Here is a 56648-nt window from a genome sequence, read left to right on the forward strand (position 1 = left end):
GGGCGCTGATGAGAAAACCATCAAGCCGTTTTTAGTTTTACCTAAAACTATTCACTACTGTTCACCTAAATAAAAAATATAGATAAATCAGTAAATAATAGGGTGAACACTTCTCGCTAAACTCTTCACCCGGTGTTCATCACTATTCACCCAGTCCAAAACAGCCTTTTCCCTGGCTAGCGGTGGTTAGTCTGTTTATACCTATTTATTAGCAATGAATTCATTGTTGAAAACTATGGGGTAATGTTGAGGAAGGGTGAGGAGTAGTGAGGATTGCTGAGCTATTATAATTTGTTGTTTTTATAACCATTTCTTGACGAGCCACACAACAACACCTTGTTGCCACCCCGGTAAATATTCACATAATAGGGCGCTACCGAAGTTCACACAGTCCCGGCCAGCGTTGGCCGGACACCAAGAGGTAGCGTTTTATGTTGACCGTTTCCACCCCCGCCCCATCCACTCTGTCGCCGGTGCTTCCTGGCGGTTACACCCCGCGCGAGCGCTTTATTCGCCTGCCGGAAGTGCTCTACACCACCGGCCTGTCCCGCTCCACCGTGTACGAGATGATGAGCCGTCGGCAGTTCCCGGCCCAGGTCTCCCTCGGCGGTAAAAACGTCGCCTGGCTGGCCTCCGAGGTCGAGCAGTGGATGGATGAACGCATCGCCAACCGTCACCAGGGGGCCGCCGCATGATGCAGTTAACCTTTGGTCGCCAGCATTTCACCCTCGATGAGCGCGACGCGCTGTTTGTGGCGGAAGCTATCCTGTTGCAGCGTAAAGAGCCTGGCGTCGTCTTGCCGGAGCACCGCAGCGAAAAACACGGCGTTATCCGTCTGGCGAGTCGCCAAGCCGAGCCGCGCCTGTTCCGAGCCGGGCCGGTGCCGCTGACCTGCGCGGCGGCCGATACCCGCAACGACCAACTGACCGACTGTTGATCACTATGCGATCGATTGAACGTCCGGGGGCGTCTTACGGCTTGCCCCCACGTCCGGCCCTGCGCTATAGTCCTCCCGCTGCCGCAAAATCGGCAGCCGGGCGTAGGAACCCGTGTTTAATCTTGGCGACAAATGAACACGCGCCACGCGTGTTTTTTTATGTCACAGCCTTAGTGCGCTCATTTTTTGCGCGGTGGATGTTATGCTACCGCAGCAGTCAATCAATGGTGGCTCAGGCGGGGCAGCCTTCGGGCTGGCCGGTTTCCAAGGTTGCCGGTATTCCTACCCCCGTCTGGGCTACCACCATTGAGTGTAGGAACTCCGGTGGTAGCGGTAATTCGCTAACCTTGGAGGCTGCCGTTATGGCTACGACCCTCACCCCGACTCACCCTACATTCTGCTTTTTGTTTGCGGCCGTGCGCCGTTCTGCGTTGACTGCCGCCCCGCGTATCGTGCGCACCGTGGCGGATTCTGAGCACAACGCTCGCCGCCTGCTGGCCCGTGATTATGTGTTGTCCTTTGCCGGTCGTCTGCCGGTTAAGGCGGCAGCATGAACACCCTGGCCGACCGCTACTACCGCGATACTCATTACCCTATTCCGCATGCCGATTTTCTGCGTCTCCAGCATGCGCACGCCACCGGCGTGCTGTTCCTCGACCTGCTGGATACGCTTGACCTCAGCGGGCAACGCCCTGATGCCGTGCAACAGGCGTCGTTTGCCTCGGTCATTGCCCTGCTGACTGACCAGCTCGGCCACGTCGTCAACACCTGTGAAACCCAAATCCTTGCCCGCATGGAGGCCACCGCCGCATGAACACCGCATCCTGTTTACCGATTGAAGTCCGCACCGCCGTTTTCCGCCGCGCCGTGGCGCAGGCCTATCTGGACACCTGCGCCTTTTACCGGGTGAGCCTGGGTTACACGCTGGACGAGCTGCAGATGACGATTGCCCTGCGCCTGGAGGGACATTTTGTGCGGCAGTACGGCGCAGAGGATGGCATGGACATGGCGTGCACCATGTTGAGTGACATGGTGCAGCCGGACGTTCTGGTGGCTGCGCCGCGCCTGACCGCGCTGGGACAAAAGATGATGGACGAACTGTGCTGCGAGCGCCTGTCGGCGGCACAGCACGCTACCGTACACTGAGGAGAAGAGCATGAGCGCCCAGTTCGTTTCCCAGACCGTACGCACCGCCACCGGCCACTGGCCGGTGATACTCCCGGCCCTCGGCATTGCCTTGCAGCCGAACGGCAAGCCGCAGCCGTGTCCAACCTGCGGCGGCAAAGACCGATTCCGCTTCGACAACCAGGATGGGCGCGGCACCTGGTTCTGCAATCAGTGCGGGGCCGGTGACGGCCTCAACCTGGTGGAAAAAGCCCTGTCGCTGTCAGCAAAGGCCGCCGCCGAACAGGTGGCTGCCGTGATGGGGAATAGCGCCAACGCTCTGCCACCGGCCGCTGAGACTGGTCATTCAACGAAAGATAAGGCCGAGTCTCAGCGCAAGGCCGCGCGACAGGCACAGGCTTTAGTGGCTGCCGCGCAACCTCAGACCGGCAATGCCTACCTGAGCGCCAAAGGCTTGCCGGAGGTGGACACCCTGACCTTGCAGGGCCAGCCGCTGCGCGTTGGCGGTATCACCTTCCAGCCCGGCGACCTGCTGCTGCCGCTGCATAATGCCGGGGGAGAAGTGGTTAACGTGCAGCTGATTAACGCCAACGGGGACAAACGCATGCTGGCAGGCGGGCAGGTGAAAGCCGCCTGCCACACTCTGAGCGGCCCGGACAATGCGGTTATCTGGCTCACCGAAGGCTACGCCACCGGCCTCACCGTGCACCGCTTGACCGGTGAAACGGTGTGCGTGGCGCTCAGCGCCAACAACCTGGCGGCCGTGGCAGAGCAGCTGCGCAGCCACTACCCGGACGCGCGGCTACTGCTGGCGGCTGATAATGACCGCTGCGGCACCGGGCAGACCCGCGCCGCCGAGGCGGCCACACTCACCGGCGGTATCCCGGCACTGCCGCCCTCGGAAGGCGACTGGAACGACGTTTATGGCCGGGAAGGGGCCGAGGCCACGCGCGCACAGTTCCAGGCGTTCAGCCAGCCGTCGCAGCCCAGCCCCTTCGACACGCTGAGTGATGCCGATTTGAAAGCCATGAGCGCCAGCGAGAAGGCCGAACTGCTGGCCGAGCACTACGGCAACACCCTGGCGGTGCCACCGGTGGGGGAAGAGCTGTGCCGCTATACCCGCGGCGCCTGGCAGGTGCTGCCACATCGGCAACTGAGCCGGGAGATTGCCGCGCTGTTCCAGAAGGTACGCGCGCCGTTCTCCGCCGCCGGTATCAACAGCATTTTGGATACCCTCAAGCTGATGGTGCCGCAGATGGGCGAGCCTGCCCGCCGGTTGATTGGCTTTCGTAACGGGGTGTTTGATACCGTCAGCGGCCAGTTCAGCGCTCACCGGCAAGAGCACTGGCTGCGCACCGTCAACAGCGTGGACTACACCCCGCCGCGTGCCGGTGAGAACCTGGCCGACCATGCACCGCACTTCTGGCAGTGGCTGACGCGGGCCGCCGGGGGCAATCACGACAAGCAGGAACGTATTCTGGCGGCACTCTTTATGGTGCTGGCTAACCGCTACGACTGGCAGCTGTTCCTCGAAGTGACTGGCCCGGGCGGCAGCGGCAAGAGCCTAATGGCAGCCATCGCCCGGCTGTTGGCAGGTAGTGATAACACCACCTCCGCCACCATCGATAACCTGGAGTCGGCGCGCGAGCGGGCCAGCGTGGTCGGTTACTCGCTGATTATTCTGCCCGACCAGGAGAAGTGGAGCGGTGACGGGGCGGGTATCAAGGCCATCACCGGCGGCGATGCGGTCGCCATCGACCCGAAATACCGCGACGCCTACGCGGCGCACATTCCGGCGGTGATTTTGGCGGTGAACAACAACCCGATGCAGTTCAGCGACCGCAGCGGCGGCATCTCGCGCCGCCGCGTTATTTTGCCGTTCCCGGAAGCTATCGCCCCCGAAGAGCGCGACCCGTTGCTATTGGCGAAGATCACCGAAGAGCTGGCCGTGATTGTGCGTCACCTGATGCAACGCTTCGCCAACCCGAATGACGCGCGTGCACTGCTCCAGGCGCAGCAGAGTTCGGCGGAAGCCCTGGAAATCAAACGGCATGCCGATCCGCTGGTTGATTTTTGCGGTTACCTGACGGTGCTGGGCACCCCGGAAGGCATGATGATCGGCAATGCCAACATTACCCCGCCGAACCCGCGCCGCTACCTATATCACGCCTACCTGTCGTTTATGGCCGCTAGAGGTTATCAGCACGTGATGAACCTGACGGCGTTCGGCCAGGCGGTGCCGCAGACACTGAAAGAGTACGAACACACGTTGCTGAAACGCCGTACCAAGCAGGGAATACAGACCAACTTGAAATTGAGTGACGAGTGCGAAGCGGACTGGCTGCCGAAATGCTGTGCTGTGTGACGATGAGCGGGTCGATCGGCCGGGCCGATCAATAGGCCATTATTGATCTGCCGAACCCATTGGACGCTCAATCGCCGCGCCGCCTATAGTGGCAGTGACCCAAACACACGCAGCAACACCAGGGCATCCTATCGGCCGCGGAACGGTCAATATCATAACGACAAGCGCTCACCAAACCGGCTCAGGCCGGTTTTTTTGTTCCTACGGTTCAGACGGTTCACTCTGCAGGTGAACAGGGGGGCATCGAGAAGGTAGCTATACATCCATCAATGCATTGAAACATAAAGATAAAAATATGTATTGGAAGAACGGTTTTCCTCTAACCCTTCTAAAACCTAGTAAAATCATGATGCATTTAAGTGAGTAGAAGCCAAAGTCGGAACTGAGCGAATATGAGTGTGTATGACTGCTTTTTCGCTGGGAATCTACGCACGTACGAGTCAACGATGAAGATACGTTGTATCGAGTTAGAGATGGGCTTGTGATATAAAACTGTGGCTAAACGCCTCCTTCTTCTCTTCCTCTTCGACTTACGGCAAGCGATACAAAAACAGAGGCGATTGTATAATTCAAGAAAGCTTTTTCGTTGGCGCATAAAAGATATCGGTTGACTGAGCGGATTACCAGTAAACAGGTATCATGAATCAAAAGGAATAATTGGAGATTTGATCTTTTTACCATAAGTATGTTGCTGACTAATCATCCCCTACAATTCTTAATTGCTGGTAATCTGCTGTGCTCTTATTAACTTGTTGATTTAATTTTATATTCTCCCTGAACCTTACAAGCACCGTCTCCGCTGATATCCAAATATCTTCACGTGGCTTATTCATTTTGCGAAACATCGTAGGGGAAACACCATAGTGACATTTAAATACTCGGCAGAAGGCCTGTTGTTCTTGGTAGCCGTATTCAAGTGCAATATCTATGATTTTTCTATCTGTAGATAAAATAACTTTCGCCGCTTCTGTCATTTTTCTTGCTCTGATATAAGATTTCATCGATATCCCGGCTAAAGAGCAAAATTTACGTTGCACATACCATCTGGAATATCCAGTTTTATCAATAAGGTTGATGATATTTACAGGCTTTTTAATGTACGTCTCCAATAAATTAATGACACTATGAATAAATATTTTAGATTGTTCCATTTTGCTTATATCCATTGCACTGACTCCTTATGTCTCTACCTATTGACGCGATCTAAATCTCGATTATTGCTTAATTCTGTCAAGATGATATCAATTTTTTCTTTTTTATTTCACACCAATGATATGGCTCATCTAACTTTTTGAAATTTAATGCTATTATTTTTTTCTGTTGCACTTATCTTTGAGTGAAGTCATCCTAACTTTATTTTTAATGCACCAATATGTACTATCTCTGTTTTTTGTTTAATTTTTAAATAAAAAAGTGCTAAGCTTTATTATATCGATTTTTACTTGATTGGCGTGACTGAATAGCAGGTTAGTATATGGAAGAAAAAAGAATTTTAATCATTGAGGACGATATGCATGTTGCAGAGGTCCTGGAGGCTTATCTAAAAAGAGAGTGCTTTACCGTTGCCAAAGTAGGTGATGGTGTTAAGGGGCTCGAGATGGCTTTCTCTTGGCAACCTGACTTGATCTTATTGGATGTCATGCTGCCAGGAATAAGTGGTAATGAAATACTGGCACGTGTGCGCAGAAAGAGCGATGTGCCGGTCATCATGGTGACTGCAATCGGTGAAATACAAGATAAGATTTCCTCGTTGAGGCATGGAGTAGACGATTATATAGTGAAACCTTACAATCCGGGAGAGGTAGTTGCTCGGGTTCATGCGGTGCTGAGAAGAGCGAGCACATTGAATATAAAATCCGACCTCATTATTTGTGGTCCGGTACAACTTGATGAAGAGGCGAAATTAGTTCACGTCTGCCCCGCAGAAAATATTAAAATTGCAGTGGAGCTTACACCGACTGAATTTTTATTATTATCTGTTTTGATGCGTGCGCCTAAAAGAGCATTTTCTCGACAAACATTGTTGAATATGTGTTTGCCTGAGAGTGATGCATTTGAACGGGTTGTCGATACGCATATTTATAATTTGCGCAAGAAGCTCAATTCGGTAGGGGTGAACGACGTTCTACTAACCGTTAGAGCGACGGGATATAGGTATTGGAATAAATGAACAAAGGAAACAAGAGAGCCTCACTTTGGAAGTGGATCTGTGTGAGAGTTATTTCTCAATCTATCGGCGTGGTTGTTATTATCGCACTCTGTATGTGGCTGCGGTATGCCATTTATAGTGCATGGGTTTTATATCATGAAATGCCGGCAGATGTCCGAAAGGAGTTCCTGCGATTGCTTGATAACCCTAATGAAGATTTATATAGATTTTACAGCCTTTTTCACTATTGGTATGGCATTGATTTTGCTAATCCTTCGATCACTTCGGGGGATTGGATCATGTTGGGTATTCTGGTTGTTGTCGCTATTCCTCTAATGGTCCTACTGGGGCTTTATATGTCACGGCCGTTGGCAAAGCAATTTTCATATCTGGTAACAGCTGCGAGAAAAGTCGCCGAGGGGGACTTCTCTGTGCAAGCAAAATTAGAAGAGAAAGCACCGGAAGAACTTCTGACTCTAACTCACGATTTCAATGAGATGACCAAAAAGCTTACTTACTATGAAGGGGAGCTTCGCGCTTCTCATATTGCCATGGCACATGAATTACGTTCACCATTAACAGCTTCAATCGTGCGGCTTCAGGGAATTATGGATGGTGTTTTTGAGCCGGATAAGCATCAATTGAATTTGGTCATGCAGCCATTGAAAAGCCTTAATCGACTTATTGACGATCTTCAAATGTTGTCGTTGTCACAAGCCGGGGCGTTATCACTAGAGAAATATAATGTGAATCTGTGTGATTTAATTCAGGAGCGTTTGCAATGGCTAAAGGCTGAGGTCTCTCAGGAGGATTTTATTATTGAATTTGAAAGTACTGACTCCGTATTTGTTTATGCCGACCCGTTCCGAATTGGGCAAGTTATTACGATTCTCATAAAAAATGCATTGCGCTATGCTCATTCCGGCAAAAAACTGACAATCACCATAAATCATTCTAATGATGAGGTTGTCGTCGGTTTTCGCGATTATGGACCGGGCGTCAATGAAGCGTTTTTACCATTGATGTTCGAACGTTTTTCGCGGGAAGAAAGTTCGCGATCTAGAAATCTAGGCGGGAGTGGGCTTGGTCTTTCCATCGCTATGGCGATAAGCCGGGAGCACGATGGCAGTCTCAGTGCTCAGAATCATCCTGACGGTGGGATGCTATTTCTACTAATTCTTCCAATGAAAATAGAGTCTTGATGATTTGTTGAAAAAGCGTGGACTAAATCTACACATAAAAAAGGTTTAATTCTTCGACAGACTATCAGGAGAATGTCTTATGTCAGTAGGTTTGTTCAGGTTAATAAGTGCGGTCAAGGGCGTATTCCTATTTCAATACTGGAAACTTTTCATTATTCCCCTATTTGTGTTATTGGCGGGGTGTGATGATAAAGCAAAGACAGAGGAGGTGCCTACACGCTCCGTACGAACGCTTGTCGTCGATAACCCGGTTGGTGGAGTTTTGATAAAGCACACCGGAGAAATTCGTCCTCATGAAGAATCTCAGCTCTCGTTTCGTATTGATGGTCGGATCCTAAGCCGGCCGGTCGATGTGGGAGATAAATTAAAGGCGGGACAAACGATCGCGACTTTGGAGCCTAGAAATAACGAGAATCAAGTGCGTAGTGCGCAAGCAGAGCTGGCTGGAGCTGTTTCTGCAGAACGCTTGGCTGCTCTTAATTTCAAAAGGTTACAATCATTGATCAAAACCGGCGCTATCGCGCAGGCTCAGGTTGATGAGGCTAAGGTCAATCTTGAAGTCGCTGCGGCAAAACGCGTCTCTGCTCAATCGAATTTGAAAATCGCTCAGGAGCAATTGGGTTACACCCGTCTAGTTGCGCCGTCGGATGGCGTAGTGACTTCGGTTAACCTGAACCCTGGCCAAACTGTCAGTGCAGGGCAGGGGGTCGTTACGCTCTCACTCAATGAGGGTGTGGATGCCGTATTTGACGTTCCAGAAGCTATTTTGTACAGCGATCTTCCCGATAATAAAGTCAAGATTGCGCTGCTTTCCGATCCTTCCGTCGTGACTGAGGGTGTGATCAGAGATGTGAATCCACAGGCGGATAAGCAGACGCGAACCTGGCGAGTGAGAGTCTCGCTAGCACACCCGCCGGAGAAAATGGCTTTGGGATCGACGGTGCAGGGAAGTATCGTTATTCCGGGGCAAGCAGCGTTTGTTTTGCCGGCATCTGCGATGACCCGTGATGGCGCGGATCCTGCCGTTCTAATTGTTCAACCGGATACATCAACCTTGGCGTTGCGCAAAGTTAACGTTATTCGTTATAGCTCCGAGGATGTGTTTATTTCTGATGGGCTCAAACCTGGCGACAAGGTTGTGATCGCTGGTGTGAGCAAGTTACGGCCTGGCGAGAAAGTAAGTTTGGAGGATAAATTCTGATGAATGCCTCTGAACCCAAGAAGTTTAACCTGTCTGCCTGGGCGCTTGCCAATCAGCAACTTGTTGCCTTTTTTATGTTGGTTATCACCATTGCCGGGGTGATGAGCTATTACAACTTGCCGCGCAACGAGGATCCGGCGTTTACCATTAAAACGGCGGTGGTTTCCGCGAGTTGGCCTGGGGCCTCCGTGGAAGATACCGTCAATTTTGTGACTGATCCGTTGGAGAAAAAACTTCAGGAAGTTCCTTATCTTGATTATTTGGAGAGTTATAGCCGGCCTGGCGAGTCGGTTATCTTTATCTATCTGCGTGATAATACTCCGCCTGAGAAAGTGAAGGAACTGTGGTATACGGTCAGGAAAAAAATAAAGGACGTTTCCCCTCAGCTTCCTGCTGGCGTCACTTCACCTGCTGTCAACGATGAATTTGATGATACCTACGGGACCATCTATGGCTTTACGCGTGAAGGATTCAGCGAGCGTGAACTGCGCGATCTGGTGGACAAAGTTCGCACGAACGTCTTAACGCTGCCGGATGTTGGGAAGGTGAACCTGCTGGGCGTAAAAGAAGAGCAGGTCATCTTATCATTCTCACCGCAGAAAATAGCGGGTATGGGGCTGACGCTTGACCAAATCAAGAACGCCATCAGCGCGCAAAATGCCGTGACTCCGGCGGGAGAAATAAGAACCGACAAAGACAAAGTTATGTTGAGGGTCAGTGGTGCTTTCGCATCGGAAGAAAGCCTCAAACAGCTGACACTGCATATTCAGGATAGATTCGTTCCTCTGACGGATATTGCGACCATCTCTCGCGAGGCGGTCGATCCGCCGACGCCGGCCTTCAGGGTTAATGGGGAGTCGGCGATTGGTTTGGCCATTTCCATGGCCCCGACCGGCAATATGCTGGATTTCGGTAAAGCGCTTAACGAAAAGATGGATGATATATCCAGCCGCTTGCCTGCAGGTATCAACGTGCTGAAAGTGGCCGATCAATCGACGGTGGTGCATGACGCGGTAGGGAGCTTTATGAAAGTGCTCCTTGAGGCGGTCGTCATTGTGCTGGCTGTTTCTTTCCTATCACTAGGCACCCGTGCCGGGTTAGTGGTCGCAGCATCCATTCCGCTGGTGCTGGCCATGACATTTATCGGTATGGAAATTGCCGGCATCGGTATACAGCGTATTTCCCTCGGTGCATTAATTATTGCGCTGGGGTTGCTGGTCGATGATGCCATGATCACTGTAGAGATCATGATGTCGCGCCTGGAAAAAGGAGACCCTGTCAAAAAGGCGGCGACAAAAGCTTGGACGACGACGGCTTTCCCGATGCTGACCGGCACATTGGTCATGATTGCCGGTTTTATCCCGGTCGGTTTCGCAACGTCGAGTGCGGGGGAGTACTGTTATTCTCTGTTCATGGTGGTGCTGATTTCACTCATCAACTCCTGGATTGTTGCCGTACTTTTTTCACCGCTGATAGGCGTGTGGCTTTTACCTAAGGTGATGAAGGAACACACCCACGGTAAAGGTAAAGTCATGCAAAAGTACGAAAGTGCATTGCGATATATCCTTAAGCGCCGAGGGATGACCGGCATCGTGGCGGTTCTGTTACTGGCCATTGCTTTTATCGGATCCTCGCACATGGAAGAGGAGTTCTTTCCCGCTTCTGACAGGCCGGAGCTACTCGTCAGTCTGACTCTGCCGAGAAATGCCGTGCAGGAAGATACGGCGAGGGAAGCCATTCGCTTGGAGGAAATCCTCAAGAAGGATCCCGATATTGATCATTTTACGACGTATGTTGGATCGGGTGCCGTGCGGTTTTATTTGCCAATGGACCTGTTGCTTGATAACGAAAATATCGCTCAATTGGTTGTGGTCACCAAGGGACTTGAAGAGCGTGACGCCGTGAAGGCCAGGCTTGAAAAAATTCTGCAAAAAGATTTCGGCCATCTTGTTACGCGTGCGTCGCCGTTGGAGCTGGGTCCCCCGGTAGGTTGGCCATTGAAATATCGCGTTTCCGGCCCGGATCTGACCAAAATCCGTGAGATATCCATGGAGTTGGCGGGGAAATTGGGTGACAACCCGCAGACAAGAGAGGTCAACCTTACTGCGGGAGAACCGCAACGAGAACTCTATATAACGCTTAATCAGACGGAAGCGAGGGCCTTGGGATTAAGCTCTCAGGATGTTGCAAGTGCTCTTGCTGAAATGTATTCGGGGTCCGCTGTAACGACGATCAGAGACAGAAATCGCCAGGTTAACGTTGTGCTGCGAGCTTCAGAAAATACGCGGCGAGACATTGAAACCGTCGCGGACTTGCAATTAACGACGGCTGATGGACGCGTTGTGCCGTTGAAACAGATTGCAACTATAGGCTATACGTTGGCTGAACCTATTCAGTGGAGGCGGCAACGAGAGCCTTTCATTACGGTACAAACGGATATTGCGCCAGGGTTGAATGCGTCCGGTGTGTCTAAAGATTTGGCGCCTGTTGTCGATGAATTACGCAAAAGTTTGCCACCGGGATACCATATTACCGAGGGCGGAAGCGTCGTTGAAGCTATGAAAGGCAACCGTTCAGTGTTCGCCGTTCTACCAGTGACCTTATTGGTGATGCTCATCTTGCTCATGGTGCAGTTGCGTAGTTTCTCACGCATGATGTTGGCGCTGTTGATTGCCCCCTTCGGTTTGATTGGCGTTGTTGCTGCTATGTTACCCACCGGAACGCCAATGGGGTTTGTCGCGATTCTTGGCGTGATTGCGTTGGCGGGGATGATTATCCGCAATGCCGTGATCCTTATTGAAGAAGTGGAAATAAACAGAGCACAAGGCGCAGATAATACTGAAGCGATTGTCGAGGCGGCACTGCATCGTTCCAGACCGATACTCTTGACGGCTTGTGCAGCAATATTAGGGATGATACCTATCGCGCACCAAGTATTTTGGGGACCTATGGCCTATGCCATTATTGGTGGGTTATTAGTGGCCACTTTATTTACCCTGACGGTATTGCCAGCGGCCATCAGCGCCGTTCTGCAATGGGAAACGTCTCGATAGAACTTACCCCTCGGAGATAACTCCGGGGGAGTCTTAAAAAGGAGGTGGGCAGATGTTTGAGTTATTTAAACTTATTGGGTTAGGGTTGGTTTTGTTGCTGCCGCTAGTGAATCCATTGACCACTGTGGCTCTTTTTCTTGGACTGTCAGGCGACATGTCTGAACAAGAAAAAAAGAAGCAGTCAGCCATGGCGGCTTTTTATGTCTTTGTGATTATGATGGTTGCGTGGTATGCCGGTAAAGCTGTTATTAACACCTTTGGTATATCCATTCCGGGATTAAGAATTGCAGGTGGAATGATCGTTGCGTTTATCGGTTTTAACATGTTGTTTCCACAGGATGTTAATAAGTCTCAAGGCAGTGAGAAGGAAAAAACAAAAAATATAGCGTTTATCCCATTAGCAATGCCCAGTACGGCAGGTCCGGGTACTATTGCTATGTTGATCAGTGCCGCATCGACATTCAGCGCTGAAACATCGCATCTGGATTTGTGGGTCGCATATATCGCTCCTCCTCTGATTGCGATAGCCATTTCTTTGATTTTATGGGTGTCTCTTCGGGCGTCACTGGGTGTTATGAAGCTTGTAGGTACATCGGGAATCGATGCTATTTCCAGAGTCATGGGATTCCTGCTTGTTTGTATGGGGGTACAGTTTGTTATAAATGGAGTCGTTGAACTCGTCACAATGCAATAAACGCGATCGCTTCAGCGGCTGAGGTGCATGGTACTGCACATCTCAGAAGAGAATAATATCTGAAAACTTATGTCTATATCAGTTCTGAGAATGTACTTATATTCTTGGTTATCATGGCTGCCATAAAGATCATGAACAATGCCGTGAACTCAGGCGGTGATAACTGTCGACATGCTGCGATTATTTATCGAAAAGTTCCCACCTTGTTTGGGAACTTTTTTTTACTTTTTATTCTGCTCTGGTGCGTCGTCAACGGCTGTGGGTGTTATTATATCTGCCGGTTGAAAATATGCCGTATACTATTGTGGGGCTTGGTAAGATGGCATGCCGCGCTTATATACAGGCCCACTCCAGGCTCCGCCTGACATTCTGATGTTCTACTGCGGCATTCTCCGTTGATGAGATCGTCAGAGGGTTCAATCCAGTGGTGAAATTAGGGCTACTTAGTGCGCCAAGTGCAGAAGGCGGCATTGCGACTGCCGCCTTCTGCACCGACGCACTCTGATCTTTTGATTAGCATCGCCTTCGTTCAGCGAGACAACACTTTGGCGATAGCCTGGGCTTCCTGCTGCCACCCCTGCGCCAGAGTGCGCACCAGGGCATCATAGCCGTCTTCACCCTGTTTCAGCTCCAGGCTGAAAGGCCTTTTGATCAAACGCCCCTGGCGGTTCAGCACCCACTCGCCGCGAATGATCGCTTTCCCGTCAAAGCGGCCGTGGAAGCCGCTGATGGTCACGTTCAGCACATCCTGATCGCTGCTCATCGGCTGCGAAGAGACCACCCACCCCGGCAGCGCGCTGCTCAGGTTGGTGACCAGCGTTTGCTGCAGCTGCTGATCGAGCGGGCTGGCCCACAGGTTGTTCTGGGCTATCACATACTGCACGTCGTTGGTCTGATACACCACGCCGCTCTGCGCCAGATAATCCGCCACGCTCACGTGCTCCAGCCACAGCTGGCGCGTGGAGGCGCCGCTGCTGCCGGCCGCGGCCGGCGCGCCCAGCGCCGGCAACTGATAGTAAGTCTTCTGTGGCGAACTGCTGCAGGCGCTGAGCAACAGCGCCAGGGCTACCGGGATCCATTTCATCATTTCGTGGCCTTCTTCGGCTGAGGGTCATTGCTGCCGGCGGCTTCAAACACCAGCGCGTTGCTCTTCTCATTCAGGGTGCGCAACACCGGTTGCAGCTCACGCAAGACCTGATCGAGGCGCTGCATGTCGCCCACCATCTTGTTGTAAGCCGGTGAACCAGGCTGGAACCCTTTCATGCTGCGGTTCAGCTCCAGCAGCGTTTTCTGCATGTCCTGCGGCAGCGCCTGCATCTCTTTGCTGGCGATGATGTCGTTCAACGACTTCATGGTCTGCTGCGTCGACTTCATGGTTTTCTGGCTTTCCGCCAGCGTCTTGGTCGCTTCGCTGATCATCGGATTGATCGGCATCGAATTAATCTTATCCAACGTCTGCATCAGTTTCTGCTGGATCTGCGCCAGACCGCCGCTGGTGGTCGGCATCAGCGGATAACCGAACAGCTCGCGCGGCCCTTTCCACGGTTTTTCCTGCGGATAGAAGTCGAGATCGATGTATAGCGAACCGGTCAGCAGGTTGGCGGACTTCATCGAGGCGCGCATGCCGCGGGATTCCGCATCTTTTAAGTGCCCTTCAATATCGACGTTGTCCCCCAGTTGTTTATGAAGCCGATCGGGTTCGATGCGGATCAACACCGGAATGCGGTAATCGTTATCCAGACGCTGCGCCATGCCCTCTTTATAGAACGGCACCTGCGCCACCGTCCCCAGACGGATGCCGCGGAACTCGACCGGCGCGCCCGGCTGCAGGCCGCGTACCGAGTCGGAGAAGAACAGCAGGTAGTCTTTATGCACGGTATACAGCGAATCCTGCGTGCTGCGCTGGTTGTCGAACAGCCGGTACTCCGCTTTCTCTTTCGCCTGTTCGCCGCGATCCCAGCCGTCCGGCACATCGAAGCTGACGCCGCCGCTGAACAGCGTGGTCAACGAGCCCATCTCCACCCGCATGCCCTGTGCCGACATGTCAAACGCTACGCCGCTGTCTTTCCAGAAGCGCACGTTGGTGGTGACCAACTGATCGTAAGGCGCGGTGATGAACAGCTGATAGCGCATGGCGCGCGCTTTAGGATCGAAGTAGCTGCTCTCCACCGATCCGACGCGATAGCCGCGGAACAGCACCGGATCGCCGGCGTTGAGCTGGCCTGACTTCTCGCTGTCCAGCACGATGCGCAACCCTTTGGCATCCGGGGAGGCCAGCGGCGGCGCATCGAGCAGCTGATAGTTGTCTTTGCTGTCTTTGCCTTTGTTGCCCGGCTGCAGTTCGATATAGGCGCCGGAGAGCAGCGTGCCCAGCCCGGAGACGCCTTCACGGCCGATCTGCGGCTTCACCACCCAGAAGGCGGAATCCTGGCGCAGCAATTTTTCCATGCCGGAATTGAGGCGAGCCTGCACCATCACCTTGCTCAGGTCATCGCTCAACGTGACGGTTTCCACCACGCCGACGTCAACGCTGCGGCTTTTGATTTTGGTTTTACCCGCTTCCAGCCCTTCCGCCGTCGAGGTCACCAGCGTCACCACCGGCCCCTGATGGCTGAAGTGGTAAAACAGGATCCAGGCGCCGATCAGCGCGGTCACGATGGGAATGATCCACACCGGCGACCAGCGTTTGATCTTCTCGACGTCCGCGACGCTATGATTATTTTCCGTCACCTTGCGGCTCCTTGTTGATTGTTTCACTTGCACGATCCCAGGTCAGCCGGGGATCAAATGTCATGGCGGCGAACATGGTGAGGATCACCACCAGCGCAAACAGCACGGCGCCCGTCGCAGGGTAAATGCTCATCAACTGCCCCATTCGCACCAGCGCCGACAACACGGCGATCACAAACACGTCGATCATTGACCAACGGCCAACGAATTCGACCACTTCATAAATCAGATGCATACGCTCGCTGTCGGCGCGCGGTTTCTTCCTGCCGTTCGCATCCCAGCACAGCCAGCCGATCGCCAACATTTTCAGCGACGGCACCATGATACTGGCGATGAAAATCACCATCGCCACCGGATAAGAGCCGTCCCCCCACAGCAGGATCACCCCCGCCATGATGGTGGAGTTCATCTTGTTGCCCAACGCCTCGGTCACCATGATCGGCATCAGGTTGGCCGGAATATACAGCATGACAGAGGTCACCAGCAGCGCCAGCGTCCACTGCAGGCTGTGACGACGCCGCACGTAGCCCTTGGTGTGGCAGCGCGGACAGCGCACCTGATCGGCCGGCAAGATCGCCGTGCAGCACGCGCAAGAGCGCACGCCCTGGCGCATGCCGGTGCGCCCCACCGTCAGCGGGCGATTAAGTCGCGGCGCCGGTTCGATATCCTGCCACAACCAGCGCCGATCCACGCACTGGAAGGCGCGCACCTGCAGCAGGCAGAACAGGCAGTAAGGCACGAAGCTGCTGCCGATGCCGATATCGCCGTAGGCCATCAGCTTGACGAAGCTGACCAGCACCCCGGCGAGGAAAATCTCCACCATGCACCAGGTCTTGAACTGGAACAGCACCCGGGCCATCCATTCTTTGAGGCCCAGTGGCAAACGCACTCTGGCGCACAGCAGGATGATCGCCACCATGCAAAACGCCGGGATCAGCTGCACGAACACCATAAACAAGGTGGCCATGCTGGCGTAGTCTTCCGCCACCATGACTTCCGGGATTTGGAGCAGCCGGATTTCGTTGCCGAGGCCGGCGACGCGCATGTTGATAAACGGGAAAATGTTGGCCAGCACCAGCATGAACAAGGCGCTGAGCGCGTAACCGATCGGCCGCTTGCGCGGCTCGTTCCAACGGGCGCTGAGCGTGGTTTTGCAGCGCGGGCATACCGCTTTGCTGCCATAGGTCAGCGGCGGCAGCGCCACCAACATGTCACACTGCGGGCAAAGCGTCTTATTTCGAGACGAAGGGGCGATTTGCTTTGGCGCTGGACGACTGGGTGATGGCAACATTGCTTTTCTCTGGGGTATGGTTTCAACTTATTGGTTATTTGACTAAATGAAACTTTCTCAGGAATGGGCATGGATGATAGTTTCATTAAGCGTTCTTGGCGCAGATGTTGGCAGTATTGAGCGTGCGGACTTGTTCTGCTATGTCATCTATGATTTGGAAACGTCTGCGATACTCTGCTCGCTTTTTGCTGGGGATATGTTCCAAAGATTTTCTTTCAAACGCCAAGGGTAGTTGCCAGCGCCACGAACTCTGTTTTATCCCACCTATTAACGACCAGAAATCGTCGTAGCTGGCATGTAAATGCTGACCTTTACTCAGTCGATACCTCATTGAGCGAAAAACATGCCCATTGTCACTAACACCATAAATAGCACGCACCTCGGTGAAATTAGCGAAGTGGCTAATAAACTCCATCAAAACACGTTTGGGGAAAATGCCAGACAGAGCACGTGTAGCATCTTTGATGGCTTCGTGCGGTATGTGCCGTCCAGGACCTTGTAGGCCACCAATGATGAGATTCCATTCAGCCCCTTCGGATACGACCGAAAAGGTCACGCTGGCAAGTAACTCTTTATTGTTGCCACGTAACCATAGTGTTGATTCGCCTTCTCGTTCGGCTTTGTGGGCACAAGAGGCAGAAATGGTAAAATGGGACTCCTCTCTGCCTGTGAATTCTGCCAAGATCGTTTCTTCTCGAGATATCAGCGCGTTGGACAGTGCTTTGCTTTTTAGAGATGACACATACCGATAATGGCTGACAATTGCCGATGCGCGTTGTTTTGCATTAAGGTTGCGCGTCAGGTATTGTCGGTGCGTTTTACAAGGGAATGTGTTTTGATGATATAATATCGATTTTAAATCACTCTGTTGAGTTAAAATGGATAGTGCCTTTTTAGTCGGTGAATAGTATAAGATAAGCCGAAGTAAGAACTTTGCACGGAAGCTCTTCTTCCTCCATGCAGGGCCTGGGACAACCTGTCCCGAAAGTAATTCGTAGATAATGTTTTTTTTCAAGTTTTATATCCTACAAGTACTATTCTTTAAATTTTACGTGTTTGTTGGTTGGCGGTTTTTCTGCCATTTTAATAGATAATTGTTAATTTATTGTCTGCTATTTATCAAGATTTGATGGAGAGGGTGTTTTTAAGGCTAACAGTATGCAATTGTCGTGTTTTTTATAGCTTGTTGATGTTTTTTATATGGTGCCATCTATATGGTTATTGATGCTTTCTATTTGAAGCGCAGTGATTTTGACATTGTCGGCATAATGAATCACGGAAGTGAGCTTGAGCTTACTCACTCAGGATGTTTAATAATGTAATTGGAGTGAAGTAGAGGCGGTTAGGATATGATTCTTTATAATGATAACGATTTTATCGGTAAGCTGACTTATGAAATAATGGGGCTCGTTTGCAGAAAGCGCCACCGTTGAATGATTATTAGGGCGGAGGGGGGTAATATTTCGGGTTGTTGGCAATGGAATTAGAATGTAATAATTAAGTGCGAACAAAGATATTGGCAAGGTGATTTTATAAGTAAGTGTGGTGATATGGGGTTATCTTAGATAGGCCGCTGTTTTATATGAAAGATAGTTCTGTAGTCGAAATAAGATGATAAATTTTATTAAATTAAATTTTTTTATTCTAATGTGTATGGATTGCGATTTTTTCATGCAAATGTTTCGTACGTAAGAGATTTTTGTAAAAAAATGAGGATATATATTTTCATTCAGTGTCTTCTTGGTTTTTCTCGCAGTATATGAATTGGTGTGATCTTTATGTTAAAACTCAATTGGTTGTTTTTAATGTTGCCTAGTGTGAATTATAAATGGTGAGCATTAATGCCTTCACTGACGAAGATGTGCTCATCATAGAGCTGAAATATCGGGTCGCCTACGTGGATCCATATCGCGTCGGTGATACTGGCGGTTAATAACAACCTGATGTAGTTCAGTGACCGGTAGTATATCGCATTGCTACGTGTACCACGCCTACCTGCCGTTTATGGCCGAAAGGGGTTATCAGCAAGTGATGAACCTGACGGTGTTCGGTCAGGCGGTGCCGCAGACGCTGAAATAATATGAACACACGTTGTGTGACGATGAGCGAGTCGATCGGCTGGGCCGATCAATAGACCATGATTGATCTGCCGAACCCATTGGACGCTCAATAGCTGCGCCGCCTATAGTGACAGTGACCCAAACACATGCAGCAACACCAGGGCATCAAATCGGCCGCTGAACGGCCAACATCATAACGACAAGCGTTCCCCAAACCGGCTCAGGCCGGTTTTTTTTGTTCCTACGGTTTAGACGGTTCACGCTGCAGGTGAACAGGGGTGCACACCGAGAAGGTAGCTATACATCCATCAATGCATTGAAATATAAAGATAAAATAAGAAGGTGTATAGGGTGAACAGTTTTCCTATAAATCTTTTTTAATATGGCGATCGCTGGGCAAACGCTAATTGTTTATAATTTATTCTATGTATTGTGCACCATTTTATTGTGTATAGGTATATGTATAGATTTATGTTTTTCTTTATAAAAAATTGTTTTAAAACATGATGTTATTTGTTTTGTTTTGCTCCTATTATCGGCACCATCTCTTCTTCAGATTCTCTCTGTTTCTCTTGCAAGCATTGCAATGCAGCGTTGTGTACCACGCCAGCTTGCGTTGATGCTGGAAAAGGCTCACGGCATATTACGCACCTGACGGCCTTCGGCCTTGTGGTGCCGTAAACGCTGAGAGAATGTAATAACACTCTCCCAGCGCAGCGACGTTATTTTCCTCTCAACCGCATGACACTCTGACAGTCAGTCGGATGAGGGAACGGTGGGAGGCTTAACCACCGCGCCTCGCCGTTGCCCCTGCGTCGGCATCACCACCCCCCAGGGATAGGCCGGTTGCTGTTCTTTCTCGTATTGATAAACAATGAGCTGCGCCAGATTGCGGTGGTCATAACGGCGGCCAAAATTGAGCGCAATACTGCTGGGGGCGGCCAGAATCACGTGGATGCGTTCGGCGCCGCACGCCGTCAGCATTTTGACCTGTTCGATAAATTGCAGCGCCAGCCGGGTTTGTTTGGACAGCGACCAGTGATTACCGAGCGTTGTGGCATTCAGCGAGAGATGCGACAGCGGGTAGGCTGGGAAGGTTTGGCGTATGGCCGCAATGTCCGCCTGGTAGGACACCGAAACCGCCAGCACCACATCTTTGGCCGCTGAGGTGACGAGGCTTTCCATCAGGGTAAAATCGTCGCCGTCGTCGTCGGCCTTGTTGTCAATCAACCGCCAGGCCTCTTGCGCTCTGTCCCAGTCATAGACGCAGACCGGGCCATTGTCATCGAGGATGGCGCCAATGTAGAAGGTGAACGGAACCGGCAATTGCCCGCCATATACCAGCGTCAGGTCCTGATGGTCGATACCGTCAATCCGGGTGGCGATATTGCTGGCCAGCGTGCTGATATTGTCGTCAAAGGCCTCCTCCGGGTGACTGATTGCGCCATCCCGCATCCGCTGCGTCATATCGAGGGTTAATGCATCTATCTTTCCGTTGAAATGACGGGAGACCGTTTTATGCAGCGGCGTTGTCGCGACTTTCCGCAGCGCTCTCCCTTCGATAACTACCCCCTTTTTGCGCACCGCGATTTTAGCCTCCCGGTAGGCGTCGACCAGCAACCAGACAAATCCCCCCAGGATGATGGATGCAGCCACGAAATTGACGAAATAGTCCGTGATAACATTCCCCTCCGAGACGGCCAGCGAGAAGCGGGCATCGCCTTTCTCCAGCGTTAATGCCTTTCCCAGCGAGTTATTCACACTCAGGATCCCGGCGCCGAGCAGCATGATGAGGTATTGAATTTTCCGCTGGCGCGTTTTCCAGTCGACCAGCTTAATCAGAATGTATTTTACCGTTTCCATGTCAGTGCTTTTCCCTCATGTATGCGTTGATTTTCACAAACATCTCAGCCTGATACAGCGCGTCATCCAGCGCGTTGTGGCTGCCGTGGTTTTTGAGATTAAATCGGGCGTCGATACGGCTGGAGCGGGTGTCCTGCCAGTCGCAGCCGGTGGCGCCCATGTACAGAGCTTTGATATCGAGGGCGGCAAAGCCAAACGGGTTATGACCGAGATAAACGTGAAAGTAGTAATTGATGAATGACCAGTCGAACGCCGCATTGAAACCGACCAAAATCGGTTTGCTCGTGGCGTTGGTGACGGAAGTTACCCAGTGGGCAAATTGTTGCATGGCCTCTTTCGGGTCGATGCCGCGCATTATTTGGGTCTGCAGATTGAAACCGGTGACGGCCAGCGCCTCAGGCTCGTAATGCAGATTCAGCGGCTGCACTTCAATGTAAAAGCGTTCCGCCGGGCGGTCGATGACGCAGGCGCCAATAGAGAGCAGGCTGCACACGCCGGGTATGGGCCCGGCGGTTTCAATATCGACCGAGATAAAGCCTTCATGTTCAACGCTCATTTTTAACCTCGCTGGTGCGTGGATGCTTGCCGCCGCCTTCCCAGTGGCCGGTGTACAGCCACTGTTCAAAATAAAACAGCCAGAGCGACGCCCAGGGAATGAGGGTGTCGCTGATTTTTAACTGGGCGCGCCATTCGCTGAGCCCGTCGTCGGCCTGTGAACGGGGCAAAAACAGGCACAGCCTGGCGCCGGGAATATGCTTGTCGGCGGGATACAGGTGCGGGATGGCTCGCGTGCCTGCCAACGCGAAAAGGTCAGGCTCTGTCACCACGCAAATCGGTGGGGTGCCGAGGCTGTACCGGACTGCGACCTTGTAGCGGCGGCTGAACAGTGAGGGTTGCAGCCACCCTTCCCACAGCAGGGTGCGGTCGTGATGGATAATGCGCAGCCGTTCATACGGGCCGCCGGCTTTCAACGCGCGATATTGCTGAGCGATGGTCAGCGGTTTGCAGTGATGCCTGATAACCACGTTATTCACCGTAGAAGGTGTTTTTAGGCACGCCGGCCTGGGCCGCCGTACCGGCGAGGCCGGTGGCAATCAGCCCGCCGGTTTTCTTATCAAGATGCAGGCTGCCTTGTTCTCTGGCTGACTGCATGTGCTCCATCAGACGTTGCCTGACGACATCGACCGGCTTTTTGCCGAAGCTGTCTTCGAGGCTCAGGAACAGGTTATCTTCCCCCACGCTGGCGGCGATGGTGTTAAACGTCGCCTGGGCCGCGGCATGCCACTGGTAAAAGGTTTCACTGCGCTGAGGGCCCTCATCCTGCTCTGAGCGGTTCCACTTCTCGGCGAAGTTCTCCTCCGGCATGTGCGGGTTGTTGACGTGAATTGCTCCCTGTGTCGACACGATGAAATCCGGCATCAGTTCCAGCACGTCTAACAGAATATCCAGGTCGTTGTCGTAGGCACGCCTGTCAGCAATGATGTGGTTGTAGGCATGGCACGCCAGCGTGGTAATGATGACCGAAATCGGGCGGCAGCGCTGCCGGACCTCATCCTGCTCGACGGCCCATTCGTCTCGGTGGCGTTTGAGAATTTGTACGATGCGATTAAGCAGTTTTTTATCGCTGCTGTCCGGCAACGGGAGCAGCGCCTCGGTGCCCACGCGGCTGGCGGAATCCATGACCAGAATGGAGCGAAGGGGCTGCGCGCTGGCGCTGCTCTCGAACCACTCGGCGTAGCCGCTGGGGTTGGACTCCTTCCAGGCGGTTTGTGCATCCACGACCCACAGCGGCTGGCCTAAACGTTCTGCTGCACCGGTGTGATCGCGGCCCGGCGTGATATCCAGATGGTAATCCCCGGCGTAATTGATGCGAAACCCGCGCGGTAACTCGCTTAATAGCGTTTTGTATGTTTTATGTGATTCCAGCCGCTGGCGAATGGTCGATATCACGCCGGTATAATCCGCCTGGGTGGCATGGGGCAGATAACAAATCAGGTCAATATCGTATTGCTCTTCATTTTTGGGTTTTACGGTGGTGTTGAGCCGCACGCTGCCCTGCGGGTAAATAACGGCATCTTGCAATAGCGGGTCGTCGCCTTCAGCCAGGAAGGTGCCGACGCCGTTATAGGCGCTTTCGATGTTGGCATATTGGGTCTTGGTGAGATCCAGCGTTTCAATAATTTGCGATAATAAATCGGCGATACGCTGTTTTTTCCCTGAAGGCAGATTTCTGGCGGTAGCGGAACCGTACATGGTATTTCCTTATGCTATGGGGCCGCTGTACTGCGGACGTGAAAACGCCACTGCGGCCAATAATAGAAAGAGGCGAAGCGATGGGCTGCAAGCGGGCCCGCACACCGTATCAATCATGAAACTCGGGTTGCGTCAGGGGCATTCCGGCAGGCTCAGCAGGTTATTGGGCTGTTCGCCGTCATTTTGCGTTTTGAGGTATTTATTGCCCGCCGCGCTGGTTGAGACAATCACCCAGACGGAATGGCCATTCGCCGTGACCCAAAAACGCCAGGTGCCCGCCTCGATACCGGCAATGGCGTCTGCCTGGGGCAGTGACCAGCGTGTGCCATCGGCATTGACGCCGCCAATAGCTTGAATGCGCTCATGCGCGTTTTGGCGATCGGATTTTTTGATACAGGTGACTTGATGGTCCGACATAACAACTCCTTGGTTAGGGGAAACGCTACGCGTGAGCGTAATTAGAAGGTATAAACAATGGAATTGAGATGTTTTGTATATACCCTATGCGGAAACCGTGTTTAAAAATATGCAACCTGTTAATGATGATGCGTTAAATAACAGATTTTTTTGCTGGTGTTTGCCATAAGTGCTCTTATTATCTGTGGCGTTAATTATGTTTTTTGTTTTAGCTAAAGTCAATATGATAAAAATGGTTTTTTTTAAATCTTGGTTGTTTGTTTTTTATAATTTTAATAAATAAGATAATTAATTTATTTATTATTGGCTGTGGTTGGATGGTGTTTGTGTGTTTTTTAATTTGTTAATTATCAATGTGTTATGGTTTTGCATGGGTGTTTTTTATAACTGCTTCTACATGTGGGCAGGATACTGTTACTTATTTACCGATATGAGTAGCTTTTATCAGAAATGAGTACATTAGATACGGATAGGAAGCTAACTTTCACTTAGCATTTTGTCACCGGTTTTTCACAGAACAAGAGGCTAGGGGGATTCAAGTAACAACCACGTGACGACTTCAGGCGGCGGATATCTATATAAAGGTATGGCTACTCAGCAAAGTGAGTACGATAGAGATGAATTGCCGCGATGTGCCGGTTACCAAGGTAGATAACCGGCAATAATTTCGCTATTTGAGATAAATTAGCGCTCTGCGGCGCAGATAAGATATCCGCTGTTCAGGGATTTAATCAAGATCAGATTATTTCTCAAGTGCCATATTTCGATCTGAAAATCGATACCAGGCATTTCCGGCAAGATGTCTGCCAGCCAGATATCCTCTGGAGTCGTATCGCTGGGGTGTTTAATCACTTTAGTAATGTTTGCCTGCTTGACAGGGTTGATCTCTTGCGGAACCAGAGAGAAATGGCTGGTGCGGAAAAGCAGGTAGCTACTTTTGCTGGTTTTTACTTTACCCGTTAACGAAAACAAACCTTCCTTCTCATTTTTTAAAAATAAGGTTAGGCGGCCATCAAACTGAACGGGGCCCCTGTCATTTTCTATCATTATTTTGTAATGTGATGTGCATTTGAATGGTTCTTCCGCAAGCGTGTTGAATGAAAAAAAAAGCAAAAAGAGTGGGGTTAAGAGCCCTGTCAGCAGTTTTTTCATATTGAAGTATTTCTCTGGTTTTTGATATTGAAGCAGGTGTCGTACCGGTTGTTATCCGCTTTGCTGCAAACGGAGATTAAATCTGTTCGCACGTTTTTTTTACTAATACGATCCTCTAGATAAAAAACATCGCTCGGTATGTTTTTACAATCCACTCCCTCTCTTTTTAGTGCGGTATTTATTTTTTCCGCTGGATCTACAAGCAGAGGTGTTTTGTTCAGTACATAAATGTCGCAGCGATCAATGCTGATAATTTTATGGTAATCATAAATTTTGCTATCTGTAATACTTAAAACTATAGCACCAAGAAGCCCAAGGAAAAGCGCGGAGCTGGCCAAAAAAATAAAATTCCGATTGCGCTTCGAAGGCGCCTCATTTTTTGAAGTCGGTGGTTTTGTCAGCACTGCTTCTTGAATTTCCTCAGGGCTGGTTAACACCCCATTTTCTTCATAGTTCTGATTTTGTTCTGGCGCGACGGTGCCTACATCGGAAAGATCTACCTCAGCTTCAAATCTGAAGCCCAGTTTAGGGAGGGTGATGATCAGCTCATGATGACAACCTAACGACGTGAATGCTTTACGCAACTCACTGATGTAATTATTTAATCCTGCATTGGATGCTGTAAAGCCATAGTTAAGCCATACATTGTCCAATAATGTCTCCCGGGTAACACTGACCTTATTGTTTTGTATTAATGCCAGTAATAAACGTGTAGCAGGCTTGGTTAGCCTGGCCAGGATCTGCGTATTTTCATACAGGCACAATGTCAGTTCATTTGAATCGAAAACAACAGTTTTGTTGATTATATATTTCATTTTTATAAGTTTTATATTTGATTTCAGGTGAGTGTGTCTATCGTTATCCTATCTGCCGGCTTGGAATTTTCAAGAAAAATCTTATCTTTTCTGATGTTCACGATATCGATTGAAAATTTATGTTTATTATCATGAATTAAAAGTCTTCGGCATGTTGTTTTTTCAATAAAGATCAGAACTTAAAGATAATAAACAAATTATTTTTGGTGGTTTATATCGTATAATTCGATTTATTTAGTTTATTTTGCTGTTATGGTTTGTTGGGGGGTATCATTCTCACATCGCCGAAACAGGGGGAGAACATAGCTCTCTGTGCTGGCGAGAGTGAAAGTATAAAAAGAGTAGTGCGTTATCGCAGGGCTCTTTCCTTAATTGATTACTTGTATATATGGAATTAACGCAATGAAACTGAACAAAATCATGCTGGCAGCGGTAATGACTCTGGGTACTATTTCTATGGCTAACGCAGCTAACCAGGGTGGCGGTTCTGTTACCTTTAAAGGTTCTATCGTTGATGCACCGTGCTCAATCGAGCCAGGTACTCTGGATCAGACCGTGAAGCTGGGTGACATTACTTCTGCTCAGTTGAAAAACGGCGGCAAGTCTACCCCACAGGATATTCTGATCAAACTGGTTGGTTGCGATGTGCAAACGGCTAAAAACGTAACCACCACCTTCAGCGGTACTGAGTCTGACGCTGCGCCTGGGCTGCTGGCGATGAAAGGCACCGCACGCGGCGCCAGCATCGCTATCAACGATGTTGACGGTAAACTGCTGCCGCTGACCAAAGCCAGCAAGGCGCAAAAAATTGAAGACGGTCAGGCGACCCTGCGCTTCAGCGCTCACCTGCAGGGCGACGGCGCATCTGCTGCCATTACCCCGGGTGAATTCAACTCTGTTGCTGACTTTACCCTGGCGTACCAATAAGCCCACGGCGATTAATTCGCACAGTTAATTGCATGCGGGGCAACCCGCATGCTGCTGATTAACGCGTTATGTGGGGGAGTAGGTATGTATTCACAGTGTGGCAAATGGATATTGCACAGTGCGGTGTTTATCAATCTGTTGCTGTGTTCTTCTTTGACGCACTCCGCCAATCAGGGGCGTGGTGAAGTGACCGTAAACGGCCGGATTATCGCCTCGGCCTGCGCCATTGATACCGAAAGCCTCGATCAAACCATTACGATGGCAACAGTGCCCGTCAGCCAAATTATTCGCGACGGTCAGGGTGAATTACACGAGTTTACCATTAAGTTGGTAAACTGTGCGTTGGAGAAATTTAACCCTGCGCTGGAAGACTGGCGATATTTTTCCGTGACCTTTGATGGTAAAGCAGATGCCGATCTTTTTGGCATTGACGGTAACGCCAAAGGTATTGCCTTACAAATAACCGATAGGCAGGGGAATGTCGCTGCGCCCGGTGTTCCTATGAGTAAAAATGAGATTCAACCCGGGACGTTGGAGTTTAATTACGGTTTGAGGTTGATTGGCAATAACCAGGTGCTGAAAGCCGGGAGCTATTACTCCACGGTGCGTTTTAAAATGGATTACTACTAAACCTGTCTGAATGCCAAAGCTGCGAATTAAATATTTTTTGATAAGGGTCTGCGGATGTCAATTATTCCGTCATATGGTTGTGCAGGGAAGTTACGACCGAGAATATTGGGGCGGCTGATTGCCTTTATTTTGGCGGGAAATGTGGCTTGCTCCGTGGCTGCTAATATTGAATTCAATACCGACGTGTTGGATGTGACGGATCGCGCCAACATTGACCTGGAGCAATTTTCCCGCGGCAATTTTATCATGCCCGGTGATTATTTGTTTACCGTGCATATTAATAAACAAACCCTGCCGGACCAGGCGGTGGTGTATTACCCGCCGGATGACGACGCCAAGGGCAGTGAAGCCTGCATTACGCCGCAGCTGGTTGAACAGCTGGGACTGAAAGAGAGCGCATTACAAAAGCTAACCTGGTGGCACCAAAACCAGTGTATGAACCCTAATAGCTTAGAGGGTATGGAAGTGCGTGGCGATTTGGGTGCAGCAGCATTGTACCTGAGTATTCCACAGGCGTACCTGGAATACACCGCCGAGAACTGGGACCCGCCGTCGCGCTGGGACGAGGGTATTCCCGGTCTGCTGTTCGACTACAGCCTGAATGGGCAGGCCCAGCGTCAGCAAAAGCAGGGCACACAGAGTTATAACCTCAGCGGCAACGGCACGCTGGGCGGTAACCTGGGGGCCTGGCGGCTGCGGGCGGACTGGCAATCGCGGCTGGATCGCCAGAGCGGCACCGCGAAATCGACCCGCACCAGTTGGGACTGGAGCCGTTACTATGCCTATCGCGCACTGCCGAAGTTAGGCGCCCGACTGACGATGGGGGAGGACTATTTAAACTCCGACATTTTCGACAGCTTCCGTTTTGCCGGCGCCAGCCTGGTGACCGATGACAACATGCTGCCGCCCAACCTGCGCGGCTATGCGCCGGAGGTGACCGGCGTGGCGCGCACTAATGCCAAGGTGATTATTCGCCAGCAAGGGCGCGTGCTGTATGAGACTCAGGTGGCGGCGGGGCCGTTTCGTATCCAGGACATCAACGACGCGGTCAGCGGCCAACTGGAGGTGCGGGTGGAAGAGCAGGATGGCAGCGTGCAGGAGTTCAAGATGGACACCGCCAGCATCCCGTACCTGACCCGCCCGGGCTCGGTGCGTTACAAACTGGCGGCTGGCCGGCCAGCGGACTGGGAGCACCACAGCAACGGGCCAATGTTCGGCACCGGCGAGTTCTCCTGGGGCGTGAGCAACGGTTGGTCGCTGTATGGCGGCGGCGTGGCGGGCGGTGATTATAACGCACTGGCACTGGGGGTGGGGCGCGACCTGATGATGTTCGGCGCGCTCTCCTTCGACGCCACACAATCGCGCGCACGGTTGCCTCAGCAGGGCACACTCAGCGGCGGTTCATATCGGCTGAGCTATTCCAAGCGCTTCGACGACTACGATAGCCAGGTGACCTTCGCCGGCTACCGCTTCTCGGAGCGCAATTACATGTCGATGAGCGAGTACCTCGATGCACGCACGTACGGCACGCGCCATAACAGCAGCAAGGAGATGTACACCATCACCTTTAACCAGCAGTTCCGGGACCTGGGGTTGAGTGCCTATCTCAACTACAACCACCAGACCTACTGGGACCGGCCGGCGAACGACCGTTACAACCTGACGCTGTCGCGTTATTTCGACCTGGGGCGTTTCCGGAACATCAGCCTGTCGCTGACCGGTTACCGCAACAAGTACAACGGCACCAACGACGACGGCATGTACCTGTCACTGTCGCTGCCGTGGGGCCGCAGCGGCTCGCTGAGCTACAGCGGCAGCTACAACCGCAACGATACCACCCAGCAGGTGGGCTATTACGACCGGCTGAATGAGCGCGATACCTACCAGCTGAGCGCCGGCAGCGCGCGCAGCGGCACCACCGCCAGCGGCTACTACAGCCACAGCGGTGATATCAGCCAGATGAATGCCAGTGCCAGCTACCAGGCCGGCCAGTACAGTTCGTTCGGGTTATCGCTGCAGGGCGGTGCGACCGCCACCCTGAAGGGGGCGGCCCTGCACCGCAGCAGCATCAGTGGCGGTACCCGCATGCTGCTGGATACCGGCGGCGTGCCGGGCATTCCTGTGCGTGGTTACAGCACGCCGACCCTGAGCAATGCCTTTGGCAAGGCGGTGGTGGTGGATGTGGGCAGCTATTACCGCAACCAGTTCAGCATCGACCTGAACACGCTGCCGGAGAATGCCGAGGTCAGCCAGAGCGTGGCGCAGGCCACGCTGACCGAGGGTGCCATCGGTTACCGCCGCTTCGAGGTGGTTGCCGGCGAGAAGGCGATGGCGGTGATACGCCTGGCGGACGGTAGTTCGCCGCCGTTCGGCGCCACGGTGCGCAACGGCAAGGGACAAGAGGTGGGCATCGTCAATGACAACGGCGAGGTGTACCTGAGCGGCATCAATGCCGGTGAAGGGATGCACGTGAGCTGGGGCGGCGCCAAGCAGTGCGGCATTATCCTGCCGCAGACGCTCTCGCCGAGCGAATTAACCAACCTGTTACTGCCTTGCGGCCCGGTGGCCGACGGCAAGGCGTTAAACACGAGTGAAGAGTAGATAAACAATGAAAACCAAACATGCAGTGACATTAATTGCCGGTGGCCTGGCGGGCCTGCTGGTCGCCCAGCAGGCGAGCGCAGCCATCGCGCTGGACCGGACCCGGGTGATTTTCAATGGCGGCGACAAGTCGGTGAGCATGAGCATCAGCAACGAGAACAAGCAGCTGCCTTACCTGGCGCAGGGCTGGATTGAAGATGCCGACGGCAAAAAAATCAGCAGCCCGCTAACGGTGCTGCCGCCGGTGCAGCGGCTGGAGCCGGGCGCCAAAAGTCAGGTGAAGGTGCAGGGGCTGCCGGCGGCCAATACGCTGCCGCAGGACCGGGAAACCCTGTTCTACTTCAACCTGCGTGAAATTCCGCCGAAGAGCGACAAGCCCAATACGCTGCAGTTAGCGCTGCAAACTCGCATCAAGCTGTTCTACCGGCCGAAGGCGATTGCGGTGACCAACCCGGAATCCGTCGCGCCGTGGCAGGAAAAGCTGACGTTGACCAAACAGGGCGATGGCTATCAGGTGAACAACCCGACGCCGTACTACGTGACGCTGGTTGACGCCAGCAGCAAAAAGGGCGGCGCCAGCGCGCCGGGCTTCGAGCCGCTGATGGTGCCGCCGAAGGGCAGTGCGCCGCTGAAGGTGTCCGCCTCTGCGCTGGGGAGTGCGCCGGTGCTGACCTATGTCAACGACTACGGCGGCCGCCCGCAATTGACGTTTAGCTGTAACGGCGCGAGCTGCCAGGCAGTGGCGGGCAGTAAATAAGGTTCACGGAACTCACAGGTGGGGAAGCGATGAGAACAAGAACCCGGCGATGGAACGGTGGTTATCACCACCATGAATGGCTGTATGCCCTGGTGATTACGCTGGCGGCGCTGATGGTGCCGCTGTGCCTGACGGTGATGCTGTGGCTGTTGCCGCCGGTACAGGCGGCGGACAACTGGCAGGTGGACGGCGCACACGGCGTGCTGCATGTGCGTGGTGAGCTGACCGAAAGCGCCTGCCGGCTGGAGATGGACTCCGCGTACCAGGCGGTCTCGCTGGGGAATACAGCCACGGCGCAGCTGGCACAGGCTGGTGACCGCGGCGTGCCGGTGAATGTGCAACTGCACCTGCGCGACTGCCTGCGCACCGCGTCGAACAACCGGGATACGCGTATCGGCAACCTGGTGTGGAGCGCGCAGCAGCCGGCGGTGTCGGTCAGTTTTATCGCCCCGGCGGATGCTGACAACCCGGCACTGGTGAAGGTGCGCGGCGCCGCCGGACTGGCGCTGCGGATCACCGACGCGCGCGGCAAAGATGTTCGCCTTGGCAGCCGCGGTGCGCCGCTGGCGCTGGCGGTAGGGCAACAGGCGCTGAACTATACCGTGACGCCGGAGCGCACCCGTGCGCCGCTGGTGCCCGGCGCCTATGCGGCGGTGGTGGATTTTCAGCTCAGTTATGACTAGGGGAAGTAGCATGACGGTAACGTTCAGACGGTACTGGCCCGGTTGCGGTCTGGTGATGTGGGTATTGATGTTCGGCCCGCAGGCACAGGCGGCCAGCACGACTATCAAAGTGACGGTGACCATTGTCGCCCCACCGCCCTGCGTGATTAACAACAACAACCTGATTGAAGTGAACTTCGGCAATGACGTCATGACCACCCGCATCGACGGCAGCTACAAGAAGCAGGAGGTGGTGTATTCGCTGGAGTGCAAAAACGCGCCGAACAACGCGATGAAACTGCAAATCCAGGGCACCGGCGCCGGCTTTGACGGCGAGGTGCTGCAAACCAACAAGGACGGCCTGGGGGTGGCGCTGCTGCGCAACGGCAATCGGCAGCCCATCAACAGCTGGATTAACTTTACCTACCCGACGAAGCCGACGCTGGAAGCGGTGCCGGTGAAACAGGCCGGGGCGACCCTGCGCGGCGGCGAGTTTTCTGCCGGGGCGACCATGAAGGTAGAATACCAGTGAAAGGAGGGGAGGCAATGGCGCGCTATGGCTGCATTTTACTGCTGATGGCCCTCGGCGCCCCGGCGACGGCGGCGGACAACATGCGGTTCTCCGGCGTCCTTATCGAACCGCCGCCGTGCACCATCAACGACGGCGGTGAGGTGGATGTTGACTTCGGCAACCGTGTGGGGGTCAGCAAGGTGGACGGCGTTAACTACCAGCAACCGGTGAACTACCGGATAAGCTGCACCCCAGGAGCCGGAACCTGGAACATGACGCTGGCAGTGGTCGGTACGGCGGCGGATTACGATACGGCGGCCGTGGCGAGCAACATGGATGACCTGGCTGTGCGCCTGCTGCAAAACGGCAAGCGGTTCATCCTCAATCAGCCGATACCCATCAACCCGAACGCGAAACCGGTGCTTGAGGCGGTGCCGGTGAAACGGCCGGGTGCCACGCTGAAGGAAGGGGCGTTTGAGGCGACGGCGACGCTGCTGGCGGTGTACCAATGAGGCGGAGAACGGGCATGGTGAACAGGATGGTCTGCTGCGCCGCGGCATTGCTGCTGTGCAGTGTGCCGGCCGGCGCGGCAGAGAATATGCGGTTGCATGGGGCGCTGGTCGCGGAGCCCTGCGTGATACCACCGGGGGACGAGACGGTGGTGCTGGATTTTGACACGGTGATTGACAAGTACCTGTACCTGAACACCCGCACCCCCGGGCAGACATTTGAGCTGCGCCTGGCGCAGTGCGACCTGAGCTTGGGCAAGACGGTGAGGGTGACGTTCAGCGGCGCGGAAAGCGCGGGGCTGCCGGGACTGCTGGCGCTGAACGGTGCCAGCCAGGCCAGCGGTATTGCCATCGGGATGGAAACCCCGCAGGGCGAGCCGTTGCCGGTGAACCAGCAGGGTAAGGCACAGACGCTGGTGAGCGGCGCCAACACCCTGACGGCGCGGGCCTATGTGCAGGGCGAGCCGGAGGCGCTGAAGCACAAAACTATCGAGCGCGGGCCGTTCAGTGCGGTGGCGACCTTTAGCCTGGAGTATGAATAACCGCACTGAGGCATGGCAGGCCGCGTATCGCTGGCTGTGCCAACGCCGCCGCCATGCGCCGCCCAATGCCGACATTTGGCATCTGCGCTTTCACTGGGCGCAGCAAGAGAAGCAACTCTGGCAGCAACTGCAAAACGGACGTTACCGTCTGGCACCGATGCAGGCGTATCGACGGGGTAGTCGCAGTTGGGTGCAGTGGTGTGCGCAGGATGCGCTGATATTGAAGTGGGCAGCGCTGTTGGCGGCGCCGCTGCTACCAAAATCCGCTCGTTGCCTGCACTTGCGCGGGCATGGCGGTAGCACGGCTTCGGCGGCGGAAGTCCGGGAAGCCCTGACCGGTGGCGACTATGCCTTTGTCTATCGAACGGACATTCGCGGCTATTACCGGCACATCCGTAAACAGCAGGTGATTAATCAACTGAAATGGCATGTGGCCGACCCGGTGCTGTTCGATGTGATGCAGCAGTACGTGCACTACAGCGTCGAAGACGGCGGCGAGTTTTATACCCCGCCAAACGGCATCTGCCGGGGCTGCGCGCTGAGTCCGCTGATTGGCGGCAGCTTGTTGCACCACGTAGACAGTTTTTTTAACGCTCAGGAGGGCGTGTGGTATGCGCGCTATATGGATGACTTTTTGTTGTTTACCCGCACCCGCTGGCAATTGCGGCGCAGCGTTAAGCGGCTGCATGAATTTTTTGACTTGGGCGGCTTTGAAACCCACCCGGACAAGACGCAACTGGGCAGGATTACGCAGGGTTTTGACTGGCTGGGGGTATGGTTTACCCCTGCGGGGGCCGCCATAGCGCCCAGAGCGTTGGACAACCACCGTGCACGACGCGCGCGGCTTTACGAGCAGGCTCGCCGACAGGGGCTGTCATCGACAGAGACTGAATTGCGGGTGCGAACGTACGAAGCACGGTGGACATTATGGGCAGAGCGTATGTTGAAGGCAGTGCATAGTACTGACGAAACGGCTTAAACGCCCGACAATTCTTAGATCATATGATCTGTTGCTTCGGAACTCCAAAAGTATGAATAAATATCTTCCCGTCTTTTGCTGCCTCGTCCTGCTCTCATTCGTCCACCCGACATCTGCGCTAGCTGCAGGGCGCCTCCTTGATGGTGTGGCCTATGTTGATGCCCACTGGTTCGATCATACTCGTCAGCCGATTTTCAAAATAGTGGAATGGGACGGGAAATTTGGATATGCATATCCTGTGGACAAGCGGGGCCAGGTTCGGGTGACTTTCGAAAACATGGATACGGGCGGTGATGGGTCCATCCCCAGTGTCACCGAACGCTGGGACGTGGTTTTGAACCACGCGTGGGCTGACCAGATGGTGCGGAAGATGCTCAATTCAGCGTCGTGGTCTCCGACTTATCCCAACGGGGTGCCGGATCCTAAGAACCCTCCAAGGGAATATAGAATTACACTGGACGGAATGGTCCACAGTGCGGACGGTGGCAGGTTCACGTTGCGCGTCAAGGTGAATCAATGGTCGGGGCTGACGGTTCCTGTAACCTGTGCGGCCAGCTCCTCGAACGTGGCGATCGGGCCCATTCCCAATGACGCAATAGCCTCTTCTACTGCGCCCGTCAGGCTCCGATGCGACGGAGAGGCGCAATATAAGTTAACTGTGGGATCGGTCAACGGAAGTGACCTCATTCAATACGCGAATGGAGGCCGTGTTCGGATGAGCTTCGACGAGGGCGTTGGAACAAATGTCGTGAGTGGTCATGCCGACAAAAACCGCCCTGTCGACCTGACGATTCGTGCGACGACCGTGCCAGGCACTGCTCTTCCTGGGAAGTATACTGCGTCTGCTGTGATCTCTGTAGAAATTCTCTAATGATCAACCCCGTATTGGAGGAGCTGGTCTTTCTTTCAGGCTTCCTGATGGGCCAATTGATACAACCGCAAAACGAAGGGCCGACCCGATCCGGGGCCGGATGTGCGTTCCGACTTATTTTTTCAAGTGAGAAATAGAACACACAGGGTTGGCCCTATATGGAGTGTATGGCGGGGATATGGCGTGGCGGATTTGGTACGGGTCATGTGCGATGTGGTGTGCGTGGGCATGGTCTATCCTGTAAAACGCCGAATGGTTCCGGATACATCGTGACGCTTATGCGATAACCCGTTCTGGGTAAAGACATCAGCATGATCCTTCGAGGCCAGTGTGGGCCCCGCCAGTACCGGAATTTGTAGTCAATTTTTCGGATTTTTCTTGCACCATAGAATTCTGATGACAACAGATTGATTTCAATGCTGGAACACCCCATGCCAAGTTGCCGGTGGTAACGCCTGGACCGGGAGTAACACATCTATCAAATCGCTTCTCGAATATGGTAATTACCTTCTGAGATAACATCGATTGTTTATTTGTTTTTTAAGAGGGTATGTGATTCTTTATACTGATAGTGACTTTTAATATATGATATTTGATCGTGTTTTTTTCTTATTTACATTTTTGATTTTTATTCCGCTCGCGATATATATCAACAACCCCGGAGGGATTGGATTAGCGCTGCCGTTCAATTTGTTATTCTATGGGGGAGCGTCTTTACTTATGGGGGCTTGCTGGATGGCAACACCGCTGTGCCGGGTGGTGATAACCCCGACCTGCCGCACAATACTCATTGGCATCTCGCTTTTGCTCCTGCCGATTATATTCACGCGTGCGGAATGGCAAAGTGCCGGTCTATGGCGGGTGGGGGGGCTATTTGCCGGAGCGGTGTTTTATTTCACCTGGCTGCAGGTACGTATGACGGCTCGCCAGCGCCATGCGGTGCAGTATTTGATTTTATCAGCGGCGGTGGTGCAGGCGCTGATAGTGGTGTTGCAGGTGTTTGCGCCACAGCTTTCCCAATTCTGGGTGCCCGCCAACGGTGGGCGCGCTCTTGGCATTTTTCAGCAGCCCAACGTTACCGCCAGCTTAATCGCGACCGGAGCCACGCTGGCGTTGGCGGCGTTTGTGCTACCGGGGTTCCAGCTGCTGAATCCATGTACAGAACGCTGGCGCCGCCGTGCGCTGGCGGTGGCGCTGGTGCTGCTGCCGATGGTGCTGGTGTGGCTGCAATCTCGCACCGGCTGGCTGGCGGGTGTTTTGGTGCTGGGGCTGTTTGCCCTGTGTTTTTTCCGCCGTTATTCGCAGGCTGTCACCATGGCTTCCGTACTGGTTGTTGGTGGCGTCATTGTTGCGGCACTGGTGTTGTGGTTGGCGGGCGATATGGGCTATGCCAGCCACGCCGGCTCCAATCAGGCGCGCTACGCGATGCTGAGTTCTACGTTGGCGATGATTGCCGAGAAACCATTGCTTGGCTGGGGGTACGGCGGCTTCGAATACAGCTTTCAGCACTTTCGCCTGGCGCAAGGTTTATCTACTCAGGGCGTGGGGATTGCCCGGCACCCGCATAACGAGCTGTTGCTGTGGTGGGTTGAGGGCGGGATTGTCGCTCTGCTGGGTATGCTGCTGCTGGTGTGGGCGGGGCTGGAATTGGTTGCGCGCGCCCACTGGCGCGACAAGCGGACTTTCGCCTGCGGCAAAGCCACTTCCGGCGAAGCGTTGGCGCTGTGCATTGCTCTGCTGCCGATAGTGTTGCACTGCCAGACGGAATACCCTTTCTACCTTTCTGCGCTGCATTGGTTGGTGTTTTTGATGCTGCTGGCGATGCTCGATCGCTTGGTCAGCCCGCGTTTGGGTAAAGGTGAAAAGCTGACGCGATGGAAATACCCGATGCTGGCACTGTCGCTGGTGGGGCTGTGGGTGATGGCGACCGGGTTTTACAGCGGGTGGGTGCTGACGCAGGCGGAACGCAGCGGGTTGCAGGAGATACGGCAGGTGGAGGCCTTGCCGGGCTGGGCCAGTTGGATGCATGACGATCGCCTGCAGTTTGATCGCCAACTGGCCGGTTTGCTGGCCTTCAACCGTTCGAACGATGAGCAGCGGCTGGAAAGCTATGCGCAGTGGGCTCAAGCATATTTGAATCGCCGTATAGACAAGAACGTTTATGCGAACCTGCTGGTTATCTTGTACCGGCAGCAACAATACGTGCGTGCGGACGAATTAAGACGCGAGGCAGCGCTATTATTTCCCTTTGATAGACGTTTTGAGCGGCGCGGTTTCTAAACGGTGAAGTGTTTAATAAACACCATTCCACATTCTAGTGCTGTATTTTACTGATTAGCGTATTAATCGATATGAAAAAGATCTTTTTGCTCAGTCAATGTCAGTACATGTATCTGGCATTAAAAACTGTTTTTGAGAATAAAGCCAACTATACAATAGAGCATCTCAGTTCTGGTTATAAAGTTGATAAGGAGTGTGCCAATGCAACTATTTTGATTCATGTAACAGATGAGAATTATTCCGAGTTGTTGGTGTTAATGAGAAGTAGGCAGTTTTTCTGGTTAAGAAAAGCAATATTCATTACGCAGAGGCGTCTGGCGGCACTCATGAATTATTTATCAATGAAAACACTGAGGTTTATTGATGAGAGCGCAAGCGTTGAGGCATTTGAACGAGAAATTGTTGAGGGGAGCGGGTCGGAGTCTGATGCTGCAAAAGGTGATCTGTTATCGCAAGCTGAATATACCGTGTTGCGGTTCGCCGCATCAGGAATGAGTTTAACGGCAATCGCTTTCAGAACCCGAAAAAGTATAAAAACAATCAGCAGTCAAAAGATCAGTGGTTTGAGGAAACTGGGGTTAGAGAATACGCCTCACTCACTGCTTAATCTGTTTAATTTATTTTACTAAAAATTTAATTATGAGCGATTGCTGCATACGCGGCATCTCGCATCATTTTGATATGAGAGAGGTTACTATTATGTTAAGACATCAATGGGTGGCGCAAAAAGCGCGTGAAATGGCATTGCACTATGTTGTTCATACCGGAGCGGTGTATTCACCGGACGTGTTTATAAAAAAAGTGCGCGAAATGGAGGGGGTGTTTAGCCGTATTATACTTGCGGAACAGGAGGGTAAACATAATTCTTAACGTGGGCGCGGGAGCGCTTCTGATTGGTGGATGCGTGCGGCGGCAGCGTTTTTCAGCGTTAAAAATCAATGTTGAAGCGCTTATAGCGTCGGGTAAAAACCATAACGGTATTTGCTCCCAAACTGGCTCGGATATGGGGTGTTCACTCTAAGGTGAACAGCGATGTGCAGTGATAGGATGGCTGCTAACGTGTCAACTCATTGAAATTAAAATGTAAACCAGGGCCGTGAACAGGGTGTATAGTTTTCCCGGCAATCTTTTTTGCGACGATGCGTGGCGGTCTGCGCGGTTTGCAATCTAAACGGTGGGTTCCCCCTGTGTTTGCTGTGTATGTTTATAGGTATAGAGGTTATATGTGTGTCTTTAAATTCATTTAAAATCATAGTGATAATGTGTCGTTGTCGTTCCTATTATCGGCACCACCTCACTTTTTAACTTTCCCTTTCGTACACACCGTCACCGACTCTGCCGCAACGCTAAAGCCTATTAATCTGGTGCATGATGTAATACCTGGGCTTGTGTGCCATAAACCGCACAACACACAAACGTCGTAAACGAGAATATGCGTTGCTACGTTGGGACCTCACCGTCTTTTTCTTCTCTGAGAATAAAGGCATTGACGCGATTAATTCATTTAAACAAGTGAGGTTGTTATGTGTGAAGATTTAATTTCAAGAACGAAGTGCTTTGTCTTTAATGGTCAAAGATACAGAGTTTTTATCTCTCACCGCAGGGGGATTGGCGGTAATTTGAACCCGCTGTATCTTTTGGATGCTAACTCCCAGTTTTCGGTCGTGACGGAACGTAACAACAGAAAACGCGATGGGGATATTCTTTATATCGGCATTGGCTATCAAGACGGGGTGGATATCTTGAAGGCAAGAACCCGTGATTATACGGTTCCCTCAGGAGAGAAAGAGTTTGCGGAGGGGGGCGGAGCGGCAGCGTTTTATCAATTTATTGCCGCATGCGTTAAACCATGGATCGAATCGCATTATCCTGTCAACGTAGACCAGCAAACGCTGGCAGGCCACTCGCACGGTGGTCATTTTGTGTTGTATACCCTGTTTAATCATCCTGATGCATTTCAAAATTATTTAGCGGCCAGCCCATCCATTTGGTGGGGCAATGGGGCGTTGATTCCTGACGGCAAGTTAACCATTGATGAGCATGTCAATCAGGTCACGCTGATGGTGGGAGAATATGAAGAAAAACTTCATCCCCAAAGTAATGAAACAGAGAAAATGCAGATCCTTAGAATGAACGCCACGCCTAAGCTGCGAGCCAGAAATCTGGCGGAGAAGTTGATCGGTAATGAACAGCGCTGTAGCTTTGTTTTTTGCACCGGGCGGCGCCATCCCGGCGTTATTAAGGATTATGCACAGGTGGCAAACCTGATCGCTGGGCATTGTCCCCAATATGACGGGCTTTAGAATAGACATCGCGTTATTCAAGATCGATTTTATTGCTGTTAGTCCGGGCTGACGCTGCGAATCCTATCAATGCGAGTCACCTAGATTGCCAGTGGGAAGTCACCAGGGAAAATAAAATAGTCGACAGGGATATGGCCCCCTAAGAGGCAACACGCTTAGCGCGGCGTCAACGGCTGGCGTGATAGTCATGAATATATGCGAATTATTTACTTTAAAAACAAAAAGATATTAAATTGTTGAGCCTGCGCCACAGGAATCTTCCTCCTCTTGCCGTACGTCATTTGCCTGCCTTTCCGCGGTTAAACAACCGTTTAATTAATCACTGTTATAATTACCCCTGTTGAGCCTTGATGGGTGAATGTTTTCCTCCTCAAGCATTGCGATGCGGCGCTCTGTGGAGCGGCATCCGTTTTTTGGACATGCCGGTGGTTCGGTGAGAAGTTAGGAGAAGTGCACTATGAGCAGAAAAGACAAGCTCGCGGCGGCCCTGCTGGCCATCTTCCTGGGTGGGCTGGGCATTCACAAGTTTTACCTGGGCATGAAGTGGTGGGGACTGTTCTACCTGCTGTTCTGCTGGACGGGGATCCCGGCGATTGTCGGCTTTATCGAAGGTATTATTTATCTGTTCCAGTCGGAAGAGAAATTCAACCAGAAATACAATCCTGGTCTGATTTAATGCTTTTCTGACGGCGCCTCCTGTTAAGGGAAGCGCCGTTTTTCATCCCGTTACTGTTTCTTCATCATCATCTTGCCGCGCATCTCTTTGCTCATCATTTTATTCGAGCTGGAGATCACGCAGTTATATTGCTTGCCTTGGTTAATGATCATAAAGGTGCTGACCGGATTTTTAAAATCCTTGTCGATGGTGAAATAAATATACGCCTGTGGCAGCGCAGCTGGTTTAAAGGCGCCGAAGGCATACACATCCGCCAGGCCCAGCGCGGAGAGATCGACCGTCAGCTCCATCGGTTTCATGGAATCCGGCGATGGGAACATCGATTTGGCCGACATCATCATGGTGCTGCTGTTGATGGTGTAATCGGTTTTAACCTTCATGCCCATATATTTCGATTCCGGCATGGAGAGTTCTTTTTTGCAGGCGGCGTCGTGCTGCTGCGCCGGGCTGCCGTTTTCCATCACGGCGTGCACATGTTCCAGCGTCACTTCCGCGTTGCCGGTGGTAGGTTGCGCATCGGCCGCGTAAGCCGCGCCGCTGAAGGCGGCCACAGAGGTAAAGATAATGCCCGTAACGATTTTCATTGTCGGTCTCCGGAATGCTAATAATGATATTAATTGCGGTGTGTAGCCTATTGGCTTGATAAAACGCAAAGTGACCCGTTCCATGGAGATAAAGCCTCCTCGGAATATTGTTGATAAAATATTTCCTCGCCCGCTAAAAAACGGACTTTTTTAATTGCTGTCAGTGTCTTTGTCCAACTGCATATAAATAGTCTGTCTAAACATAGTCAATGTTTGGAATATGCACAAATTATTGCAGTTTTTTTTCTTTGTTTGTGCCTTTTGCTTTTAGGCTGAGAGAAATATCCCATGCGATACAGTGTGTTGTGTTTTTAACGTGAGATTTTATATGAGGCGTTATTTATGTGAGTGGTATGATCACATAAACGATGCGATAAGTGATTATATATTGCCAGGCTTATTATTGACGTTATTAAAGAATAACGCGGCGAGAGCCGCGTTTATCGAACGTTCAATAACGGCGGTATTTCCTGGTAAAAAAAGTCGATCAGCGCTTTTACCGCTGGTGGCACTCCGCGGCGCGAGGGATAAAGCAGCACCAGCTCGCCGTTTTGCGGATGCCACCCGCGCAGCACCTCTTGCAAATCGCCACGCGCAAGCGCCTGGCGGCAGGCGTAATAGGGAATGCCGCAGATGCCTTGCCCATCAAGGGCGGCGCGCAGGATCACCTGCAAATTATCGCTGCTTAAGCGGGGTGAGAAGGGCACGGTGACCACGGCGTTTTGCGGCCCGTAGAGCCGCCAGCTCGGTGCCCCCTGTTGTGGCGGGTAAAGCAAACAGGGCATATCGCTCAGCTGTTGTGGTGTTGACGGCGCGCCGTGTCGCGCCAGCCATGCCGGGCTGGCGGCCAACAGCCATTTGGCGGTGCCGAGTCGCCGCTGGATAAGCCCTGCGGCCTCGTTGGCGATGCCAAGCCCGCGGACAGTGAAGTCCAATCCTTCCTCCAACAGATCTATCCGCCGGGCGGTGACGTGCGTTTCTACGTTCACTTTGGGAAAGCGCGCCATAAATGCCGGCAGGAGCGGAGCGATCACTTCGTCCGCCAACAGCGGCGACGCGCTGAAGCGCACGGTGCCGTTCGGTTCCGCCAGCGTGCGCAGCGCCGTCTGCTGCGCCTGATGCGCTTGCTGCATCATGGCGACGCAGTGCAGATAGACCTCGCGGCCCACCTCGGTGAGCTGAATACGCCGCGAGGTTCTTTGCAGCAACCGCAGGTTGAGTTGACGTTCCAACTGCGCCACCTGGCGGCTCAGGCGAGAGGTCGGGATGCCCAGCGCTGTGCCGGCAGCGGTAAAACCTTTGTGCTCAACCACCTGAGTGAAAAAATACATGGCGTTGAGATCGAGTGTAAATACCGTCATCACACACTCCATCATGATCATTTTTGCAATGATAGCTTCTATTATCGCCTATTTAACCCTGATCGATGCGGTTTTATCCTGCAGGCACACCATTGTTGAAACGAGGATAAACATCATGAAAAACCTTTACCGCACTTTGGCTCTGGCCATCGCCATGGCCGGGGCGGCGCAACCGGCCTTCGCGGCGCCGGCAGCGCCACAGCCGCATACTCAGGCACAGCCGGCGTCCGGCCCCTTGCAGCTGTTGGATCGCCACAACTCGGTGCTGCTGTTGGTTGACCATCAGATCGGTCTGATCACCGGCGTGCGCGACATGGAGAGCGCAACGCTGAAACATAACGTCGTGGCGCTCGCCAAGGCGGCCCAGGTGATGGGCATTCCGGTGATCGTGACCTCGACCGGCGCCAACGGTCCTTTCGGGCCGATCATTCCGGAACTTAAGGCTGCGTTGCCGGGGGTGAACATTATCGATCGCCACAGCGTCAACGCCTGGGACGACGCGAACGTGCGCAAAGCGGTTGAGGCCACCGGCCGCAAAAAGATCGTGATCGCCGGCGTATCGCTGGAAGTGTGCGCCGGCTTCCCGGCGATCACGGCCAAAGCGGCAGGATACGACACCTATGTGGTGATCGACGCTTCCGGCACGTTCAATCAGTCCAAGCATGAGGCGGGCATGGCGCGGCTGGTGCAGGCCGGAGTGATCCCAACGGATTACGGTACGGTGGGAGTAGAGTGGCTGGGAGATAACGGCGATGCCAAAGCCGGCGAGCTGTACGGCGCGCTGGATATGCCGGCGACGACTTTGGTGAATCAGCTGTTCCAGGCCAAGGGCAAATAGCGCCTGGAGTGATAGCGATATTTTTTTCAATCCTTCCAACCGCCTGCGCTAGAATCAGGCGGTTTTCTCTTAGAAAAGGATATCGCCATGGCCGCCTGGGCCCTTTTGATCGTCGGTTGGGTGTTGATTTGGCAGGATCACCCGATTGTCGGCGTGCTGTGCATCGCGCTGTTTGCCGTGCTGCAATGGGTGAAGTACGCCGCTAAAGGCGCGCAAGACCCCGAAGAGGCCGCAGAGTGGCGCAAGACCGACTGGCATTCGCAGCCGATTGAAATGGCGCATGCCGGTGACTGTGACCGGCAGATAGGCGGCGTGGGGGAGTTGGGCATGGGCGGCCCCAGTTTTTGGACGCTGCTGCTGCGCGACGGGGCGATGGTGCATGGCGCCAGTGCCGAGCCGCAGGACGTGGACGGCGGCAGGTTGCGCCTGATCCCGACCCGCAGCCGCGAGGGAGAGGGGCTGACGGTGTACGAGCCTGCCGCCCAGGTGATGTACGCGCTGCCGGCGCTGACCGATCGTGAGCAGGGAGCCTTGGCCGCCGGTTCCGCCGAGGCGCTGGCGCGGCTGCGGGCGAAGTGTCGGCAGGTTGAGGCCACGGCGTTGCGGCAGGTGCGCGGTCTGTGGGTGCCGCAGTGGATAGAGGAACCGGCGGATCGTCTGGAGATCACCTTGCCCAGCGGCCGCGCGCTGACGGCGCGTTTGATGTTGCCGCCCGATCTGCGCTATGCAGACGATCCCGCCGCGCTGCTGCACGCACCGCCTTATGCGTTGTGGCTGGATAACCGGCCGACCGATCGCTTCGTGTGCGATCTCGAACGCGTGGCGGAATCCCCGGCGGGTGATGCCTTCAGCGTCGGCGGTTGCCAGCTCCGCGGCGAGCATATCGTGGATGGCCTGTACCACCTCTATTTCGCCGGCGAGTGGTTCTGCCTGCTTTCTTATGCGCACAAACCTGCAGGTGGGCGTGGTTCAGACACCACCTTTTTCGTTGAACGGGTCGAGCCGCAAGACGGCGGCGTGTTCGTGATTGAATGGGATGCCTACAGCGTGGGGCCCGACGGGCGTGAGCCGCGCGTGCCGGCCCCGCCGGTCTTGGTTATCGCGGTGAGCTGGCAGGAAGCGCCGCTGCAGCTGACCACGGCCAATAACCGCGTGACCGTGCGCCTGCCCAACGCTACGGCGTAATGTAACATGGTGAGCTCGCCGGCCTGCAAGGCGCGCGTTAATGCTCACATTTTGATTCGCTTAAGGGCGTTTCTTCCTGATCTTGCCGGGAGACTCGCCAAAATAGGTTTTACACACGCGATTGAAGTGTGAAACATCGACAAAGCCTGCCCGTTTGGCGATATCTGCGATGGAGAGTTCGTCAAATTCTTCGGTATTGAGCATACGTAATGCGGAGTTGGCGCGGTAGTTGATTAACGCCTGGCCGAAACTGGTGCCTTGATTGGCCATCACGCGGTGTAATGTTCTGGTTGAAATGCCGACCTCTCGCGCGATATCCGTTGCGGTCAGAACTAAATTCATGTGTCTTTGATGCAGACTTTCCACGATTTTCTGATAATTTCTATCGCGGCTAAATTTGCGGGACAAGGCATCTTCGCTAACCAAATCGTGATAGAGCAGCGAGAGCAGCATGCCGATTTGATCCAATATCATTGGCGGTTGAAAGTCGATTGTGCTCAGATAAGGCGGAGAAATCTGTTCCAGATAGGTGGCTAATACTTTCCCCCAGCCTGAAAGCTCGCTCAGGTTTTGTTCGATCATTTTTTCGGGATTGGCGACCCAGGTGTTGAGCCATTCAGCAGGCAATGCCAGCGTGCGATTAAGGAAACCCTCCGGCAAAAGTGAAATATATTCCTTGCGCGTATCGAGCAAGATTGCGCTTCCCGCAGGCACGGTGATCTCTTGGCCGTATCGATTAATAAATCGCCATGTGGCGCCGGCATACACGAGGTGGTATTCGTCGCTGGCGCTACGTAGAATATTCTTTCTGTCACGCTGTGAGCGTTTGGCTGAACCATTAATGTCAGTAATGGAGAATTGCCCGGCCTTGAGCGTTGACAGATGGCACCAGAAGCGGGAGTGATCGTCGATGGTGGTTGTAACGCTGATCAGGCTTTGTTTCAGCAGGCGATCAAATTCACTCAGCCGCTCTTCTGCAAGCATGCCGGCAGTTGACCAGTTAAATAAGGAGGACTTGTCCTTTCGCATTGCACCGCTCTCCATTTTACGTTGTCCGTTAACGTTTATTTTTCTCACATTGCCTAAAAAATGACTGTCTGACTGGGAATGTTCCTATTGTCTTCTATTAAAGCTGCACTCCTTTTCCTCTGCGCCGTAAGCCATCATCCTATAATGATAAGAGATAGGTTCCTTCTTAAGATGTAAATATCATAAATTATAGTTGATTGCATCGCTTGAACGGGGATTTATCAGATGATGTTTCTGATGTCATTAAGTTCTCTTATGTAATACAAGGGGGGATTGTTTTAAGGGGCTTAAGTAAACCGCCGTGATGATAATTATTTAAACCGGAATTTGCTTTGGGCGTCACTCAATTGGCTGTGAGTGACAGGTTGCGGGATAATTTGACAGCACATTCTTTTTCTGCCATTGGTTATTTGTGCAATGAAGTTAATTAAATGAGGAGGGAGAAGATGTCTGACGAATTTAACGGAAAGATCAGCGAGCGCGTCGTTCGAGAAATTATTATTTGGATTGATAATAACTTAGGTGGGGATTTGAGTATTGATGCCATATCCAGAAAGTCAGGTTATTCTAAATGGCATCTGCAGCGAGTGTTTAAAATGCGGGCCGGTATCAACCTGGGCGGTTATGTCAGAGAGAGAAGGGCGCTCTTTGCGTACTATGCTTTGACGGAAACGGATATACCAATAATTGATATTGCTTTTATGTTAGGCTTCAATAGTCAACAGGCATTTAGCCGAGTGATTGATAAAACATTCACGCTTTCACCCGGTGTTATTCGTCGGTTAAGCAGAAACGGCACGGTTTCTTTTCCGGCATTGATTAATAACGGCTATTGTTCAACGACCTCCATGAATCCCGCCATGCGGGTCTCTGCCATGGAGGGAATGCGTAAATTATTAATATAGTTAAATTCTAATTTTAATTGACGTCTGGTGATTGCCCCTTTTGCTTTTGATGCCTTGTCACTTTGAGCAAAAAAAATGGCACGTTTAACCCTATTAAAAAGGACGCTCTCCATTAGACTGAAAACAGTGAAATGCACATGGCGATCATGGAAGGGTAATAATTTGATTTTTAAATATTTTTTTCAGTTTTTACCGGGTTTTAAGAGCTGATAGTCCCCTTGGTTATATAAGAAAACGTTGATTTCTTTTAAGGTTTTTTCACAAGATAAGCCAATTTTGTTTCAGGGGGGAGGTAAATGATTGATGGAGTGGCTTATTTAATCAGCCTTTTGTTAATATTCCGATTTTGTGTCTTCAATTTGCTTCTCTGCTGAAAGAGACTAAAATTGATTCTATGCTTTGTCATCTTTCAGCTTGCCTTAACGCTGTAGTACTGTGCCCAGTCCGTTCAGTCCATTTGAAGGAGTGAGATATGTCAAAGAAATATGTTCGCCTTGATAAAAATGATGCCGCTGTGCTATTGGTCGACCATCAAACGGGGTTGCTTTCACTCGTCCGTGATATCGATCCCGACAAATTCAAGAATAACGTTCTGGCGCTTGCCGATCTGGCAAAATACTTCAATTTGCCTACGGTGTTAACAACCAGTTTTGAGATTGGCCCGAACGGCCCATTAGTGCCTGAATTAAAAGAAATCTTCCCCGACGCTCCGTTTATTCCCCGCCCTGGTAATATCAACGCTTGGGATAATGACGATTTTGTTAAAGCCGTCAAAGCCACCGGTAAAAAGCAATTGATTATCGCCGGGGTCGTTACGGAGGTTTGCGTCGCATTTCCTGCGTTGTCAGCGCTGGAAGAAGGTTTTGATGTATTTGTCGTGACTGATGCATCGGGAACCTTCAATGAAATCACGCGTCATTCCGCATGGGATAGAATGTCTCAGGCCGGTGCGCAGTTAATGACCTGGTTTGGCGTTGCCTGCGAATTGCATCGTGACTGGCGTAATGATATTGAAGGCTTGGGCAAGCTGTTCTCTACGCATATTCCGGATTACCGTAACCTGATGACCAGTTTTGATAAAATGAATGGGAAGTGATATTGACCATTCTCAATGGATGTTAGTGGGAAGGTAATTTGGCATGACGACGATGCTGAACACGTATGCATCATGCCAATATCGTTTCCTTTACCACGAAAATATCCGTGATTGAGCCTAAATCTAAATTTGGCCTTTTTTATTTATATTCATCCATAAAAGTTTCTGGGCATAGGATGGGAAATTATGAATAACAAATTCAGTGTGATGTTCAACGCGATTGCCATATCTCTGATGACCTGCGGTATGGCCTATGCAGCGGATACTTCTCACTCGCCGAAAGGGGAACAAGCGGTTGTTCAAACGGCAGAACCTTTCAAGGCCCATGTTTTGATTAATGGGCTTGATGCGCCCTGGGACATGATTTGGGGGCCGGATGGCGACCTCTGGGTAACGGAGCGCAAGGCTGCGTCAATCGTTCGTATCAACCCGCAAACGGGTGAAAAGCAGGTGGCGATCAAGATTGACGGCGTGCATGTCGGGCCGCAGCATGAAGGGGTATTGGGGCTGGCGCTGTCTCCGAACTTCATGAAACCGGGAGGGGATAACTATGTCTACGCCTCCTATACCTATATGAATGGCAATGACGAGCACGCAAAAATCGTCCGTTTCGAGTACGACGAGAAAACCAAAAAACTGGGGAATGAGAAAGAAATTCTGGCGGGTTTCCCGGCAGGCAACGATCATAACGGCGGGCGCCTGCGTTTTGGGCCTGATGGCAAGTTGTATTACACGATCGGCGAGCAGGGCCACAACCAGGGTGCCAATTTCTGCAAGAAAATTGACGCTCAGCGAATCCCGACCGAAGCCGAGCTGGCTAAAAAAGATTATTCCTCTTACGCCGGTAAAGTCATTCGCTTAAATGTCGACGGCACTGTTCCAAGTGATAATCCGGTGATTCACGGGATAAAAAGCCATCTTTTCACCTACGGTCACCGTAATCCGCAAGGTCTCGTTTTCGTCGGCAATACGCTGTACGCCACAGAACAAGGGCCTTCATCCGACGATGAGTTGAATATCCTCGAAGCCGGCGGCAACTATGGCTGGCCTCATGTCGCAGGCTATCGCGACGATCAAGCATATGTTTACGCGAACTACTCCGAGGCTAAAAATTGCCCGTCTCTGCAATGGGATCCGAACCATATCCCGGCGGGCGTACCGATCCAGAAAGAGACCGAATGGAGCGCACCTGATTTCAAAGCGCCGTTGAAAACCTTCTTTACCGTAAGAGAAGGGTTTACTTATAACAACGCCAGTTGCCAGGGCGATTCATCCTATATGTGTTGGCCGACAATCGCGCCTTCCAGCATTGCGTATTATCCTGAGAATGGCGTGATAAAAGCTTGGCGCAACTCGGTTATTATCACTTCCATGAAAATGGGGGCATTGTACCGAGTGCCGTTAAATGCGGATAAGAAGGATGTGCAGGGGGATGCGATTAAATATTTCCACACCGCGAATCGTTACCGTACGGTGTTGGTGAGCCCTGATACGCGGAAAATCTATGTAGCGACAGATAATTTTGGCAACGTTATGGATGAAACCAACCATCCTACGCACGATCACAGCAACCCCGGTTCGATTCTGGTCTTTGAATATACCGGGCAGTAGTAGTGAATAAGGGAGATATCTGATGATATCTCCCTGAATTGAGCCGGAATAGAACGGATTTTTTGGCTTAGCTGCCGTTACTTTACATAAAGAGGGTAAACATCATGCTGTTATGGCAAAAACCTGAGTTTGTTGACCTGCGCCTGGGGCTGGAAGTGACGCTGTACATTTCCAACCGTTAATCGCCCGTCTGCCCGCCTTTCGCGCGGGCATTTCTTTCCTTCTTTTTCTGGTTCAGACATGCAGATAAAAGTTCTCGGCTCGGCAGCGGGCGGCGGCTTTCCCCAGTGGAATTGCAACTGCGACAACTGCCGCGGCGTTCGCGACCACAGCATCACCGCCACGCGCCGCACGCAGTCCTCCATCGCCGTCAGCGATGACGGTAAAAACTGGGTGCTGTGCAACGTTTCCCCGGACATTTGCCATCAGCTGCTGGCCTCGCCCGAATTGAACAATCCCGACGTGCTGCGCGGCACCGGCATCGGCGCGATCGTGCTGACCGACAGCCAGATCGATCACTGCGCGGGCTTGCTCAATTTGCGTGAGGGCTGCCCGCATCAGGTCTGGTGCACCCCTGAAGTGCATGACGATCTCAGCACCGGTTTCCCGGTGTTTCCCATGCTCTCCCACTGGAACGGCGGGTTGATTCACCACCCGGTGACGCCCGGCGAACCGTTCCGCACGGCGGTCTGCCCAAGCGCGCGCTTCACCGCCATTCCGCTGCTCAGCAACGCGCCGCCCTATTCGCCGTACCGCGATCGCCCGCTGCCGGGCCACAACGTGGCGCTGTTTATCGAAGATACCGCGCGCGGGGCCGGTCTGCTGTACGCACCGGGCCTGGGTGAGCCGGACGAGGCGCTGATGCCCTGGCTGCGCCGGGCGGATTGCCTGCTGATCGACGGCACGCTGTGGCGCGACAATGAGCTGGCCAACGCCGGCGTGGGGCGCAATACCGGCAAGGACATGGGGCACCTGGCGCTGGCGGAAGAGCACGGGCTGGCGGCCCTGCTCAGCGCCTTGCCCGCCAAACGCAAGATCCTGATCCACATTAACAATACCAACCCGATCCTCAATGAAGACTCCGCGGAACGGCAGAGCCTGACCGCCGCCGGCATCGAAGTGAGCTGGGACGGCATGAACATCGAACTGTAGGGAATCGCCATGACGCAACCACGCCCCCTGACGCCGCAGGCATTTGAAGCGGCGCTGCGCGCCAAAGGCGCTTATTATCATATCCATCACCCGTATCACATCGCGATGCACAACGGCGAAGCGACCCGCGAGCAGATCCAGGGCTGGGTGGCCAACCGCTTCTACTACCAGACCAGCATTCCGATCAAGGATGCGGCGATCATGGCCAACTGCCCGCAGCCGGAAACCCGCCGTAAATGGGTGCAGCGCATTCTGGATCACGACGGCTACGGCGGCAGCGAAGGCGGCATCGAGGCCTGGCTGCGCCTCGGCGAGGCGGTTGGGCTGCAGCGCGACGCCCTGCTATCCGAGCAGCGGGTGCTGCCCGGCGTGCGTTTCGCGGTGGATGCCTACGTCAACTTCGCGCGCCGCGCCTGTTGGCAGGAAGCGGCCTGCAGCTCGCTGACCGAATTGTTCGCGCCGCAGATCCACCAGTCGCGCCTCGACAGCTGGCCGCAACACTACCCGTGGATCGACGCTGCCGGTTACGACTATTTCCGCAGCCGCCTCGGCCAGGCCAACCGCGACGTGGAACACGGCCTGGCGCTGGCGCTGGACTATTGCGATACCGTTGAAAAGCAGCAGCGCATGCTGGAGATCCTGCAGTTCAAGCTGGACATTCTGTGGAGCATGCTGGACGCCATGAGCATGGCCTACACCCTGAACCGCCCGCCTTACCACAGCGTGACCGCCGCGCGGGTCTGGCACAACCAGAGGCTGGTGTAATGACGCTGAACCCTGAACACACCCCCGTCTTCCGCCGCGGCTACCGCCTGCAATGGGAGCCGGTGCAAAACAGCCACGTGATCCTCTACCCGGAAGGCATGGCCAAACTGAATGACAGCGCCGCCGCCATCTTGCAGCTGGTCGACAGCCACACCACGCTGAACGGCATCATCGCGCAGCTGAACGCCCGCTTCCCCGGCGCCGAAGGCTTGGCGGACGACGTGCTGGAGTTTTTCCAGCGCGCCTACGAACAAAAATGGGTGACCTTCCGTGACTGAACCACGTGCGCCGGCGGTGAATCCGCCGCTCTGGCTGCTGGCGGAGCTGACCTACCGCTGCCCGCTGCAGTGTCCGTACTGCTCCAACCCGCTCGATTTTGCCGCGCAGGAAAAAGAGCTGACGACCGAACAATGGATCGCGGTGTTTCGCCAGGCGCGGGCGATGGGCAGCGTGCAGCTCGGCTTCTCCGGCGGCGAGCCGCTGGTGCGTAAAGACCTGCCCGAGCTGATCGCCGCCGCGCGCGATCTCGGGTTTTACACCAACCTGATCACCTCCGGCATCGGCCTGACCGAGAAGAAACTGCAAACCTTCGCCGACGCCGGGCTGGATCATATTCAGATCAGTTTTCAGGCCAGCGACGAAACGCTGAACGCCGCGCTGGCGGGCTCCGCCAGGGCGTTTCAGCAGAAGCTGGCGATGGCCAGGGCGGTCAAGGCGCTCGGCTACCCGATGGTGCTCAACTTCGTGTTGCATCGCCATAATATCGGCCAGATCGACCGCATCATCGAACTGGCGATCCAGCTGGATGCCGACGACGTCGAGCTGGCGACCTGCCAGTTCTACGGCTGGGCGCACCTGAACCGCGAAGGGCTGCTGCCGACCCGCGGACAGATCGCCGAGGCAGAAGCGGTGGTGAAACGCTATCGCGAGCGCATGGCCGCCGACGGCAAACTGGCCAACCTGCTGTTCGTCACGCCGGATTACTACGAGGAGCGGCCTAAAGGCTGCATGGGCGGTTGGGGGGCCATCTTCATGAGCGTGACGCCGGAAGGCATGGCGTTACCCTGCCACAGCGCCCGTCAGTTACCGATTACGTTTCCGTCGGTGCTGGAGCACGATCTGCAGCATATCTGGTACCACTCCTTCGGCTTTAACCGCTATCGCGGCTATGACTGGATGCCGGAGCCCTGCCGGTCCTGTTCGGAGAAAGAGCAAGACTACGGCGGCTGCCGCTGCCAGGCGTTCATGCTGACCGGCAACGCCGACAACGCCGACCCGGTGTGCGGCAAATCGCCGCACCACGGCACCATTCTGGCGGCGCGTGAAGCGGCGAATCGCTCGCAGATCGGTATCGATCAGCTGCGTTTTCGCAACCAGACCAACTCCCGACTGATCTTCAAGGGATAGCGTTGGTGCTGTCTTCACTGAGATCTGCCGGAACGGCCTTTTGAAAATTACGCCACGGTCTAACGCTTAAGGCAGCACCCTGACTTCGCCGTTGTGCAAGGTCAGCACCGCGATCGGGCTGCCGGAGAAGCACTCCTTAAAGAGCCAGCCGCTGGGACGAAACGCCGCTGCGGGCAGCCCGGCCTGCCACTCCTCCCACTGCGGGGTCGGCTGATCCGACGGCAAAGAGAAAGAGACCAGCCAACCGGCTTCGCAGTGCGCCCTTTGGCCGGTTGGACGGGTGAAGGTATGCGCATCCGCCAGCTCCATCACCGGCGGTAAAACCTCAAAAGCGATGATCGGCACGCCGGCCACGCTTTGCGGCTGAGGGAAGCGCACGGCGGTTACACCGTCCATCGTGATGGGGCTGTCTTCGGTGCCGGGCTGGCGCGGCTCCTGCCGGTTTATCCAGCTTCCCTTTGGCAGGGTGATTTCGCCGAACGGCCTGGCCGCCTCGAGCGTCAGGTAGCTGCGCCGATTCCAGCGTTCTTCCGCCCGCTGGCTCTTGAGATCCTGGATGGCAATGTCGATCAGCATCAGCGCGAACGCTACCGGGTAGATCGCCAGCGCCGAGGCCAACAGATAGCCGCCCCAGGAAAGCGGCGGGCGCGGGCGGCCGCAGCGGGCGGCGGCATATCGCCAGCCCCACCAGGCGAGCAGGATGCCGGCGAGCAGCAGGGCCAATAACAGCGCCAGCAGGCCGGCGACGCCGGCGCCATAACCTAACAGCATGGCAAGTTCCTTATGTTCACGGCGTGGTGGAGCGATAGCGAATGAAGTAGGGCCGCGCCGGGGTCTCCCCGTCATCGCCATAGTGGCTTTCCGGTTCGATCACGGTTTGGCGTGCGTCGTCGCGCCCGTTGTAGCGGTACTCCAACGGCTGTCGGTAGCGCACTTCGGATGAGCGCAGATCGAAAATCAGCGAAAGACGGGCATCGCCGTTATCCGTTTGGGCGACCAGCTTATCGTTGCCCGCCCAGAGCTGATACAGCGATTTATCGCCGGTCTCCAGCAGCACCTTCAACTGCCCGTCGGATTGATAACGCAGAAGCTGATACAGTCCTCTGTCCAGCGTTTGGGCGATCAGGTAGATGCCGCCGTCCGGGGCCTGCGCGCTTTCCTCCACGCGCACCAGCAGCCAATGCAGTTCAATCACCTCGCCGGTTTTACCGTTAACGGCGATGTGTAACGCGCCGGATCCGAGCACCGGGTTCATCCAGAAATGCACGCGATCGCCATCAACGGCGGTGAAGATTTCGGGTACGGATTTGCGCTTACCGGAGGCGTAAGCCGTCGGTGAGTCCTCCTCGCCGCGCTCAAAGCCCAGCAGTTGCCGCGCGTCCAGCAGCGCCGGCAGATCCAGCGTCTGCCGCCAATGGGCGCCGAAGTCCGGGCTGTAGAATACGCCTTCGGTGCTGATGAGATACAGCGCGCGTTTTCCCGGTTGCGCCACCAGTTTGCCGCCGACAAAGGAAGGCCGGTTGTCGTCGCCCTCCGGCCAGGGGATCAGCGCCCCGATGGTGCCCCGTTGCACATCAACCAGCCTGCGGCCCTTAGAGAGAAAAAGCACGCACTCCTGCTCGCCGCAAACCGCATCGTGGATCAAGTCGTCGAGTTCCCCCAGCATCTGTAACCCTTTTGGGCCGGCAAACAACACCTGGCTGAGATAGTTGGCCGCCCAGCCGTAAAAGCTATTGTACGCGCGGTCTTCACTTCTTTTGCTGGTGAGCAGCAGGGCGCCGTCCTGCGCCGGGTAGCTGTGGATGAGATCGTAACGGGCTATTGTCGGCAACGCCTGGTCGCCCTGAGTCCATTGCCACTGCGCATAGCGTTGCTCAGGGGCGAGCAAATAGACGCCCAGCGCGCTGGCCAAAAACAGCGTCAGGATAATAAGGGGTCTTTTATAAAGCGCTAACGTCATCATTTCAGCTCCGTCACCTGAGCCTGCCGCCATAAACTGCGGCGCAGATTTCGCAGGTATTTAAACGTTTTAAACGTGCGGTGCTGGTCAAAAGAGTACAGGCGGCAGATCTGGGCGAACCCCTCGATCAACAGCGCCAGGCCGCTGACCATCAGCATCAGCAGCAGAATAATCGGCGGCAATTCGCTGCCGAGACGCTTCAGGGTCCAGGCATCCAGGTGAAAGCCGGCCGGGGTATCGGCGTTATCCACCACCATCATGCCGAGTACAAAACACGCCACGATTGCCCCAAAAATGAAGACAACGCGCGCGCACAGGTTAAGGCCGGCTTCGGTGAAGTAGCGATTGCCGCCGATGAGATAGGTTTGGCGATCGCGATGATTGATGATCCCACGCACTTTGGGCAACTCGGGAATGACGTCGTTCTCGCAATACAGCACCTGCAGCGGATCGCCTTTGGCGATGAAAAGCGGATGTTGCCGACGAAATACCGGGTGCAGTTTGGTATTGGGGACATTGAGCGCGCGGGTCGTCAACGCGAAGTGCGTCTCCTTCTGACGCCACGCATACGTATCCAAATACTGCACCTGCCGCGGGATCTCATAGTGGCAGAGTTCGTAGTTCAGGGCGTTGACCGTCTCGATGCCAGAGGTCTCGACGCCGTCCGGGAGGGGGGGCGCGGTCTGCAGCGGTGCGGTCGCCGGCACAGCGTCTGCGCGGACGGCCCGGTATTTGATGCCGGGGATTTTCAGGCTGAGCGAGCCGGGCGGCGTGACGTCTTGCCCCTGCAGCACGCGATCCAGCGCCCGGAGCAGACGCCTGCGGCCGCGGTGCCCGATCAGCAGGAGCTCCGAACCGACGAACAGCACTATGCCGATGCCGATAAGGCCGGCGATGATGGCGATAAAGAACAGGACGATGGTCAGCCAGGAATCTTCCCCGTCCATGATGAAAAAGGCCGCCGGGAAACCGCCGGCCAGCACCGCGCCCAGCAGCAGCAGGGCGAAGTATTTCAGCTTGTATTTCAGCGTCCTGTCAGGCTCCAGCCGGCCTTTCGTGCCGTGCAGCAGCCAGTGCAGCCAGTAGCTGCCGTCTTGCAGGCGGTGGGCACCGATCTTCACTCGATCGCCGGTGGCGAGCCTGGCCAGCAGATTTTCGCTGTCGCTGAAGTCGTCGCGGTAAAAAAAGAACGTCTGGCCGGAGGCGATGATCCTCACCAGATTGTCGGGCGCCGTCTGCTGGCAGGCGCATTGTTCGACGGTCACATTAAAAAATTGGGTTTGCATGTCATTCCCTGTCAGTGGGCGTGGCCCGAAAATTCATCCCTGGCGCCAGGTATTCAGCGTTTTTTCATCAGCGGCAGCATGCGCACCAGCGCATTGTCCTTGACGATATAGTGGTGGAACAGCGCGGCGGCGGTATGCAGGCCGATCAGCCAGTAGCCGAATGACGCCAGCGTTTTGTGCCAGCCGATAATCATTCGTGCCTGCGGCCGATCGGCCACGTCGGCGAACGGCATCGACAGGCCGAACAGATACCACTCCTTGCCGCCCAGATAGCGCGAATACACCCCCAGTACCGGCAGCGTCAGCAGCAGCAGGTAAATCAGGGCGTGCGTCAGGTGCGCCAGGCCGGTTTGCCACTTCGGCGGTTTGGGCGCGATGGCGGGCGAGGGGTGGCGCCAGCGCAGGAGCAGACGGGGGATCATCAGCGCAAACACCGTTACGCCGCAGCTGAAGTGGGTGACAACCAGCGCGTACCAGGGGGCGCTGCCCGGTTCGGCATAGCCGCGCAGCTCGATGGTGACGCAGGTGATGACCAGCAGGATCGCCACCAGCCAGTGCAGGCGAATTTGCAACGGCATGTAGGTGTTCTGCACCGGGTTACCTTTTGATGTTAAAGGGTCTGTGTGCCGATGGTAACGAAATGTTACATCGGAGGAAAGCGCGTGCGCGCAATTTAGGCAAAACGCCAGGCTCAACTCACTTATTAAGCTATTGGTTTAGTGGGCTATGCGCCTGGCGATAGGTGGAGTCGTAAGTTGTGAAGTTAATGCGCGGTAGGTTCAGAGGCTGGCAGCTTATTAAGCGATGAAGCGGGTAGCGCCGCAGCCCTCGCTGCGGCGCCCGGGATCAGTTCAATTTGGCCTTGGCGAAGTCGCTGCCGTTCACGTCCACCACGTAGCCGCTCAGGTTGCTGCGGGTGGCGTAGAACACTTTGCCGGTGGCCAGCGGCAGCCACGGCGCCTGCTTGGCGAAGATCACCTGCGCCTGTTGATACAGCCTGGCGCGCGCCTGCGGCTGGTTCTCCTGGATCGCCTGCTGGATCAGTTTGTCGTAATCCTTATCGCACCAGCGCGCCACGTTGGCGCCGCTCTGCACGCCGGCGCAGCCGAGCAGGGTGGCGAAGTTGTCTGGATCGCCATTGTCGGACACCCAGCCGTACAGCGCGCTCTGTTGCTCACCTTTGCGCAGCCCGGCCAGATACTGGCCCCACTCCCAGGTGACGATCTTGGCCTTCACGCCCACCTTCGCCCAGTCGCTCTGAATCATCTCGGCGATGCGCTTCGAGTTCGGGTTGTAGGGGCGCTGTACCGGCATTGACCAGATGTCGGTCTCAAAGCCCTGCTCCAGCCCGGCTTGCTTCAGCAGTTCGCGCGCCTTCTGCGGATCGTAGGCGTACTCCGGCAGTTTATCGTTGTAGCCCAACATGCCCGGCGGCAGCAGCGAGTTGGCCGGGGTGCCGCTGTCTTTGAACACGGCGGCGACGATCGCTTTCTTGTCTACCGCGTAGCTCAGCGCCTGGCGCACCAGCAGGTTGTCGAACGGTTTTTTCTGGGTGTTGAACGCCAGATAGCCGACGTTCAGCCCGGTAATGTCGTGCAGTTGCAGGTTGTCGTCGGCCTTGATGGCGGCGAATTGCTCCGGCAGCGGTGCCGGGATGATCTGGCATTCGTTGGTTTTCAGCTTGGCCAACCGGGTTTGCGGATCCGGCGTAATCGAGAAGATCAGGTGCTTGCTGGCCACGTCGCCCTGCCAGTAGTGCGGGTTGGCGATGTAGCGGATAAGCGAATCCTGCTTGTACTGTTGCAGCGCGAACGGCCCGGTGCCGATCGGCCAGTTGTCGACGTATTCCGGCGTGCCCTTTTTCAGCATCGCGTCGGCGTACTCGGCGGACAGGATCGAGGCGAAATCCATCGC

57 protein-coding genes (1 of these 57 cut by a window edge) are annotated in these 56648 nt (G+C 53.8%); 37 read left to right on the plus strand and 20 right to left on the minus strand.

Going from position 1 to position 56648, the window contains the following annotated elements; all coding sequences use genetic code 11:
- Nucleotides 1–431 precede the first annotated feature (431 nt).
- The 6 genes from ACJ8OK_RS22405 to ACJ8OK_RS22430 are packed head-to-tail and all read left to right on the plus strand — an operon-like array spanning nt 432 to nt 4427.
- Entirely contained in the window at nt 432–695 is a 264-nt protein-coding gene (locus ACJ8OK_RS22405; RefSeq protein ID WP_151429045.1) for a helix-turn-helix transcriptional regulator, read from the plus strand.
- A complete protein-coding gene (locus tag ACJ8OK_RS22410) occupies nt 692–937 on the plus strand; it encodes a hypothetical protein (protein ID WP_033638862.1) in 246 nt (81 codons plus the stop codon). The genes ACJ8OK_RS22405 and ACJ8OK_RS22410 overlap by 4 nt, the downstream gene beginning before the upstream one ends.
- A 5-nt stretch (nt 938–942) precedes the next feature.
- A complete protein-coding gene (locus tag ACJ8OK_RS22415) occupies nt 943–1491 on the plus strand; it encodes a host cell division inhibitor Icd-like protein (RefSeq protein ID WP_407573221.1) in 549 nt (182 codons plus the stop codon).
- Nucleotides 1488–1751 carry a hypothetical protein gene (locus ACJ8OK_RS22420; RefSeq protein ID WP_147881529.1) on the plus strand — a complete coding sequence of 88 codons (264 nt, stop codon included), beginning with the start codon at nt 1488–1490 and terminating at the stop codon, nt 1749–1751. The genes ACJ8OK_RS22415 and ACJ8OK_RS22420 overlap by 4 nt, the downstream gene beginning before the upstream one ends.
- Entirely contained in the window at nt 1748–2083 is a 336-nt protein-coding gene (locus ACJ8OK_RS22425) for a DUF5375 family protein (protein ID WP_016928971.1), read from the plus strand. The genes ACJ8OK_RS22420 and ACJ8OK_RS22425 overlap by 4 nt, the downstream gene beginning before the upstream one ends.
- Nucleotides 2084–2093: 10 nt before the next feature.
- Nucleotides 2094–4427 carry a primase-helicase zinc-binding domain-containing protein gene (locus ACJ8OK_RS22430; protein WP_407573222.1) on the plus strand — a complete coding sequence of 778 codons (2334 nt, stop codon included), beginning with the start codon at nt 2094–2096 and terminating at the stop codon, nt 4425–4427.
- 695 nt (nt 4428–5122) lie between these two features.
- On the opposite strand, the gene ACJ8OK_RS22435 is transcribed toward ACJ8OK_RS22430, so the two are convergent.
- Nucleotides 5123–5593, minus strand: a complete 471-nt coding sequence (locus ACJ8OK_RS22435) for a helix-turn-helix domain-containing protein (RefSeq protein WP_021504994.1) — start codon at nt 5591–5593, stop codon at nt 5123–5125.
- A gap of 308 nt (nt 5594–5901) precedes the next feature.
- Here ACJ8OK_RS22435 and ACJ8OK_RS22440 point away from each other — a divergent pair, with 308 nt between their 5' ends.
- From ACJ8OK_RS22440 to ACJ8OK_RS22460, 5 genes are all read left to right on the plus strand, one after another.
- Nucleotides 5902–6597 (plus strand): response regulator transcription factor, encoded by a 696-nt coding sequence (locus ACJ8OK_RS22440; RefSeq protein WP_021504993.1) that lies wholly within the window; start codon nt 5902–5904, stop codon nt 6595–6597.
- Entirely contained in the window at nt 6594–7778 is a 1185-nt protein-coding gene (locus tag ACJ8OK_RS22445) for an ATP-binding protein (RefSeq protein WP_031300176.1), read from the plus strand. Before ACJ8OK_RS22440 ends, ACJ8OK_RS22445 begins: the two co-directional genes overlap by 4 nt.
- Before the next feature lie 79 nt (nt 7779–7857).
- Nucleotides 7858–8979: an efflux RND transporter periplasmic adaptor subunit gene (locus ACJ8OK_RS22450; protein ID WP_015376753.1), complete on the plus strand. Its 1122-nt coding sequence runs from the start codon at nt 7858–7860 to the stop codon at nt 8977–8979.
- A complete protein-coding gene (locus ACJ8OK_RS22455; RefSeq protein WP_015376754.1) occupies nt 8979–12032 on the plus strand; it encodes an efflux RND transporter permease subunit in 3054 nt (1017 codons plus the stop codon). Before ACJ8OK_RS22450 ends, ACJ8OK_RS22455 begins: the two co-directional genes overlap by 1 nt.
- A 52-nt stretch (nt 12033–12084) precedes the next feature.
- Nucleotides 12085–12726, plus strand: a complete 642-nt coding sequence (locus ACJ8OK_RS22460) for a MarC family NAAT transporter (protein ID WP_015376755.1) — start codon at nt 12085–12087, stop codon at nt 12724–12726.
- A gap of 529 nt (nt 12727–13255) precedes the next feature.
- Here the strand turns inward: ACJ8OK_RS22460 and pqiC are convergent.
- From pqiC to ACJ8OK_RS22480, 4 genes are all read right to left on the minus strand, one after another.
- Entirely contained in the window at nt 13256–13813 is a 558-nt protein-coding gene (pqiC, locus tag ACJ8OK_RS22465) for a membrane integrity-associated transporter subunit PqiC (RefSeq protein WP_015376756.1), read from the minus strand.
- Nucleotides 13810–15456 (minus strand): intermembrane transport protein PqiB, encoded by a 1647-nt coding sequence (pqiB, locus tag ACJ8OK_RS22470; protein WP_015376757.1) that lies wholly within the window; start codon nt 15454–15456, stop codon nt 13810–13812. Before pqiB ends, pqiC begins: the two co-directional genes overlap by 4 nt.
- On the minus strand, nt 15443–16747 hold the full coding sequence (gene pqiA / locus ACJ8OK_RS22475) for a membrane integrity-associated transporter subunit PqiA (protein ID WP_416153001.1): 1305 nt from the start codon (nt 16745–16747) through the stop codon (nt 15443–15445). The genes pqiB and pqiA overlap by 14 nt, the downstream gene beginning before the upstream one ends.
- A gap of 85 nt (nt 16748–16832) precedes the next feature.
- On the minus strand, nt 16833–17762 hold the full coding sequence (locus tag ACJ8OK_RS22480) for a VirK/YbjX family protein (protein ID WP_015376759.1): 930 nt from the start codon (nt 17760–17762) through the stop codon (nt 16833–16835).
- A gap of 938 nt (nt 17763–18700) precedes the next feature.
- Between ACJ8OK_RS22480 and ACJ8OK_RS22485 the strand changes: the two genes are divergently transcribed.
- Complete coding sequence (locus tag ACJ8OK_RS22485; RefSeq protein ID WP_225735604.1) at nt 18701–18826, plus strand: primase-like DNA-binding domain-containing protein; 126 nt, start codon at nt 18701–18703, stop codon at nt 18824–18826.
- A 737-nt stretch (nt 18827–19563) separates the two neighbouring features.
- Here the strand turns inward: ACJ8OK_RS22485 and ACJ8OK_RS22490 are convergent.
- The 7 genes from ACJ8OK_RS22490 to ACJ8OK_RS22520 form a co-directional block, all read right to left on the minus strand.
- On the minus strand, nt 19564–20670 hold the full coding sequence (locus ACJ8OK_RS22490) for an SAVED domain-containing protein (protein ID WP_442531062.1): 1107 nt from the start codon (nt 20668–20670) through the stop codon (nt 19564–19566).
- A gap of 1 nt (nt 20671) precedes the next feature.
- Entirely contained in the window at nt 20672–21226 is a 555-nt protein-coding gene (locus ACJ8OK_RS22495) for a 3'-5' exonuclease (RefSeq protein WP_176326452.1), read from the minus strand.
- Nucleotides 21216–21695, minus strand: a complete 480-nt coding sequence (locus ACJ8OK_RS22500; RefSeq protein WP_442531063.1) for a hypothetical protein — start codon at nt 21693–21695, stop codon at nt 21216–21218. The genes ACJ8OK_RS22495 and ACJ8OK_RS22500 overlap by 11 nt, the downstream gene beginning before the upstream one ends.
- A 1-nt stretch (nt 21696) precedes the next feature.
- Nucleotides 21697–22923, minus strand: a complete 1227-nt coding sequence (locus ACJ8OK_RS22505) for a nucleotidyltransferase domain-containing protein (protein ID WP_233788255.1) — start codon at nt 22921–22923, stop codon at nt 21697–21699.
- Between the two features lie 132 nt (nt 22924–23055).
- A complete protein-coding gene (locus tag ACJ8OK_RS22510) occupies nt 23056–23340 on the minus strand; it encodes a DUF3892 domain-containing protein (RefSeq protein ID WP_063918781.1) in 285 nt (94 codons plus the stop codon).
- A gap of 684 nt (nt 23341–24024) precedes the next feature.
- Complete coding sequence (locus ACJ8OK_RS22515) at nt 24025–24492, minus strand: hypothetical protein (protein ID WP_135637813.1); 468 nt, start codon at nt 24490–24492, stop codon at nt 24025–24027.
- A complete protein-coding gene (locus tag ACJ8OK_RS22520; protein WP_233788254.1) occupies nt 24489–25307 on the minus strand; it encodes a winged helix-turn-helix domain-containing protein in 819 nt (272 codons plus the stop codon). The genes ACJ8OK_RS22515 and ACJ8OK_RS22520 overlap by 4 nt, the downstream gene beginning before the upstream one ends.
- A gap of 402 nt (nt 25308–25709) precedes the next feature.
- On the opposite strand from ACJ8OK_RS22520, the gene ACJ8OK_RS22525 reads away from it, so the two are divergent.
- The 15 genes from ACJ8OK_RS22525 (at nt 25710) to ACJ8OK_RS22595 (ending at nt 39555) form a co-directional block, all read left to right on the plus strand.
- Nucleotides 25710–26234, plus strand: a complete 525-nt coding sequence (locus tag ACJ8OK_RS22525; RefSeq protein WP_060558640.1) for a fimbrial protein — start codon at nt 25710–25712, stop codon at nt 26232–26234.
- A gap of 84 nt (nt 26235–26318) precedes the next feature.
- Nucleotides 26319–26864 (plus strand): fimbrial protein, encoded by a 546-nt coding sequence (locus ACJ8OK_RS22530; RefSeq protein WP_135638775.1) that lies wholly within the window; start codon nt 26319–26321, stop codon nt 26862–26864.
- Nucleotides 26865–26918: 54 nt separating this feature from the next.
- Nucleotides 26919–29465 carry an outer membrane usher protein gene (locus ACJ8OK_RS22535; RefSeq protein ID WP_233788251.1) on the plus strand — a complete coding sequence of 849 codons (2547 nt, stop codon included), beginning with the start codon at nt 26919–26921 and terminating at the stop codon, nt 29463–29465.
- Between the two features lie 7 nt (nt 29466–29472).
- A complete protein-coding gene (locus tag ACJ8OK_RS22540; RefSeq protein ID WP_233788250.1) occupies nt 29473–30222 on the plus strand; it encodes a fimbria/pilus periplasmic chaperone in 750 nt (249 codons plus the stop codon).
- Nucleotides 30223–30251: 29 nt separating this feature from the next.
- Complete coding sequence (locus ACJ8OK_RS22545; protein WP_135637823.1) at nt 30252–30905, plus strand: fimbrial protein; 654 nt, start codon at nt 30252–30254, stop codon at nt 30903–30905.
- Nucleotides 30906–30915: 10 nt separating this feature from the next.
- Nucleotides 30916–31416, plus strand: coding sequence for a fimbrial protein (locus tag ACJ8OK_RS22550; RefSeq protein ID WP_135637825.1), 501 nt, complete (start codon nt 30916–30918; stop codon nt 31414–31416).
- 14 nt (nt 31417–31430) lie between these two features.
- Complete coding sequence (locus tag ACJ8OK_RS22555) at nt 31431–31907, plus strand: fimbrial protein (RefSeq protein WP_135637827.1); 477 nt, start codon at nt 31431–31433, stop codon at nt 31905–31907.
- Between the two features lie 14 nt (nt 31908–31921).
- Nucleotides 31922–32446: a fimbrial protein gene (locus tag ACJ8OK_RS22560; protein WP_080497505.1), complete on the plus strand. Its 525-nt coding sequence runs from the start codon at nt 31922–31924 to the stop codon at nt 32444–32446.
- A complete protein-coding gene (locus tag ACJ8OK_RS22565) occupies nt 32439–33425 on the plus strand; it encodes a reverse transcriptase domain-containing protein (protein WP_442531065.1) in 987 nt (328 codons plus the stop codon). Before ACJ8OK_RS22560 ends, ACJ8OK_RS22565 begins: the two co-directional genes overlap by 8 nt.
- Before the next feature lie 52 nt (nt 33426–33477).
- Nucleotides 33478–34296: a hypothetical protein gene (locus ACJ8OK_RS22570; protein WP_442531066.1), complete on the plus strand. Its 819-nt coding sequence runs from the start codon at nt 33478–33480 to the stop codon at nt 34294–34296.
- 915 nt (nt 34297–35211) lie between these two features.
- Nucleotides 35212–36576 carry a Wzy polymerase domain-containing protein gene (locus tag ACJ8OK_RS22575; RefSeq protein ID WP_442531067.1) on the plus strand — a complete coding sequence of 455 codons (1365 nt, stop codon included), beginning with the start codon at nt 35212–35214 and terminating at the stop codon, nt 36574–36576.
- A gap of 71 nt (nt 36577–36647) precedes the next feature.
- Nucleotides 36648–37205: a LuxR C-terminal-related transcriptional regulator gene (locus ACJ8OK_RS22580; RefSeq protein WP_135637833.1), complete on the plus strand. Its 558-nt coding sequence runs from the start codon at nt 36648–36650 to the stop codon at nt 37203–37205.
- A 70-nt stretch (nt 37206–37275) separates the two neighbouring features.
- Nucleotides 37276–37446, plus strand: a complete 171-nt coding sequence (locus ACJ8OK_RS22585) for a hypothetical protein (RefSeq protein ID WP_174262907.1) — start codon at nt 37276–37278, stop codon at nt 37444–37446.
- Nucleotides 37447–38099: 653 nt separating this feature from the next.
- Nucleotides 38100–38879 carry an alpha/beta hydrolase gene (locus ACJ8OK_RS22590; protein WP_442531068.1) on the plus strand — a complete coding sequence of 260 codons (780 nt, stop codon included), beginning with the start codon at nt 38100–38102 and terminating at the stop codon, nt 38877–38879.
- Between the two features lie 457 nt (nt 38880–39336).
- Complete coding sequence (locus tag ACJ8OK_RS22595; RefSeq protein WP_015376761.1) at nt 39337–39555, plus strand: TM2 domain-containing protein; 219 nt, start codon at nt 39337–39339, stop codon at nt 39553–39555.
- A gap of 50 nt (nt 39556–39605) precedes the next feature.
- On the opposite strand, the gene ACJ8OK_RS22600 is transcribed toward ACJ8OK_RS22595, so the two are convergent.
- Both ACJ8OK_RS22600 and ACJ8OK_RS22605 read right to left on the minus strand, forming a co-directional pair.
- Entirely contained in the window at nt 39606–40139 is a 534-nt protein-coding gene (locus tag ACJ8OK_RS22600; protein WP_442531070.1) for a hypothetical protein, read from the minus strand.
- Between the two features lie 440 nt (nt 40140–40579).
- Nucleotides 40580–41500 carry a LysR substrate-binding domain-containing protein gene (locus ACJ8OK_RS22605; RefSeq protein ID WP_442531072.1) on the minus strand — a complete coding sequence of 307 codons (921 nt, stop codon included), beginning with the start codon at nt 41498–41500 and terminating at the stop codon, nt 40580–40582.
- 115 nt (nt 41501–41615) lie between these two features.
- Between ACJ8OK_RS22605 and ACJ8OK_RS22610 the strand changes: the two genes are divergently transcribed.
- Both ACJ8OK_RS22610 and ACJ8OK_RS22615 read left to right on the plus strand, forming a co-directional pair.
- Nucleotides 41616–42338, plus strand: coding sequence for an isochorismatase family protein (locus ACJ8OK_RS22610; protein ID WP_004930270.1), 723 nt, complete (start codon nt 41616–41618; stop codon nt 42336–42338).
- A gap of 87 nt (nt 42339–42425) precedes the next feature.
- Nucleotides 42426–43523, plus strand: a complete 1098-nt coding sequence (locus ACJ8OK_RS22615; protein ID WP_442531074.1) for a hypothetical protein — start codon at nt 42426–42428, stop codon at nt 43521–43523.
- Nucleotides 43524–43583: 60 nt separating this feature from the next.
- Here ACJ8OK_RS22615 and ACJ8OK_RS22620 read toward each other — a convergent pair whose 3' ends face one another.
- Nucleotides 43584–44552, minus strand: coding sequence for a helix-turn-helix domain-containing protein (locus tag ACJ8OK_RS22620; RefSeq protein WP_085336590.1), 969 nt, complete (start codon nt 44550–44552; stop codon nt 43584–43586).
- A 446-nt stretch (nt 44553–44998) separates the two neighbouring features.
- Here ACJ8OK_RS22620 and ACJ8OK_RS22625 point away from each other — a divergent pair, with 446 nt between their 5' ends.
- The 8 genes from ACJ8OK_RS22625 to pqqE all read left to right on the plus strand — a co-directional run bounded on the left by ACJ8OK_RS22625 (nt 44999) and on the right by pqqE (nt 51488).
- Nucleotides 44999–45457: a helix-turn-helix domain-containing protein gene (locus tag ACJ8OK_RS22625; RefSeq protein ID WP_171453374.1), complete on the plus strand. Its 459-nt coding sequence runs from the start codon at nt 44999–45001 to the stop codon at nt 45455–45457.
- A gap of 472 nt (nt 45458–45929) precedes the next feature.
- Nucleotides 45930–46553, plus strand: a complete 624-nt coding sequence (gene ycaC / locus ACJ8OK_RS22630) for an isochorismate family cysteine hydrolase YcaC (protein WP_033634071.1) — start codon at nt 45930–45932, stop codon at nt 46551–46553.
- Between the two features lie 186 nt (nt 46554–46739).
- The gene (locus ACJ8OK_RS22635; protein WP_260953821.1) at nt 46740–48164 is read left to right on the plus strand and encodes a glucose/sorbosone family PQQ-dependent dehydrogenase; all 1425 of its coding nucleotides are present in this window, start codon (nt 46740–46742) and stop codon (nt 48162–48164) included.
- Between the two features lie 104 nt (nt 48165–48268).
- On the plus strand, nt 48269–48346 hold the full coding sequence (gene pqqA / locus ACJ8OK_RS22640; protein ID WP_004930284.1) for a pyrroloquinoline quinone precursor peptide PqqA: 78 nt from the start codon (nt 48269–48271) through the stop codon (nt 48344–48346).
- A 58-nt stretch (nt 48347–48404) separates the two neighbouring features.
- Nucleotides 48405–49316 (plus strand): pyrroloquinoline quinone biosynthesis protein PqqB, encoded by a 912-nt coding sequence (gene pqqB / locus ACJ8OK_RS22645; protein WP_442531076.1) that lies wholly within the window; start codon nt 48405–48407, stop codon nt 49314–49316.
- Between the two features lie 9 nt (nt 49317–49325).
- Complete coding sequence (gene pqqC / locus ACJ8OK_RS22650) at nt 49326–50081, plus strand: pyrroloquinoline-quinone synthase PqqC (protein WP_085058685.1); 756 nt, start codon at nt 49326–49328, stop codon at nt 50079–50081.
- The gene (pqqD, locus tag ACJ8OK_RS22655) at nt 50081–50359 is read left to right on the plus strand and encodes a pyrroloquinoline quinone biosynthesis peptide chaperone PqqD (RefSeq protein WP_085336586.1); all 279 of its coding nucleotides are present in this window, start codon (nt 50081–50083) and stop codon (nt 50357–50359) included. The genes pqqC and pqqD overlap by 1 nt, the downstream gene beginning before the upstream one ends.
- Nucleotides 50352–51488, plus strand: a complete 1137-nt coding sequence (gene pqqE, locus ACJ8OK_RS22660; protein ID WP_085336585.1) for a pyrroloquinoline quinone biosynthesis protein PqqE — start codon at nt 50352–50354, stop codon at nt 51486–51488. Before pqqD ends, pqqE begins: the two co-directional genes overlap by 8 nt.
- 66 nt (nt 51489–51554) lie before the next feature.
- Here the strand turns inward: pqqE and ACJ8OK_RS22665 are convergent, their stop codons facing one another.
- From ACJ8OK_RS22665 to ACJ8OK_RS22685, 5 genes are all read right to left on the minus strand, one after another.
- Nucleotides 51555–52259, minus strand: coding sequence for a hypothetical protein (locus tag ACJ8OK_RS22665; protein ID WP_060558664.1), 705 nt, complete (start codon nt 52257–52259; stop codon nt 51555–51557).
- A gap of 16 nt (nt 52260–52275) precedes the next feature.
- Nucleotides 52276–53451 (minus strand): hypothetical protein, encoded by a 1176-nt coding sequence (locus ACJ8OK_RS22670; RefSeq protein WP_442531079.1) that lies wholly within the window; start codon nt 53449–53451, stop codon nt 52276–52278.
- A complete protein-coding gene (locus ACJ8OK_RS22675) occupies nt 53448–54734 on the minus strand; it encodes a hypothetical protein (RefSeq protein ID WP_442531081.1) in 1287 nt (428 codons plus the stop codon). Before ACJ8OK_RS22675 ends, ACJ8OK_RS22670 begins: the two co-directional genes overlap by 4 nt.
- A gap of 53 nt (nt 54735–54787) precedes the next feature.
- Nucleotides 54788–55312, minus strand: coding sequence for a cytochrome b561 (cybB, locus tag ACJ8OK_RS22680; protein ID WP_442531089.1), 525 nt, complete (start codon nt 55310–55312; stop codon nt 54788–54790).
- 268 nt (nt 55313–55580) lie between these two features.
- Nucleotides 55581–56648, minus strand: partial view of an ABC transporter substrate-binding protein gene (locus ACJ8OK_RS22685; RefSeq protein ID WP_103085974.1) — the 3' portion only. Its footprint extends 534 nt past the window's final position; the window shows 1068 of its 1602 coding nt (coding positions 535–1602); the start codon falls outside the window, past its right edge; its stop codon occupies nt 55581–55583.

Source organism: Serratia sp. CY71090, assembly GCF_052166845.1.
Lineage (GTDB): Bacteria > Pseudomonadota > Gammaproteobacteria > Enterobacterales > Enterobacteriaceae > Serratia > Serratia nematodiphila.

Bases quoted from the DNA above. Each gene is read 5' to 3' on its own strand.
- ACJ8OK_RS22405 (WP_151429045.1), top strand. From the start codon at position 432: ATGTTGACCGTTTCCACCCCCGCCCCATCCACTCTGTCGCCGGTGCTT.
- ACJ8OK_RS22410 (WP_033638862.1), top strand. From the start codon at position 692: ATGATGCAGTTAACCTTTGGTCGCCAGCATTTCACCCTCGATGAGCGC.
- ACJ8OK_RS22415 (WP_407573221.1), top strand. From the start codon at position 943: ATGCGATCGATTGAACGTCCGGGGGCGTCTTACGGCTTGCCCCCACGT.
- ACJ8OK_RS22420 (WP_147881529.1), top strand. From the start codon at position 1,488: ATGAACACCCTGGCCGACCGCTACTACCGCGATACTCATTACCCTATT.
- ACJ8OK_RS22425 (WP_016928971.1), top strand. From the start codon at position 1,748: ATGAACACCGCATCCTGTTTACCGATTGAAGTCCGCACCGCCGTTTTC.
- ACJ8OK_RS22430 (WP_407573222.1), top strand. From the start codon at position 2,094: ATGAGCGCCCAGTTCGTTTCCCAGACCGTACGCACCGCCACCGGCCAC.
- ACJ8OK_RS22435 (WP_021504994.1), bottom strand. From the start codon at position 5,593: ATGGATATAAGCAAAATGGAACAATCTAAAATATTTATTCATAGTGTC.
- ACJ8OK_RS22440 (WP_021504993.1), top strand. From the start codon at position 5,902: ATGGAAGAAAAAAGAATTTTAATCATTGAGGACGATATGCATGTTGCA.
- ACJ8OK_RS22445 (WP_031300176.1), top strand. From the start codon at position 6,594: ATGAACAAAGGAAACAAGAGAGCCTCACTTTGGAAGTGGATCTGTGTG.
- ACJ8OK_RS22450 (WP_015376753.1), top strand. From the start codon at position 7,858: ATGTCAGTAGGTTTGTTCAGGTTAATAAGTGCGGTCAAGGGCGTATTC.
- ACJ8OK_RS22455 (WP_015376754.1), top strand. From the start codon at position 8,979: ATGAATGCCTCTGAACCCAAGAAGTTTAACCTGTCTGCCTGGGCGCTT.
- ACJ8OK_RS22460 (WP_015376755.1), top strand. From the start codon at position 12,085: ATGTTTGAGTTATTTAAACTTATTGGGTTAGGGTTGGTTTTGTTGCTG.
- pqiC (WP_015376756.1), bottom strand. From the start codon at position 13,813: ATGATGAAATGGATCCCGGTAGCCCTGGCGCTGTTGCTCAGCGCCTGC.
- pqiA (WP_416153001.1), bottom strand. From the start codon at position 16,747: ATGTTGCCATCACCCAGTCGTCCAGCGCCAAAGCAAATCGCCCCTTCG.
- ACJ8OK_RS22490 (WP_442531062.1), bottom strand. From the start codon at position 20,670: ATGGAAACGGTAAAATACATTCTGATTAAGCTGGTCGACTGGAAAACG.
- ACJ8OK_RS22495 (WP_176326452.1), bottom strand. From the start codon at position 21,226: ATGAGCGTTGAACATGAAGGCTTTATCTCGGTCGATATTGAAACCGCC.
- ACJ8OK_RS22505 (WP_233788255.1), bottom strand. From the start codon at position 22,923: ATGTACGGTTCCGCTACCGCCAGAAATCTGCCTTCAGGGAAAAAACAG.
- ACJ8OK_RS22510 (WP_063918781.1), bottom strand. From the start codon at position 23,340: ATGTCGGACCATCAAGTCACCTGTATCAAAAAATCCGATCGCCAAAAC.
- ACJ8OK_RS22515 (WP_135637813.1), bottom strand. From the start codon at position 24,492: ATGAAAAAACTGCTGACAGGGCTCTTAACCCCACTCTTTTTGCTTTTT.
- ACJ8OK_RS22520 (WP_233788254.1), bottom strand. From the start codon at position 25,307: ATGAAATATATAATCAACAAAACTGTTGTTTTCGATTCAAATGAACTG.
- ACJ8OK_RS22525 (WP_060558640.1), top strand. From the start codon at position 25,710: ATGAAACTGAACAAAATCATGCTGGCAGCGGTAATGACTCTGGGTACT.
- ACJ8OK_RS22530 (WP_135638775.1), top strand. From the start codon at position 26,319: ATGTATTCACAGTGTGGCAAATGGATATTGCACAGTGCGGTGTTTATC.
- ACJ8OK_RS22535 (WP_233788251.1), top strand. From the start codon at position 26,919: ATGTCAATTATTCCGTCATATGGTTGTGCAGGGAAGTTACGACCGAGA.
- ACJ8OK_RS22540 (WP_233788250.1), top strand. From the start codon at position 29,473: ATGAAAACCAAACATGCAGTGACATTAATTGCCGGTGGCCTGGCGGGC.
- ACJ8OK_RS22545 (WP_135637823.1), top strand. From the start codon at position 30,252: ATGAGAACAAGAACCCGGCGATGGAACGGTGGTTATCACCACCATGAA.
- ACJ8OK_RS22550 (WP_135637825.1), top strand. From the start codon at position 30,916: ATGACGGTAACGTTCAGACGGTACTGGCCCGGTTGCGGTCTGGTGATG.
- ACJ8OK_RS22555 (WP_135637827.1), top strand. From the start codon at position 31,431: ATGGCGCGCTATGGCTGCATTTTACTGCTGATGGCCCTCGGCGCCCCG.
- ACJ8OK_RS22560 (WP_080497505.1), top strand. From the start codon at position 31,922: ATGGTGAACAGGATGGTCTGCTGCGCCGCGGCATTGCTGCTGTGCAGT.
- ACJ8OK_RS22565 (WP_442531065.1), top strand. From the start codon at position 32,439: ATGAATAACCGCACTGAGGCATGGCAGGCCGCGTATCGCTGGCTGTGC.
- ACJ8OK_RS22570 (WP_442531066.1), top strand. From the start codon at position 33,478: ATGAATAAATATCTTCCCGTCTTTTGCTGCCTCGTCCTGCTCTCATTC.
- ACJ8OK_RS22575 (WP_442531067.1), top strand. From the start codon at position 35,212: ATGACGGCTCGCCAGCGCCATGCGGTGCAGTATTTGATTTTATCAGCG.
- ACJ8OK_RS22580 (WP_135637833.1), top strand. From the start codon at position 36,648: ATGAAAAAGATCTTTTTGCTCAGTCAATGTCAGTACATGTATCTGGCA.
- ACJ8OK_RS22585 (WP_174262907.1), top strand. From the start codon at position 37,276: ATGTTAAGACATCAATGGGTGGCGCAAAAAGCGCGTGAAATGGCATTG.
- ACJ8OK_RS22590 (WP_442531068.1), top strand. From the start codon at position 38,100: ATGTGTGAAGATTTAATTTCAAGAACGAAGTGCTTTGTCTTTAATGGT.
- ACJ8OK_RS22595 (WP_015376761.1), top strand. From the start codon at position 39,337: ATGAGCAGAAAAGACAAGCTCGCGGCGGCCCTGCTGGCCATCTTCCTG.
- ACJ8OK_RS22600 (WP_442531070.1), bottom strand. From the start codon at position 40,139: ATGAAAATCGTTACGGGCATTATCTTTACCTCTGTGGCCGCCTTCAGC.
- ACJ8OK_RS22605 (WP_442531072.1), bottom strand. From the start codon at position 41,500: ATGACGGTATTTACACTCGATCTCAACGCCATGTATTTTTTCACTCAG.
- ACJ8OK_RS22610 (WP_004930270.1), top strand. From the start codon at position 41,616: ATGAAAAACCTTTACCGCACTTTGGCTCTGGCCATCGCCATGGCCGGG.
- ACJ8OK_RS22615 (WP_442531074.1), top strand. From the start codon at position 42,426: ATGGCCGCCTGGGCCCTTTTGATCGTCGGTTGGGTGTTGATTTGGCAG.
- ACJ8OK_RS22620 (WP_085336590.1), bottom strand. From the start codon at position 44,552: ATGCGAAAGGACAAGTCCTCCTTATTTAACTGGTCAACTGCCGGCATG.
- ACJ8OK_RS22625 (WP_171453374.1), top strand. From the start codon at position 44,999: ATGTCTGACGAATTTAACGGAAAGATCAGCGAGCGCGTCGTTCGAGAA.
- ycaC (WP_033634071.1), top strand. From the start codon at position 45,930: ATGTCAAAGAAATATGTTCGCCTTGATAAAAATGATGCCGCTGTGCTA.
- ACJ8OK_RS22635 (WP_260953821.1), top strand. From the start codon at position 46,740: ATGAATAACAAATTCAGTGTGATGTTCAACGCGATTGCCATATCTCTG.
- pqqA (WP_004930284.1), top strand. From the start codon at position 48,269: ATGCTGTTATGGCAAAAACCTGAGTTTGTTGACCTGCGCCTGGGGCTG.
- pqqB (WP_442531076.1), top strand. From the start codon at position 48,405: ATGCAGATAAAAGTTCTCGGCTCGGCAGCGGGCGGCGGCTTTCCCCAG.
- pqqC (WP_085058685.1), top strand. From the start codon at position 49,326: ATGACGCAACCACGCCCCCTGACGCCGCAGGCATTTGAAGCGGCGCTG.
- pqqD (WP_085336586.1), top strand. From the start codon at position 50,081: ATGACGCTGAACCCTGAACACACCCCCGTCTTCCGCCGCGGCTACCGC.
- ACJ8OK_RS22665 (WP_060558664.1), bottom strand. From the start codon at position 52,259: ATGCTGTTAGGTTATGGCGCCGGCGTCGCCGGCCTGCTGGCGCTGTTA.
- ACJ8OK_RS22670 (WP_442531079.1), bottom strand. From the start codon at position 53,451: ATGATGACGTTAGCGCTTTATAAAAGACCCCTTATTATCCTGACGCTG.
- ACJ8OK_RS22675 (WP_442531081.1), bottom strand. From the start codon at position 54,734: ATGCAAACCCAATTTTTTAATGTGACCGTCGAACAATGCGCCTGCCAG.
- cybB (WP_442531089.1), bottom strand. From the start codon at position 55,312: ATGCCGTTGCAAATTCGCCTGCACTGGCTGGTGGCGATCCTGCTGGTC.